The organism is Sporofaciens sp. St.21A7 (genome assembly GCF_059728535.1).
In genome coordinates this window covers 5,224,845-5,282,515 of record NZ_BAAGFN010000001.1, presented here as the reverse complement: position 1 = coordinate 5,282,515, position 57,671 = coordinate 5,224,845, and the positions used below count along the sequence as shown (strand labels likewise).

Sequence of the window (57,671 nt, the reverse complement as noted above, 5' to 3'; positions counted from 1 at the left end):
TCATACGCACATGGTCTTTGAACACCCCTTCAACGGCGCGGCCATGGTTATCATAATAGCTGTTAAACCATCCTTCTTCACCCGGACCGTCAATCCATTCCTGGGATCTCAGACGCTCCATGAGCCAGTTCGCTTTTTGAATCAGATTTACAGCAAGAGCCGAGAGTGAGATGCTGATACGTTTACCGCTGACGGTATGTCTGCAGCAACCCATGTAGTCGGCTATTATTTTGTGCTTTTTTCCGATATCGTCAAAGACATTTACATCGTTTTCCAATAAAATCTTTATTTCTTCCAACAATTCAACCGTATGTGTGGAGGAATGGCTGTCCAATAGACGGATCATTGCCGCAAGATTCAACAGGTTACCGGCATAGGCACAGGTAAAAGCAACGCTTTCGCCGTGTTCTGACGCCATATCCAGTGCATCGTTCCAATCGGCTCCGCGGAGTCTGTAGATGTTATGGTCTCCTACTTCATAAAATGCAGTCAGCTGCTGGATGAGAAGATGCTCTAAAATACTTCCGGTATAGATGTCATTTTGGGCAGTACGTTGTTTGTCTCCCTGTTCTGAATTCCACAGAACATCAACCTCAGTTCCGCGCATAGTCTGAGCGTCTTTAAAATAGGAAATAGATTTATTTAGTATTTGGGCGTCTCCTGTTTGGTCTATATAAAGTTTTGTCGTCATTAACGGCCAAAGTGCATGATCCATCCATACCCTGGAGATTCCATTTCGATCTGCAAGGAAATTACCATCTCCATTTCCGATAATTGTTGCGTTGGTTCCATCAATGCGGACGCCCCCATAATTCATGGCAATCATATGACTGACGCTTTCAGGTTCTATCAGCAGCAAAGAAAGACAATCCTGCCACAGATCTCTCCATCCACGGCCGCCTCGTCCGTAGTCATGATGCGGAAGGAAAGAACAGCCGAATAATCGGCGGAGGAACGGCTGAAAGCAGATCCATTTCATTAGATGGTCAAAATCCGCTTCCTTCGTATGGAACTTCACGTTTACTTTATTTTGCCAGTAAGATTTTGTATCCGAAAAAGCCTTTTGTACTTTGCCGTCGGTATTATATTTCTCAAACAGGTCAAGAATCTTTTTTTCATTGTCTTCCACGCCAATAAGAAGAATATAATCTGCTTTTTCCCCAGGCGCAAGAGAGACGGTTTCAAAGCGGAAGGCGCCCATTGCTTCCTTTCCGGCCGCATGCCCGGGCGCTGTAACCCCAGGGTGTTTTTCATATATGGCGCGGGGATGCGTAAAGGTTCCCCCTTCGCCGACGAAATCTTCGACAGTGGGATAGAAACTCTTCGGTGCATTTCCATTACCCATACACCCCATAACATAATAAATATGTTTATTGGGACGGTGCCCTTTTTCATCAAAGGACATGGTGGGGCAGATAAGGACTCCGTTTTTATTCGTATCAATCCTGTGCAGCATGGATGTGACATTCCTGTGGTCGCGGATGTTGTCTGCACTGCGCCCATAGATCGGAATCGCGGCATAAGGAGTTAATTCCTGCGTAACTTCCGATTGATTCTGCACGGTTACATACATGATTTCTACATTGTAATCTTTTGGAATAAAAGAGGTAATCGTAGACTTTAATTGGTGGACTTTGGACAATCTTGTCAGTGTTTGCCACATAAATCCTGCTTTCAGTTCACTTTCATCCTGCATTGCAGTAAATTTGACGCTTTCCTGCTTGGCGGACGCTCCAGCAGCTGAATATGCATCTGCGCCGTCTTTTAACAGCCAAAAGTTACGGGTGGAACGATTATTATGTAAGTTTTCAGAACTTACTGGTTCTAAAAGGAAGGTTTCCTGATCAATCTTGGCATCGCCCCCAAGATTTGGCGTTACGGCGCTCTTCAGCCCCATTTCCGATGCCAGGGGAAAGTATAAATAACTTGTATTTTCCGGTTGCCTTATTGAAAAGCTGCCATGCTCATCGATAAATTTTAAATGCTCCAATCTTTATACTCCTTTCATTTATATATTTAGATAAAGAACATCATAGAGGAAATCGCATATGAAAAAAATAAAAAACATGTGAAAAATATCAGATTCATGACCTAAAATAAGCGAGGCAGTCCCCATTGTTTCGCTGAAAATTTAAAATGTGTCATGAATCTGATATTTTGGTAAGAACTCTAATATAACTGAAAAAAATTATATATTATAATCCATCCATCAATAAACGTGAAGCTAATGCTTCACAAATATAAAAGGAGGGTTTTATCAATGAAAAAGAGAGTAGTCAGTATCATGTTAATTGCGGCGATGGCAGCAAGTCTGGCAGCAGGCTGCGGGAAGTCGTCTGGTTCTGATTCTGGAAACGGCGGTTCGTCAAGCGGCGGTTCGTCAAGCGGCGGTTCGTCAAGCGCCGGTGCGTCAAGTGGCGAGGAAGGAAAGGTTATTAATATTTATAGCTGGAATGACGAATTTCGTGAACGTGTGGAGGCAGTTTATCCGGAAGTAAAGGAAACTTCTAAGGACGGCACGGTAACTGTTTTAAACGACGGTACGGAGATTCACTGGATTATCAATCCCAATCAGGATGGCGTCTATCAGCAAAAGCTTGACGAGGCGCTGATGCAGCAGGCAGACGCCTCAGCCGATGACAAGGTCGATATCTTCTTGTCAGAGACGGATTATGTCAATAAATATACGGATGCAGATGCGGATGCGGCTATACCGCTTAAGGATCTTGGAATTGACCCTGATAGGGATCTGGCAGATCAGTATGATTTTACGAAAGTTACAGCTTCTGATGTAGATGGCGTTCAGAGGGGCTCTACATGGCAGTGCTGTCCGGGACTGTTAGTATATCGCCGTGATATCGCCAAAGAAGTATTTGGAACAGATGATCCGGAAGAAATCGGTCAGAAAGTAAAAGACTGGGATACTATAAAAGCAACGGCAGAAGAGCTAAAAGCAAAAGGATATTATACATTTGCTTCCTATGCAGATACATTCCGTCTGTATGGCAACAGCATTGAAGAATCATGGGTAAGTCCTGGTGAAACGACGATTAAAGTTGACCAGAAAATCATGGATTGGGTAAATAGTTCGAAAGAGTGGCTGGATGCAGGTTATCTGGATAAGAATGTAAAAGGCCAGTGGAACGATGACTGGAATAAAGCGATGAGTTCTGCTTCCAAAGTATTCGCATTCCTGTTCCCGGCATGGGGAATTGATTTTACTTTGAATCCAAACTGGGACGGTGAAGACGGCGTATGGGCTGTTACCAATCCTCCGCAGGAATATAACTGGGGCGGTTCTTATGTACATGCATGTACGGGTACAGATAATCCGGAGCACGTAAAAGACATTATTCTTGCGGTAACGGTAGACAAAGATAATCTGCTGAAAATTTCAAAAGACTATTCGGATTTCACGAATACAACAAGCGGTATGAAAGAAGCGGCAGAAGATGATTCTTTCGCTTCAGAATTCCTTGGAGGGCAGAATGCATTTGAATACTTTGTACCGGTTGCAGAAAATATTGAGATTGCTCCGCTTTCCGCATATGATCAGGGATGTGTGGAATTAATCCAGAATTCGTTCAGCGATTACCTGCAGGGGAAGGTTGACTATGATAAGGCGAAAAAGAATTTTGAGACGGCGATCATAGAGCGTTATCCTGATATTACCGAGATTCAATGGCCGGAATAGATAAAATGACTGCGGGGCATTGATTGCCCTGCGTCATATGGAGCAGAAAGGAATGATAGTTTATGAAATCAAAACATAAAAAAGTTGACTATTCAAAATGGGGATATATTTTTATTCTTCCATTTTTTGTAAGTTTCTTCATTTTTTCCTTTATTCCTTTGGTGGATACCATCCGGTATAGTTTTTTTGAATATTACCGTTCAGGAATTAAAGAGATCGGACCGAATTTTGTCGGAATGGAAAATTATATCAGCCTTCTGGGTTCGGATATGCTGAAATATGCAGCGAATACTCTGATTTTATGGATTATAGGATTTATTCCGCAGATTGTGATCGCGTTGGTACTTGCGGAGTGGTTCGTAGATGCAAGGTTAAAGATTCACGGGACACAGTTTTTTAAGGTTGTTATCTATCTGCCGAACCTCATCATGGCGTCTGCATTTGCGATGCTATTTTTTACGATGTTCTCTACTAACGGACCGGTTAATTCTATTCTTATGTCCATAGGGATTACCAGTCAGCCCATTGATTTCCTGGGTTCCGCGCTGGGAACAAGATCATTGGTAGGGTTTATGAATTTCCTGATGTGGTTTGGAAATTCAACGATTATGTTGATGGCTGCAATTATGGGAATCAGTCCTGACGTATTTGAGGCGTCTGAGTTGGATGGATGCAACAGTTTCCAGCGGTTCTTCTACATTACGCTGCCGCAGATACGGCCGATTCTTGCATATACGCTGATCACAGCTATCATTGGCGGCCTGCAGATGTTTGATGTTCCGCAGATTCTGACGAATGGACAGGGTACTCCGGACCGTACATCCATGACTTTGATCATGTTCCTGAACAGCCATTTGAAGAGCAGAAATTATGGTATGGCAGGTGCGTTGTCTGTCTATCTGTTTATTGTCAGTGGTATTCTGTGCTTCTTTGTATATCGGATGACGAATAATGATGACCCGGACGGTTCGAAGGCAGCGGCGAAAAAAGCGAAAAAACAGCAAAGGAGGGGATAGATTTATGAAATCAAAACAACCAAGTCATTTACGGAGTATAGTTGCGCATATTGTACTGATCATCCTGTCATTCATGTGTTTGTTTTTCTTCTATATCCTGTTCATCAACGCGACACGGTCGCATGCAGACCTGCAGAAAGGTTTTTCCGCATTGCCGGGAAACTATTTGTTAAAAAATCTATCTAATGTCGCCAATGACGGAACCTTTCCGATGTTGAGGGGGATCTTAAACAGTCTGATCGTTTCTGGCTGCTCTGCGGCAATTTGTACATATTTTTCAGCATTAACGGCGTATGGTCTGTATGCATATAACTTTAAACTAAAGAAGGTTGCATTTACATTTATTATGGCGATTCTTGTAATGCCTACACAGGTAACTGCAATGGGATTCCTGCGGTTGATCACGAATATGGGAATGTATGACTCTCTGCTCCCATTGATCCTGCCTTCGATTGCGTCTCCGGCTGTGTTCTATTTTATGTACAGTTATCTACAGTCGTCACTTCCGCTGTCACTTGTGGAAGCGTCAAGAATTGACGGCTGCGGAGAATTCAGGACTTTTAACCAGATTGTACTTCCGATTATGAAACCGGCGATTGCGGTGCAAGCGATTTTCAGTTTTGTAGGATGTTGGAATAATTACTTCGTTCCGGCTCTGGTTATTCAATCGAAAGACAAGATGACCGTTCCGATTCTGATCGCGACACTTCGGGGCGCCGATTATATGAACTTTGATATGGGTAAGATCTATACAATGATTCTGGTGGCAATTGTGCCGATTATTATCGTATACCTGTGTCTTTCCAAGTTTATCATTGCAGGTGTTACGCTTGGCGGTGTAAAGGAGTAATAAAACAGGTTTTAAAACGACTGCTATATGTAAGCCTTTTGAATTACAAAAAGCTGGCTGTGGCAGTCTTTCTTTTTATATTACTTTATTAAAAGGAGGATAAAAGTAAAAATTATGAATCATAGCGGCACACTGAAAACAAAGCTTTCCAAACGGGAGCTTGAACATGCAAGATTAGCAAGAAAAGCGTCAGCCGAAGGTATGGTTTTATTAAAAAATGATAATTTGCTTCCGCTTGAGTTCCCAATGTCCATTGCATTGTTTGGCGGAGGCGCTGTCTGTACGGTTAAGGGAGGAATCGGTTCAGGCGATGTTAATAATCGAGAGAGTATATCAATATATAGAGGTTTAAAGACGGCAGGCGCAGTGATTACAAGCGAAGACTGGATTGCAGATTATAAGAATCGTTACGAAGCGGCCAGAACTGCATGGAAGGAAAGAGTTTTAGAAGATGCCAGGCATGTAGAGAATCCATTTGACGCTTATTCAGCCAATCCATTTTCCATGCCGGACGGACGAAAAATTATGTTAAAAGATTTAGGAGACGCTTCAGCAGCAGTATATGTGATCAGCCGTATTGCGGGAGAGGGTAAAGACCGCCGGAAGATAGAGGGAGACTATTATCTAAGTATAAAAGAGCGGGAAGATATTTTATACCTGAATCAGACAGATATACCGATTATACTACTCTTAAATGTCGGATCGCCGATAGAGCTAACAGATGTTTTACAAGAAGCCGGAAATATTAAAGCGGTTTTAAATATTTCTCTTCCCGGGCAAGAGGGAGGTCATGCAGTTGCGGATGTTTTGTTTGGCCGCGCGGCGCCAGGAGGCAGATTGACTGCCACTTGGGCAAAGCATTATGAAGATTATCCTTCGGCAGACAGTTTTGGTTATTTGAATGGAAATTTAGAAACGGAGAAATACAGGGAAGGAATTTATGTTGGATATCGGTATTTTGACAGCTTCGGTATACAGCCATTGTTTCCATTTGGTTATGGCCTGTCCTATACGGATTTTTCTATAAGATATGAAGGGCTTCAGAGAACGGCTAGAGGCATGGATATCATGGTTTCTGTGACAAATACTGGAAAATCATATTCCGGACGGGAAGTCGTACAAGTATATGTGACATTACCGCAGACAATTTGTGCAAAAGAATATCAAAGGTTAGTTGGGTTTGCAAAGACAAACACTTTAAAGCCGCAGGAAAAACAAAAACTTGTGATATCTATAGACCAGTCAAATCTTGCCAGTTATTCGGAACAGCTGCATGCATGGTTCATGGAAGCCGGAACATATGGTATATGGATTGGGAATCATTCCGCATCGTTGCAGCTTGCAGAATTGTTTACTGTTCATCAGCAGACGATATTGGAACATACAAAGGGAGTCTGTTCCCCAAAAGAATCTGTTGAAGAACTTGGCATAGCTAAATTTGCCAAGAATAGAGCTGGGGAATGGATTAAGAAGACAGAGGAACAAAAGATTCCGATTTCTTCATTTATACCGCAGGAAGAAAAGAATAGTACATATCAGATAACTTTTGCAAAAGAACAGCCTGTTACAGAACTGATACCACTCTTGTATGGAAATATTACTCAGGGCGCCAGCACTCTTGGATCGGCCGGAATTCGAGTGCCTGGTTCTGCCGGAGAAACAACAGAAACACTGGAAGAAAAGTATGGCATACGTTCTTTGATTATGGCGGATGGTCCGGCAGGGCTTCGTTTAAGGCAGAGCTATGAAGTAGATTGTGATACGAATTCCGTATATGGCGTCGGCGTCTTAGGAGCTTTAGAGAATGGTTTTTTGGAAGAAACAAAACATCATGAAAATGCAGATACTTATTATCAATATTGTACTGCATTTCCGGTAGGAACAGCATTGGCGCAGTCATGGGACACAGGTTTGATGCGGGAATTTGGAGAGGCTGTTGCCGTAGAGATGGAAGAATTCCATGTTGATCTGTGGTTAGCGCCCGGTATGAACATTCACAGGAATCCATTATGCGGACGTAATTTTGAATATTATTCGGAAGATCCTTTTCTGTCAGGGATCATGGCGGCATCTGTGACGGATGGGGTACAGAGTCACAGAGGATGTGGTGTAACAATCAAACATTTTGTCTGCAATAATCAGGAGGATAATAGAATGGGGGTGGATGTTTGTGTTTCTGAGAGGGCTCTCAGAGAGATTTATCTGCGTGGATTTGAAATTGCAGTAAAGAAAAGTAAGCCGATTGCTATGATGTCTTCTTATAATTTGATCAATGGCGTTCATGCGGCTAATAGCAGAGAGCTTTGCACGATAATTGCACGTGAAGAATGGGGATTTGAAGGCGTAATCATGTCTGATTGGAATACAACAGTCCCAGAAGATGGAAGCGTGCCATGGCAATGCGTTGCTGCTGGAAATGATATCATTATGCCCGGAAATCAGAAAGATGCTGCAAATATCCGTGAGGCCTATGAACAAGGAAAATTATCGGAAGAAATGATACGGTGCAGCGCGGGGCGGATACTTAAAATGATTCAAAGATTGTCAAATTAAAAAATCAGCAGGAGGCTATTCAATAAGTGAAAGAGGTTTTCGCCTGCTTGATGATGATTTCCTTACAAAGTGTTTTGAGGGAGTTGCGGCAAGCATAGAACTGGTATTGCGAAAAGTCGGATTTAAAGGCGCTGGACGTTCGTACCCAGGTATTTGTGGAGAATCTGCTGAACCGTTCGGTGAGGCTGGATATCCTGGCTACAGACAGTACAGGGGCGAAACTGAATGTGGAAGTACGGCGCTCTGCTCCGATTTAGGAGGTCAGATGTTTATGATGATGAGAGACAGGCATTCCGCATCCATATTACTATTATAGCGAAGAAACCAAGAAAGAACGCACAATCGCCTTAAACCCACAAGCGTTTGGTGCTCTGAAGCAGTGTTACATCCACCGCCGAGGGGATTATATCCTGGCTAACAATCGCAAAGAACCAAAAGCCATCAGCCGGATACAGGCGCGGCGGATTATTCATGAGGCGGCAGGCTCATGGTTGCTTCCTTGTGTTCAAAAGGACAGGCCTCTACAATCGGGCTGCACAGTACTTCGATCAAGCCGCTTCCAACCGCGTAAATGACGACACTCACGATAATACCGACCAGAGGCTCGGACAGCAGGGCGGGTAGAAATGCAAGTCCAATCAGCCCTGCTGCCGCGCATAATTCTGAATCTTAAAAAGAGCAGCGGAGCAAAGTTGGCGGCGATCGTCTGTGTGATAAAACCGAGATAGCAGGCTGTCAGAGTTTTTAATATTTTTTGACCATTTTGAACTCTAATTTTTTTTAAAAATTTTTCTTTTCTTCTGAAAAAATATGTGATATAATATTGGTATGGGGTATTAGCGCAGTTGGGAGCGCGCAACATTCGCATTGTTGAGGCCAGGGGTTCGAATCCCCTATACTCCATTTTTTTATGCTGTCTGAGGAAGAGATTCATCAGACAGTTTTTTCGTTCTCTGTATGCCTGTCGAAGCAATAGCCGTTATATGTCGTCCGTTCGTCAGCGTGTCCAATCATTTCACAGATTGTATTAATACGATAGTATTAGACCGACTTCTGTAGCTGTTTCGGCGATTTACTATTTTCCATCCTTCTCGCTCATCTGTATACCACGTATTTCTTTGATAACCTCCCTATAAGGCTTTTTCTTACCAAAAAGCATAGTTGTCCCAAGCACAAACCCGTCCATTCCCATAGGGGCAAATTTCTGAATCTTATCAGCGCTGCAGGCGCCATCCCAATACACCTGGAAATTCATTTCATCCTTCATTTTCAGAAGCGTCGTAATCTTTTCACCCACGAAGGGGAGATACATCTGCCCTGCATTGCCAGGATTTACTGACATTACAAGCACCTTCTTTACAATCCGAAGCATTTCATAGACATTCTCAATGCTAGTTCCGGGGTTTATCGCAATGCCCGGAAACATACCTGCATTGGTAATTTTCTGGAGAGTGGTAGATGGATGATATTCCGCCTCCGGGTGAATATAGACAGTATCTTTCTTGCGCAGCTTTCTCAGGAAAATCTCAATGTTGTTATTAGGGTGTTCTATCATTAGATGGACATCCAGCGGAGTTTTAGTAGCTGATGCAATGTAAGACATATCATTTATAGACATCGCAAAATTCGGTACGTAACGTCCATCCATGATATCTATATGGAAAGAATCGATACCGCCGCTTTCCAGGTTCTTAACTTCTTTCTCCAAATTTCCATAATTGGCACACATCATAGATGCCATTAATTCAAACTGCATATATATCCATTCCTTTCCTTTCGCTTGGAGCCTAATGTTCCTTAAATAAGTTCTTTTATATCTGTCATCCGATTAAAAAAAGGGTCCTCTACAATCAATTCCTGAAAATCTTTGTCCGAAATCTTTAGATTATGAATTAATCCTAGAAACGTCTCATCTAACCGCTTACTTCGGCTTTCCATATTTGCAGGCAAAAGTTTTAGATATCTGCCAAAATAATCCAGGATTCCTGCCTGCGCCTGCATAACACATCTGATATCTTTTTCTTTCCGAGTTTCTTTCACAAACACTGGATTTCCGCTGTCATCAAATCCCCATACACATGGATGTGGGGCAGTCAAAACTGTCTCCAGAACATAATAATTATCATAAATACTGCTTCCATCCGTCTCATCTATATCATAAAAAGACTCTATATCAAGCCCCCTATCCTTCATGAAGTATGCTTCAAGCTGCAAAAAATACATACCTTTCAGACGATGCGCAGCAAATCTCTCTACATACATCTGTGTCGTCCCCTTTGCCACAAAATCAAAAAAAGCCACATCTCCGCCTTTTAGAGCCAATTTCTCTATATATTTCATATATTTTTCCCGCTCATTCACGGCTTGTCTTAAAATATCATCCTTATATCTAAGCAGGTCAGTCTCCTTCTTGTCCCACCGCTTGGCATTCCCACCCTTCTTTTCAGTCCTTCCACACTCTAATCCAAACCGCGCTTTCAGATTTTCTTCCAATGTACCGCTGAATCTCATACTATCCACGTAAACAATATCTTCCTCGTTCATCATACCTGCCCGAACTGCCGCCATCCTTGAAGTCAGAAAATACACGGTATCTGCATTTTTATCCAGCATCTGGTACATCTTCTGCAGAAGATATCCGTCCCTTGCGCTAAACCAGATATTATGCAATCCATAATGCTGCACTCTTTCCCGAAACCAGAACACAAAATCCGTGATGATTGGTGCGCAGAGTAAATAACCGATATCATAAGCATCAGATACCTCGATTTTCTTTTTGGCTGTCTCGAACTGAAAGGGATCATTAAACAGTTTTGCTGAAAACATTCCCACCTTCAATCGCTCTGCTAAACTGTCTGAATCCATTTCCAATCCCATGTTTCCAACCGCATCCAGCAAATCCTCTTTGCTAAATATACGATATGTATCCATTCCTTTTTTTAACGCCATCTCCATATCTGTGATAAGATCGTCGCCAATATGCAGATATTGTTTTTCTCCTTCAAGTTCCAATAACTTATCGAAAAGATGTTGTCTTTTCCCTGTGTTATACTCGCAGGATACCAAAAGACCCGTATATCCTGTCAACAGACATTCCCTCAATATCTGTTCTATCTGTGTCTTTGTGTAATAGGTATCAGTCACGATATAGACAGCCTTCTTTTTCTGAATACAATATTTGTACGCCTCACAAACTGCCTCTCTTCTTAAAAGCGTCCTGCAATCAATCTCCCACTCCAGTTCTGCTAATTCGCCGGCCGAAACACAAACCCCCTGTGTACATTTCAAGACCTCCTTATATAATCGCTCAAGCGTCGGATCCCCTTCATCCGACAGCCTCTTTTCTGCTTCCAGACGCTTAGAAGGAAACTGGTCAATGTAGATATCTTTCATCTTTAGCGCACTATCCATGAGTTCAATGATATCAGACGAAAATAATACTTCACGCAAAATAAGAGTATCAAAAAGATCAAAGCTGATCACTTCTGCTTTGTCTATCTTTTTATATAGCTCATCTTTCGTCTCTCCCTTCATATGCATAAAGCTATATGTAATGCTTTCTCTTTCCAGAAGATTTTTCCCCCTAATGTCCATAAGAGCAATTCCGCATTCTGAACAGATATCCCCGATTTTCCCGGCAATCGCTTTGCAGGAACCCGGACGTGCAACGACAATAATAAGCTTCACACCTGCTTCAACCACATAAGACAGAGATACAATTTTTTTGCCGTACAGTTCCCCCTCTTCACGGAAGCTGTCCAACAGACCAAGGATTTCAAATCTGTCCTCCAACGAAAGAAGTGCTCCTTTTGTCTCCGTACCAAGACCATACAGGGCAGTTTTTTCCCCGATATATTTTTGAAATGGTTCATTTATCCCAGACATTTTTGTCACTTCCTTATTGTATTTAATGATTGAATATCAAACTCATAAGTCTCTCTTCAAAAGCATCCATAGAAAAATATTTTTCATAAACTCTGCGGGCATTATTACCCATTATTTGCAAATCAAATTTCCCCACGATACAGTCCTCCAACGCTGACCTAAGCCGGTTTACATTCTCGCTTGGAAATATAATTCCATCGATTCCGTCCCTTATGTATTCTGCCGTGCCTGCAGTATCTGAAATCAGACAAGGAATGCTGTGCATCATCGCTTCTGCAGCTACGGTAGGCATCGGATCTTCTCTGGAAGGACACACTAAGATATCTGTCTGTTCCAGAATGCAGTTTATTTCGTTTCTTCCCACAGGCCCTGAAATGATAATCTCAGAAATATCTTTTGCAGACTCCATGATCTCCTTTGCCAGCAGAGATGTATTTTCGCCGACAAAGATGAACCGTGCTCTCTTTCTGATCTCTGGACTTAACCTTTGAATGGCTTTCAACAGAATGTCCTGGCCTTTTCTATATTCGATATATCCAATGACAGTAAAACACATCTTGTTATGATGTCTTCCTGACTGCACTATTTTACCTACTCTTCTAAATTGATCCGTAACACCATAAAGTAAATATTCCACATGAAAATCCGGTCTGAATATCTTCAAGGCTTTCTCCGGTATAGGTCCTACGCTCCATATCTTCATATTATGTGACACTAGCTTATCCATCGTTTCCTGACGGACTCCATCATAAAAAAAGGGGGCGTCGTGAAGCCACCATGCAACTGGTATCTCTGGTTCTCTCTCCGAAAGAAATACATGAAAATTCATCGTATTGCAGATGATAAAATTATACTCCCTGACCCAATCCGATTCTTTCATTGTCGCAATCATCAGATTTTCGTCTATGACTGCCGGTATCCCTTCCCTGGTTAAAATATCACGCAGAGGGCCATCCAGCATAGATACATATACCACATGGTATCCTTTTTTAATCAGTGCTTGTGCCGCATGATATAAGGCGATGGCAGGACCTCCCAACGTCAAATCATGGCTCAACAACAGAATCTTCTTATTAACTCTGAGATTCCCGGCGTTATCGACACACACTCTTCGACACTTTTTAGAGGGTGTACCAATCAAATCATGTAAGTCAAAAAAATGATATATCTTCTCTTCACTTACCCCCAAATCAAGCAACTGGACCCTCATCATTTTCACGTAAAAGCTCAAAATAATAATCGCATCAAACTCATATTGCAGGACATTTTCTGGTGCAATCACAAGAATATCATCTATATAATAACCCTGTTTCTCTTTTGAATTATCAATCAGAGCAACCACATCTTTTTTCTCAAACCAAATCTTATATCGATTATAATATTCGCCTGTGCCAAACAGTAAAAATCTCATCCCCACTCCTTTGCATTTTAAGGTATGGCATACAGAACCATCTCATTATCTGCATTGCTATAGCTTCGGAGGTAAAACTTGTACTCAGAAACTAAAGCTTTCATATAGAGCGGCAGCGTAACAATATCCTCCGGTTTATGGTAAATACAGATTGCAAGCTTTGGCTTATCTCTTTTTATTATCTTTTCTGCTCCCTTTAATGACTCTAGTTCTGCTCCTTCAACATCCATCTTGATAAATGTAATCTTGTCGTGTACATCCACAACATCATCAATAGCTGCTGTTTTTATCGTGCATTTTCCTTCTCCAATATGCGCACATCCATCTGCTGTTGAAGCAAAAGGCAATTTGGAACTGCAGCTCCATGTCCCATAGGGAAATAGTGATATTTCAGGAAAAGACTCCTTTTCTCTCTCAAGCCTTTTCAGACAATTTTCATAATTCTTGGGATCCGGCTCAAATGCATATACCTTCTTCAGACCGCCGCAAAGTTTTGCAAAATCATAGGTCGTACCCAAGTCATAGCATCCTGCGTCCACAAAAATCTCCTCATCCAAGTAATGTAAAAAGTCCTCATAAAAATAATCATCGCCTGTTCCGCATTTAAAAAATGACCGAATATCCATGAGTTCCCTTTCTTCAACGCCATGATTAATCAGATATTCTTTCACTTCCTTCATATATTTTGTTGTACATATGACAATCTTTTTTTGCTCTCTCCTCCCGAAGAGCTCCATTGGCGATATTACCCTGTATCCATAAAAATCCTTTTTTTGCTTCTGAATATCACTGTCACAAAACTCAATTTCCAGGTTACATTCTTTCAGATACGGTATCAGACGTTCCGAAAAACTGCCTGTCCCATAGAACGTAATCTTTATCCCCTCAGGCAGTGTCTTAATGAAATCTTTTTCATCACATCCGTTCCATACTGGAATATCCGGATGCGACTTTTTAGCCATATGCTCCACATATCCAAAGTTTCCAGTCACAAGCCAGTTTAGACGGTCAAGATATAGTTCTTTTGATAACTGATCCTCAAGCATTTCATAAACATCTTTTAACCCCTGTATGAATTCGTCAGGCTGCATACACTTTTCCTCCACATACTTACGTCTCATCCTTGCATCTTTTTCTCATATTCCATATATTTTTCATCCAGCCTTGCATAATACGTATTGTCTTTATGGATATATCTGATTATCCTGCAATCATTGATTTCCATCTGATTTAACTGTTTTTTTATTGGAATAAACCCGTTCTGGCTGCTGATGATATAAAAAGCATTCGGATATTCGTCCTCAAGCCGCGCTGCCGAAATAACCGGAATCCCCCGATATGTCATACCCTGTTTTGCCTTATCATTATCGGCAAATGCTGCAATGGATTTTACATTTGACCGAAGCAAATGGTCTGCAACTTTCTTCCCGATTTCAGAGAATCCAAATACGACAACTTGCTCTGCCTTCTCTGCCATCCCACGTATATATGACCAGTCACTTTTCCGTTCAGCTTCCAAAGCTGCTTCCCAAATATTGCGGTAAACCGACTCGTCCAACACTCTGCCTGCCTCGTTCCACCACAGTGTATTCACTTTAAGCCTTGTACAGATCCATGGTTTAAAATAACCTGTAAAATGCAGCACACAGGCTCTCTCTTCAATATGAGACAACTCTTCCTCTGAATAGCCGTCCGGTGGTTTCTCGGCTATACTTCCATAATATTCTGTAAAAAAATCATATTTTAAAGGAAGTATTTTTATTTTTCCATAACAGCATTTATTGATAATATCCTGATCCATATATTTGCAGCCTGAGCCTATGGCTTCGATCATTCTATGCTCCACATAGTCTTCCCTGATTTTGTTAAGATTAAGAAGCATAAAGCCAACATTCACATAATCGTCCATGGATGGAATATGCAAGATGTCGGCATATTCCTTATACTCTGACATATGGCTCTGAACCCCCAAATCCTTCACCGCAGCCACATAATCATTCTCCATATCAGTGTTATAAACTTCCGATAAGTCATCCCTGATTATCATATCCCCGTCAATAAACAGGCATCGTTCTTCCTCTATCATCTGGCTAATATATAGCCTGTAATAGGACGCAACCGAAATATGGGCTGTTGCGACTGCCTTATCTAGCCTTGAATCATGAATCTCCTTAAAGGTAAACTCAATCCTGCCGTCCTTTTTTTCCAGTTTCTTCAGCATATCCCGGCAAGCATAATTAAAATTCCGGTCACATAGAATATATACATGAAAGCATGTACCTTTCTTTGAAGATGTTAAAATAGAAGATAACGTCACAAGTGTCGGTATGACGTAATTTTCATCGGTTGACATTACAATATTTATTTTCTCCACAGTACACTCCCTATCCATTTTCATGCATACCTCTTATCAATTCTCCTATGGTCCATATTTTTGCATTTAGCTTTTGACTTAATATTTTCCTAACATCCTCTTCATGTTCCACTAGAGATATAATTACCAAATCCACACCAGGCAATGTTTCTTTTGGTGTGTATATTGGTATGGTTGGTTTTAAATACGGTATGCTTCTGTCTATAAAGTAACAGACCGATATACCCGCCTCTTTTAATGAATTCTCAATCTGTTTTCCAATAGTTCCGTTTCCATATATTGCTACCTTGTGAAAACCTCTTTTTTTTATGATATCCCAAATCCTTATCCCTCTGTTTTCCTGCTTCAGCCAGTCATCATACAAAGTTACCATGTTCCTGAACTTATCGAGAAGCTGTATTTTCCCGAATACTTCTTTCCAAAAAGCCTGCTGCAAATCAGACATTTCCGCATCAGAAAGCAGTTTAATTTTTCTCACAATCTCTACAACTTCCTGTTCAGACTGAATCATCTTTACCGTTTGAAGAGATGCATTATTTCCATCCATAACATGTTCAAATAAAATGTCATCATTTAATACAAACTGTTTTCCTTCGCTCAACATACAGAGCCATAGCAGCCAGTCGTCTGCCCCATTATGATGCAGAATATTTTTCTTCCAGATATCTGAAATTGAATTCTTCCTGATAAGTACCTGTCCTGGAGACACAATTGTATTCCCGTTTCTAATGACATAATTTCTGTCAACCGCATTCTGAAAGAATCTCTGCTCATCATAGTAAATTTTGCCTCCGTCTACTAATCGACAAACCACTGCATCCCCATCTTTGATTCGGTCCAACTGACTTTTAAGATATAAAGGGAAAATCCGATCATCCTGATCCAGAAATAATACATATTCCCCCTTCGCCTCATTTAATCCATGAACTCTTGCTCCATGGATACCTCGGTTAAACTCTGTGTTCAAAATCCTGATATCAACCGTATACGAATATATATCTATTTTGATAGGCGTCAGAGGGTCATCATTGACAAACAATAATTCTGTCTTTGCGCCTGTAACTTCTGCACAGGCTTCGATTTGATGAATCATCCTCTCTATGTACGGTATTCCTTGATAAACCGGAACAACTACGCTTACTGATACCAACGCTTTTTCACCTCTGATAAATCACTTATACAATCGGGATTTCCTGTGGACGAACCCAGAGCATTCGTTCTCTATGAATCCCTAATGAAGTTAACTCGTCCATAATCTCATCTGCCATCTCTCTGTTCTTGACTGCGATGAGTATTTTTATATAATCTAAACTCACAATCCGGGCAGGATGTATAATTTTTCTGCCGTCACAGGTATTTTTATCAACCCATGCGGCTATATTACAATAATGATTATCCACAATCTGATGATAATAAGACTGCCCTACCTCTCCAGCGCCATACAGGATAATATCGCTGCCTTTTTCTATTATTGTATAGGGAAATAGAAATGTCCTCTTAAACCGAATATGAAATATCTGCTGTAACCCTTGTTCCAGAAGAAGCCAGACATAGTTTTTTAATTGTTTCTGTAAATGGTACTGGCTTTGGTATTTAAAAAAGCGCTTCTGCATATATTGATAAAAAGACTGGATTTCACAAATCGTATTGATATTCATATTCCGGCACATAGACTCTTCATGAATTCTATAAAAATATTGATATTTCTTTATAATATAAATGCGATTTATATCCAGGCAACAGGGATAGAAAATAGCAGCATCTTCTCCCATTGTAATCTTTCTGTCCGCTCTTTCAAATGCTCCCAGTAAGAGCTTTCGTTTCATGATTTTTGTACACAAAGACGGCTGTGCTCCTCTTTGCCCTTTCGCTGCGTCATGCATCATATTAGATAAAAAGATATCTAAGTTTACTCCTCTCTCATAAGAGCCATACAATGTGTTATCATCAATCTCTGTTTTTGTCTGTCCAAATACAGCCGTATACCCCATTGAAACAATGTCGCACTTCTTATCTTCTGCTACAGACATCAGATCCTGATACATATCATGAGCAATCCAGTCGTCGCTATCCACAAAACCGATATACTCCCCTTTACTGCTTTTAAGACCATGCCATCTGGCTTCCATACAGCCCATATTGTTTTGGTGTATCACACGTATCCGGCTGTCTGCTTTTTCATATTCATCACATATTTCACCGGAACCATCCGTAGAACCATCATCTACGAGAATTATTTCCATATCTTTGTACACCTGGTTACTTATACTCTGAATACATTGCTTTAGATATTTTCTGTTGTTATATACTGGCACAATTACCGTCAATTTCATTACAATATCTCCATCCGTTCTTATTACCAAAGCGCAGGAATGATATCTTTACAGAGAATTACATCTGTTTCTTGCATCTTATTTTTTACGGTTTCCGCTACTTCTTCTGCTCCCATATTTAATGCAATAAAAATGAGGTCCGTTCCAGGCAGATCCATCTCAATCGAGTATGAGGTAACGTCAACGATTTCTTTATATTTTTGATCAATCACATACTTTATGGCGATTTTTAAATCATCCAGATACTTCTTTATTCTTCCTCCCCATTGACCATAACCATAAATACAAACGTCCTTACCATCACAAATGCTGGCTAATTTTTGCTTAAAACGGTGGTATTGATTTGTAACCGCTTCAAAATCGGCGCTATTCAAATTCAATAACTTCTGTATCTCATCATTTGTAAACATTGTACATTCACACTCATAATAGTAATAGCATTTCTTTAATTGAATACCTTTCTCTAACGGTCTATACAGTGACTCAGTTCGTATATAATGTGCCCATCCTTTGGGGTTGTCCATAAATATCCGATCTCCCATAGCCGTTAATCCATCTTCGAGATAATCACATATCTTAAAGCTTTTGTTAATCCATCTAATCTTATATCCTTCATATGCAATCCTGTCCCATACGACAGCTTCCGTAATAAATGTTTCACCTGTATACTCTGGAAACGGAAATCTGCGTAAAATCTCTGTTTTCAAAACCTCAGCCTTATCACCTTCTAAACCGAATTTTTCCCGTTCCAGATTCGTGGCGTCGATATACTCCCGAAAGCAAGGCGTGCCTCCAATCATTTTTCCATGCTTATTCCTTATAAGCCCTGATATACCCGCAAACTGACAGTCAGAATGAATCCCTGACCAATATTCTAAGACGGTTTCTACCGCATCGTCCTCCAAATAATCATCGCTGTCTACGATAAAAAAAGCCTCATACTCTGCCAGTTTCACTCCATAATTAATTGCACTGTGTTTTCCTCTGTTTTCCTGCCGATAAATCCTTATCTGAAATTCCTGTGTATTCTTCCTCCAACGCTCCACGAGTGAAATCACATCATCTGTTGAGCCATCATCAACAATCAGCCATTCAAACGCATAACAGGTCTGGCGCAATAAGGAAACGTATAGATTTTCTATGATATAAGCACGATTATAAACTGGGGTAAATATAGTTATCATTTCTGCTCCATTTCTTCATAGCTGAAATTAACATATTTTTTTCACGTTTATCTTCCATCCATGAGCCTGAAAAATGGTGGATTGCATAAGTATGTATTGGACTTCGCTCCACCCGAAAACTATACGGGCTCATTCCGCATAAAACACGTGACGGGTATACCGCCATACCATTTATAATTTGAAATTTTCCATTACATTCCAATCCATGTCTTTTCATAATCTTTGTCTGTATTACGGGACAGCTTGTGCGATTCCATGTTCCATCATCCTGCACGAAATCCAGATTATCGTAATACTCCCGGATTTCATGCAAAATCGGATTATGTTTTTGGGAGCCGAATCCCAGTCCATAATTTACATATTCGCTGCTTTCAAAACCGCAAAACGCTTGATTCATCAACAATTCATCGATATTTTTTGTTAATTCAACATCAATATCCAAATATATTCCGCCATGTTCATTTATAATGTCTATCCTGGCATAATCGGATACAAAAGCCCATTGCTCCATTTCGTATGCCTGGCTGATATATGGAGTCTTATATACGTCATAATTCTTTTCATTCCATTCAATAATTTCATAATCTGGACAATACTCTTTCCAGCTTTTCATCCATCTCTTATAGTGAACCGGCATCTCTTTCTTTCCAAACCAACAATAGTGAATTGTTTTGGGAATCTGGATACTGTCGCAGGCTGATAATTGGGATGGCATTTTAATGTGTAATCGGTCATAATCGTATTGTTCAATTCTTAAAACGGGATAAATATAATAATTGATATCACCTGACACATTTGATTTTTCTATCTGCTGTATGATTTCTTCAAACGATTCCGTTGTTATTAAAATCTTGTCACTGCTTTCTATGCTTTCCACCATTTCTCTGAATGATATAAGAGCAATAGAAACGCCATTTACTACTTTTACCGAAGTTTTGACGACATCTGGATTGTTATCAACAACTGCTTTGATACTCTCTTCAAGATTATAGCCTTCAAATTCCTTCAAAAAAGCTTCAAATACCCTTCCTGCCCCAAAACAGTATATATTTTTCTCTTTTTTGCTTAATATATTAGATAATAGACCTGTAGCATATATCATTATTTTCTCCCACCCACATCATACTTCTGACTCTCTGATTCGCTTCCATGCCTCATATCTCTTTGTATCAACAAAATCCTTCACAAATACTGTCTTAGGATTTCGGCAGATATCTTCTGGAATTCCAATCTGCTCTATGCTCCCATCATTGGTTATGATGATCGTATCTGCGACCTCCATAGCCTCCTCTTGGTCATGAGTTACAAAGATGCTGGTAATCCCTACCTGCCTGATCATCTTACGAAGCCAGCTTCGCAGCTCCCGACGCACCTTTGCGTCAATTGCCGCGAAGGGTTCATCTAACAGAAGAAGCTGTGGATTGGGAGCAAGAGCCCTGGCAAATGCCACTCTCTGCCGCTGTCCACCGGACAGCTGGTGGGGATAACGATTCCCCAATTCCGACATGGAGATCAGTTCCAAAAGCTGCTCTACCCTGTCTTTAATCTCTGTCCTGCTTTTTTTCTGTACCTTCAGGCCAAAAGCAATATTTTCTGCCACCGTCATATAACGGAACAGAGCGTAATTCTGGAACACAAATCCAATCCCCCGTTTACTCCCCGGAAGGTCATTCACTCTCTTGCCATTAATCAGTATATCTCCCGAATCTGGTCGGTCTAATCCTGCAATCATCCTCAAGATTGTGGTCTTTCCGCTTCCGCTTGGTCCAAGAAGGGCAGCCAGATGGCCCTTTTCTACCCCGAAGCTCACGTCCTTGGATGCAAGAAACCCGTCAAAAGTTTTATGGATGTGCTTCATTTCCACATACATAGCCGCTTTCCCCCTCTATTTTTGTTTCCATTCTACGAGATTTCTCGCGATCAGTATCAGCACTGCCATTATCACCAAAACCGACGAAACCGCAAATGCCGCAGTGGTGTTAAATTCATTGTAAAGAATCTCAACATGGAGCGGCAGCGTGTTGGTTTTTCCCCTTAAATGGCCCGAAATGACTGAGACGGCTCCAAACTCTCCCATGGAGCGCGCGGCACATAATATGATGCCGTAAATGAGCGCCCACTTTATATGAGGAAAGGTGATTCTCCAGAAAATTGTAAACCCCTTAGCTCCCATCAAACCGGCTGCTTCCTCTTCATCCTTGCCCTGTGCGTTCATCACTGGAAACAGCTCACGGAATACAAAGGAAAATGTGACAAATATCGTGGCTAGGATGACTCCCGGCGTTGCGAATACAATTTTAATCCCATGTGCTTTCAGGAAATCCCCCATCCAGCCCATGTTTCCAAAGGTCAGGATGAAAATCAGCCCCGCTATCACAGGAGAGATTGAAAACGGAATATCAATCAGCGTAGCCAATACCTGCCGCCCCCTGAAATAAAATTTGGAAAGCAGATAAGACGCAAACAGCCCGAACACAGTATTCACAGCTACGGCGGATACCGTTGCCAGCAGTGTAAGCCGGAATGCTTTTATCGTATATTCATCCAGCACATTCTCCCGGTACACCTTCCAACCATCTCTAAAAGCGTTTGCGATGACTACAGTAAGTGGCAGAACCAACATCACAAACAAGAATACTGCACATATGGCAATCAACAGATATTTTACAAAACGGCTTCCCTCATCTCTGTGGGGCTCTGTTACTTTTCGTAAGGAATGAATCCCACCCTGACTAAATTTCTGCATATGGAGCTGGATAGAATTGATCAGAAGCATCAACAGGAAGGACAGCGCAAGCAGCACAAGGGCAATAGCGATAGCGTCGGCATATTTATACTGTTCCAGCTTCGTCATAATCAAAAGAGGGGCAATCTGGGTCTTATAAGGAATATTTCCTGCAATAAATACCACGCTTCCATACTCCCCAATCCCCCTGGCAAAAGCCAGTCCGAAGCCCGCAAGCAGCGCGGGAAATAATTCGGGAAGGATTACGTGGAAAAAAGTATAAATCTGTCCAGCTCCAAGCATCGCCGCCGCTTCTTCATATTGTCTGTCCAACTTCTCCAACACTGGCTGCACCGACCTCACCACAAAAGGGATTCCTACGAATATCATGGCTATCGTAATGCCGGTGCGTGTATAGGCGATCTTCACCCCCGCTTCAGCAAATAATCTTCCAATCCAACCCTGGTCTGAATATAGATGCGTCAAGGATATGCCTGCCACTGCGGTAGGGAGTGCAAACGGTAGTTCAATCAATCCGTCCATCAGCCGTTTCCCCTGAAAATCATATCGCACTAGAACCCATGCAAGAGCAAGCCCCAACACCCCGTTGACCAGCGCCGCGAAAAAAGCACAGGAAAGGCTCACTCCATAACCGGATACAACCTGACGCGAGGTAACGATTTCTATAAATTCCCGAAAATCCAGTTCTCCTGCGCTGAAAAAGATGGATGCCAGGGGAAGCAGCACCAGGCATCCTAGCATAGAGAGTGTCACGCCCATAGATATCCCAAAGCCTGGTATCACCTTGACTCCCTTTTTATTCTTCACCTTTATGATCTGCTCCATAACTTAAATTTACTCCGTATAAATCTGGTCAAAAACCTCGCCGTCATCAAAATAATCCTTATGAGCCTGATTCCAGCCACCAAAATCATCGATTGTAACAAGATTCATATCCAAGTCGAACTGTCCAGAAAATTCCTGCAGGATCGCTTCCTTTGACGGACGGTAATAATTCTCTCCGGCAAGTCTCTGCGCCTCATCACTGTACAGATATTCCAGATATGCCTCTGCCAGACTGGTCGTCCCATGTTCTTTTGCGTTCTGATCCACCACTGCCACGGAAGGCTGCGCAAGGATGCTGATGCTTGGAGTTACGATCTCATACTGATTTGGATATTCCTCCATGGACAGAAATGCTTCATTCTCCCAGGCGACCAACACATCCCCTTGCCCATTTTCTACAAAGGTATTTGTCGCCCCTCTTGCACCGGAATCCAGCACCAGTACATTTTCATAGAGCTTTTTCATATATTTCATGGTCTCTTCTTTATTATTTCCGTCCTGCTCCTGCCAGTAAGCCCATGCGGCAAGGAAATTCCAACAGGCGCCGCCGGAAGTCTTGGGATTCGGGGTGATCACTTCCACGCCATCCCTGACCAGATCGTCCCAATCCCTGATATTTTTTTCATTTCCCTTCCGTACCAGAAATACGACCGTTGAGGTATATGGAGAACTGTTCTTGTCAAATTCCTCCATCCATCCGCTGTCGATCAGCCCCGCTTCCTCAATCGCCGTGATATCGTAGGCAAGGGCAAGAGTCACCACGTCAGCTTCATTTCCCTCGATCACCGAACGGGCCTGGGAACCAGAGCCGCCATGGGACTGAGTGACCGTAATATCCTGTCCGATTTCCTCTTTCCAGTACTTACGGAAAAGTTCATTATATTTCGCATAGAACTCCCTCGTTGGATCATAGGATACATTCAAAAGTTCTATCCCTTTGCTGCTGTCTGCTGAAGATTCAGGGTTTCCTGTACAGCCTGCACATAAAATACACGCCAGTATTCCCGTCGCAGCCATTATAAAAGTTCGCTTATTTTTTTCAAATCCCATTTTCAGAACCTCTCCACTCCTATCCGGCCGATATATTTACAAATATCTTTTTATCTGGCCTAACACATGCTCCACGGCTTCTTCCAGCGTGTATTTACTGGTATCGACTTCTGCCTCAGGATAATCCGGCGCTTCATAGGGGCTTGAAATCCCTGTAAAATTAGGAATTTGCCCATCCATTGCTTTCTTGTACAATCCTTTTACATCTCTCTTCTTGCATTCCTCCAACGGAGTGCTTACATAGATTTCAATAAAATTCTCTTCCCCAATGATTCTCCTGGCGTTCTGCCGGTCGGCTCTGAACGGCGAGATAAATGCCGTGAGTACAATCAAACCTGCGTCATTCATCAGCTTTGCAACCTCTGCGGTTCTTCTGATATTTTCTATTCGGTCCTCTGGCTCAAAACCAAGGTTCTTATTCAGCCCTATCCTGATGTTGTCACCGTCAAGGAGCATAGTATATTTTCCGCTGAGATTCAGACGTTTCTCGATTTCGTTTGCCAACGCGGATTTTCCTGATCCCGAAAGTCCGGTAAACCACAATGTTATCGGTTTCTGCCCCATCCTTTTTGCCCGGAATCTTCGTGTGATATCAAGCTTCTGCCACGTAATGTTGTCCGATCTCCTCAAAGGATGCCTTATTACGCCACAGGCAGAAGTCATATTCGTGACGCGGTCAATCAGGACAAAGCATCCCATATCCTTATGTTTTGCAAACACGCTATAAACTGTCTTCTCTGACAGACAGATATCACAGACAGCGATTTCATTCTTATGTAATTTTGAAGCAGCGATTTCTTCACCTGAATGAATATCCACCTTGTATTTTATAGACATCACCACCGCGGGCAGTATTCTGGTTCCAAGCTTGATCAAATAATTCTTTCCCTGGACCAGTTTCGTATCATCCATCCAGAGAATCGAAGCAGTAAACATACTGCTGACCTTCAAGTCTGCATCCCTTGCCAGCACGCAGCCTCTGGATACATCAATCTCGCGGTTAAGCCGGATTGATACGGGTTGTCCTTTTTCTGCCCTTTCCACCGGACAGTCTAAATATAATATAGATTGTACATTTGCTTTTTCCCCTCCTGGCAATACTGCAATTTCATCTCCGACCGCGATACTGCCTGATGCAATCTGTCCCTGAAATCCTCTGTATGCTGCGTTCGGCCTGCATACCTTTTGGACTGGCATAACAAATCCTTTTTCTTCTATTCCTTCTTTTATATCCACTGTTTCCAGGTACTTCAATAAAGTCTTTTTCTGATACCATGGCATATTTGCTGATTTTTTCGTAATATTATCACCTTCTGTTGCCGATACCGGAATTACTTCTACATGTTCAAGTTCCAGGTCTGCCGCCAGCTTCTTGATATCCTTTTCTATCTTCTGGTACTTCTGCTGGCTATACTCTGCCAGATCCATCTTATTTACTGCAAACAGAAAATATTTTATCCCCATCATCGAACAGATCCTTGCATGCCGGCGAGTCTGTATCTGCAGTCCCTGCGTCGCGTCTGCAAGGATAACCGCCAGAGCTGCGAAAGAAGCCCCGACCGCCATATTCCTGGTATATTCTTCATGTCCCGGAGTATCTGCTACGATAAAGCTTCTGCAGTCTGTGGTAAAGTAACGGTAAGCAACGTCAATGGTAATTCCCTGCTCCCGTTCTGCCAGCAAACCGTCCAGCAACAGAGAATAGTCCAGTTTTCCGTCCCTGTTTCCAACTCTGCTGTCTAACTCCAATGCTTTTTCCTGATCCGTAAACAAAAGCTTCGCATCATATAACATATGTCCAATCAGGGTTGACTTCCCATCATCCACACTGCCGCAGGTAATGAATTTTAACAATCCGTCCATTTTAAAAATATCCCTCCCGTTTCCGCCGTTCCATACTTCCTGCCGCCTCGTGGTCGATAACACGGCTCGTCCGTTCCGAAGAAACCGCACCCTGAGTTTCTCTCACAATCGCTTCTAACGTATCGGCAGAAGACTCCACTCCGCCAGTTAATGGATAACATCCCAGTGTTCGGAAACGTATGCTTTTATATTCTACCCTTTCTCCCGGAAACAGACGCATACGCTCGTCGTCCTTCATAATGATATTACCGTTCCGATACACGACGGGGCGTTCCTTCGCAAAATACAACGGCACGATTTCTATCTTTTCTCTTTTAATATATTGCCAGATATCTTTTTCAGTCCAATTAGAAAGAGGGAATACTCTTATGCTTTCGCCCTTATGTATCTGTGTGTTATATAATTTCCACATTTCCGGCCGCTGGTTCTTTGGATCCCATGCCTGTTCCTTATTTCTAAAAGAAAAAATACGTTCTTTTGCCCTGGACTTTTCTTCGTCGCGGCGTCCGCCTCCAAATGCAGCTGTAAAACCATAGCTTGATAATGCCTGCTTCAAAGCCTGTGTCTTCATGATATCTGTATAAGCTGAACCATGGTCAAATGGATTAATCCCTTTTTTTACTCCTTCCTCATTGGTATAAACCAACATTTCAATCTTTTTTTCTTTTGCGATACGATCGCGGAATTCTATCATTTCTTTGAATTTCCATGTAGTATCAATATGTAAAAAAGGGAATGGCGGCTTTTCAGGATAGAATGCTTTCATTGCAAGATGCAGCATAACGGAACTGTCTTTCCCAATAGAATATAGCATAACCGGATTATCACATTCCGCCGCTACCTCACGGATAATATAGACCGCTTCTGCTTCAAGAGTATCCAGATGATCACCCATATTATTTATCTCCATTCTCTATGTTATTCTTCCATTCTTTCAGAAAACTACTTTTTTCTTCTCCGGTATAGAAATAATCCATTTTAGAGTTTTCTTCATAATAATGTTTTACATATCTCTCTGGCAGCAGTACTTCTTTTCGGAACTGCGCATATGCCAGGCCGTACCATTTTTGCTTCGCTACATTTGCATTCACAGCCGGAAGGTTTGGGACTCCTGCAAACTCACTGATCTTGTCCATGATTTCTTCCATTTTTTCTACTTTATACAGAAATAATTCCACATTTTCCTTTTTTATGATTGTATATCCTTTCTCCCTGTCAAAAGGATATTGATATACATCAATTCCCAAATGTTTTTTTATCTGTTCGTCAAACCACTCAAATTCGTCATTCCATGTATAGGGCATTGAATCACCAAGAATTTTCTTTGTATATGTACTTCCCTTTAGTATGAAGTCAATGAATTTTTCATACATCATTTGAAAATCATTCCCTAATATCGGCATCCACATAATATGGCGTACATCTTCAGTAAAAGCTTGCCAAAATGCAGAATAATCTCTATTCAATGGTTCCCGTACCATTGTTATTATTTTTGCAGATGATTTTTTCTGAATTATTTTCTCCCAAACCTCTCTATATTGTTCTCCGATAATATGATCAGGATATTCCAAATAATGCATACTGATAATTGGAATGTCTTTTCTTTTTAATCTGGCTGCCAGAGAAGTCGAGGCTGTTTTACCGGGCTGTATAAGCCATATCGCACTATCAGGAGTTGTTATTAAATTACGTGCTATATCAAGTCCAAGATTAATATATTGATTTTTTCTTAATCTGTTCTCTATTTGCATATGAGAATAATATTTTGAATCAATTCCATAAATAATTTCAGCATTGATTTGCAAAGCTGTTTTTATCCCCCAGTAAGTAATTATTCTCATAGTATTCAATTCCATATATTCCAATAAATCACATAATTCCTGAGGATTTAAGATACATGCAATTATATATGTTGTATTATTGGTTTTATTGATATTATTTTTTAGGTCAAACGGTGAAATGATTTTTATATTATCTATAGTTTCTCCCCACTTTTTCATATCCATATCACAGAAAGCTTCTACTTTTATTTTTGCATCTTGCAGACTTTTTACAATTTCTTTTCCCTTCTCCGCCGCTCCATATAATATAATTCCTGACGCTTCTTTCAGCAGGAAAATATTCTTACAAATTTCTAAATCCCATACCTTATTAGACGAAGTCCACCCGCCCGAAGGGCATGCATTACGGTGTGCCCTTGGGTATACTTTCCTATCACTCTGTTCCATATTAATTCCTCACTTTTTTGTAATTGTCCTATTTTAAACTATTAGATATTGTATTAAAAATCAATTGTCCGATCTCCGTATTCTTTTTTTCATTAAGCAATGAAATTTTTGAGATTTCAGAAAATGCTTTTATAAACAAAGATTTGGGAATATATAATTGTTTTATGCTTTTTTTTGATAAATCAGCAATTTTAATTGTTTTATTATCATCTGTAAAGATAACTGCACAGTCTTGGATAAAATATAAAAATATGTTCTTTTGCTCTTTTGTGTGATGTGAATCAGGTTCTAATATTATCATTTTTCCATCTTTAAAGGTTATACACCAAGAACCCAAGATGTCTTTAAAATATTCCATTCTCTCTTTAATATCAGGAAATAGCCCTGTCCGTCCCTCTATCTCTTTTTTTCTTGGATTCCAACAAATTAATTCGCTTCCTGCATCTTTCCTATTATGAATCCAAATAGAATTTCCTTCCTTTTTCATTCCAAAAAGCTCCCCTGCATCATCTAGCTGGTACACATTTTGTAATTTCATATCAGAGAGATTAATAGAAAAAATGATATCCTGCACATCACATTTTACTAAGCAATATAAGGTATGATTTATAATACAGGCGCTGTCTCGTCTTATAAAAGAAAACTTTAAATTTAACGCCTGGAGATTTTCCTGCAAATCCTTTCCCCATTGATCATAATATACGGTTCTTTTTGTCAATTTGTCGAATACCAACAAACTTTCTTCTAAATCTATCGGTACAAAAATAAAGTTATTCACATCATTAAGTACAGATGCGGTTCTATAATGATTCTGTTTCATTTTTTGCTCAGGAAAATCCACTTCTTCATACGTATTAGAGATGAAATGATAAATTAATAGTTTTAATTTTTCCGGCACAACTAAATATAACGTTTGTTTCTTCTCTTCCAGAGAAAAAAATAACTGCTTAGAGGCCCGACAGTATTCGGGCAAAACACATTCTATATTCCATTCTTCCTTTTTCAAATCATATGCTGCCAAAATACCGTATTCTTTTGGTATTATAAAGACTTTACTTTCTCTTTTGATAGCGAGTAAGAGTTTTTTTTCACTTGCTAAATTAATCTCCATAAAATTTCACCTCAAAAGCCCAATCAATAGATTAAAAAACATATTTTTCCCAATATCTGTAATTACTTGTTATTTCATTTTCAGAATAAAAATGTTCATACTTGGAATTATGATTATAATAATAATCAAAATAATCCCGTGGGAGTCTTACATTTTTTTTGAATTTTTCGTATGTATAAGCATACATTTTTTCGGATGCTTTATTTCTATTTATAAGATTATATTTTTCATCAGATATAAAATCAGAAATTACTTCTTCCAAAGATGATAAACATTCCATTTTTACGATTAATATTTGCACATTTTTCTCTTCTATTATCACGTATCCTTTCTGTTTATCAAAAGCGTAGTTATATATATCAATTCCAAAAACTTCCTTTATTTCATAGTCAAACCATGAAAAAACATCTAATTTACAGTCAGTAATTAAATTTGCTAAATTTCTAAAAGAATGATTCAGCGTTTTTTTCCATGGAGAACATCTTTTTTTCAATTCTTGCGTCCCTAAGCTCACGTTTGAATCTCCATATAACCAAAAAATATTGTTATTAAAATCATGAAAAGGCCAAAAATGAAGGTCGCTATTCTGAAAAAAAGCTGCTATATCATGAGAAATCGGTTCTCTGACCGCAGAAATAATTTTTATTTTTTTCTTTCTGATATTTTGTAAATAAAATTCCAAACTATTTCTATCAGTATCTGAAAGTTTATGTGCAGTTGTCAAAGAATGAAATTGAATACTTTTATTCTGGATGGAATTACATATACTTTGTGAGCCTACTTTTCCCGGCTGATAAATCCAGATATAGTCCTCAGGTGTCAAAGCAGCATTAACAAGTTGATCTACAGCATATATTTTTAATTCCTGAAAAAAAATATATTGTCCTGCATCCATTCCTGCTTTAAGCTTTATTTTAAATTTTTCTGGCAAACCAGATTCATTCATATGTAGTTTAATGGATGTATAAAACCCATAAATTGTACAAACTTTTGTTGCCTCAAATTTCTTACACATATGCAGCATTTCTTTATAATAAATATCACTTGCAATAATTAGCAAATAACATTTATTATCAAACTTATCTAAAATATTTGATATAGATTGCACTTCCATATTGTGAAATCTTTTGTTTGTAATTTCCGTTTGGCATATGATTGCCGGGGCGATTCCAATTTCTTCCAAACAGTTAAAGACTTCTTCTGCCCAATGACCGGCTCCATAAATAATTATTTTTGATTTAAAAAGAATCGTTAAATCGTCAATCAATTCATAATCTATTATCGTCATATTTAACACCCATTCCATTTTCATTTTAAATAAGGCACATTGGTCATCGAAACTATACATTTTAATTACTCGATGATGCAGATTATTCCGCTTCGCTCCCTGCTACGTCATGTCTTGTCACCAACCGCAGGTTGATGACCTGCGTGCGCATCAGCGCACTTCCTTATGTCTTGTCACCAACCGTAGGTTGATGACCTGCGATATGTTCACAGGGTCTTGGCATACCCAATACACAGACATTTGAAATCTCTCAAATTCTGCCTTCTAATGCCGTAAATAATATTTTTATATCATGAACCGCACCTTCTAGTCCTCTCGGTTAAACCCAGGCTCATCACCAGAATTTATCTAAATGGCAGTTCTTATGATCCATACAATACTCCTTCACCCTGCCCCCTCTTTTTTACATTGCGGGCGGTGTTGGTCTTTTCTTCTTCGCAGTATCCACATATGGAACAGTAAAACTTTCCCTCTAACTTGGTCCCCATACTTCCACAATTACTGCATTCGTTACTGATATCTTTTCCTAGTACCTCTATAATCTCAACAGAAAGCTCCCTGCACTTTTGTGTAAGCCTTTTCCGGATATAACCTCTTTGCCATAAGGTCATGGAATTGTTGATCTTCTTATTTCTTCCTCCACCCTGTGGTTTTGGAAGCTTCACAAGATAGAGCGTTTCCGGCTTTTCTGTGCGCAAGAATCGGTTTAGTTCCTGATTGATATAGCTGTGCATTTGTTCCTGGAGCCTTCCTTTTTTGGCATTGTATTTTTTTCGTCCGGGATTGTTTGATTTATTCTGGTTGTATTTTCCTGTCTGGGCGCGCACCCATTCTGCATATTCTGTCTGGTATTTCCCAAGTTCTTTTCCATAATGGTGTCCTTGGTCTGTTGTAAGCATCGTATAGATTCCAAACGCCACCCCAACCTGTTCCGAGTACTCTGCAAATTTATGTACTGCAACTTTTACAGGAACTTTAATTTCCAGTCTGCTCTCCTCAGGATATAATTTGACATATAACTGGGACTGGTACTGATTGCGATCAGTCAAAGGAACAAAAATCCGCTTTCTCTTCTCTTTTGTGGAAATATAAATCCCGGAATCTGCATAGCGGTATGCACGCTCTGCAACAGAAAATCCTGTTGTTTTTTCTGTGTGTTCCTTCACATGGTATTTTCGGACTTGCCTGCGCAGATAACGATATATTTTCTCCGCATCTATTCCAATTAAAAGTTCATCTGACTTCGCCTGGATTTTCTCCGGTAACTTCATGGGCTTTCTATTTAATGCCGCATCAAAGGCGTTATTGACTTTTAGCAGAAAGCGAAGATAATGTTTTTCTTCTTCTGTCAGCTTCTGGTTTACAGCGATCAGTTTCAGAAGCTTGGATTTTGTTCTGGTCCACTGGCTCTTGATATCTCCCAGTGCGTCAAAGACTGCCAGATAAAAATATACTGACGGCATTGCCAGCTCTGCCCGAAGCCCGCTTCTGGTCATCTCATTTTGTACCGTATATCCCGGATAAATCTTGGATAAACTGGCGATGCCCCCATAACGGCTATATACATAATTCTTCACCTTTTTATAATCCTCTGCAATCTCCATTAATTTCTGCATATCAGTCTCTGGGATTGGCTCTTTGCTATACTGGTGAACAGTCTTGCATATCTTCTCAGGCAATCTGTATCCCCCCCCTTCCTTATAGAAGAATCTGTCCCTGACTTTTTTCATTCATAAAAATCCATACGCCTGACAGATTCTCAAAATCCAGGTCGCACTTTCGGTAAATGAACATCCTCTATCAGATTTTCGTAGAATATCAAATTCTACGAAAAGTGATTTTTCCCCCTGTCTTTTTGCGCCCTGTAGCTCATCTGACCATTTATTTGACGGTAAATAACTTGGAAAGCCGATTCATATTTTCGGTTTTCAATGCCATTGTCGGATGTACATAACGGTTCATCGTAATAGATACACTTGCGTGCCCAAGGATCTCGCTCAGGCTTTTCACATCGAACCCCAACTCAATACATCTTGTGGCGAACGTGTGACGGATTGCATGAAAATTTGCGTCAGAGATATTGCAGGATGAAAGAATCCCTTTGAAATGGTTTTGCATTGTTCTAGGTTCCACAAAGCGTTCCTGTTCACACGTGAGAAGAAATGTCTCTGGCGTATGGTATTTTTTGAGCAGCCCTATCATTGCCTCCGGCAGCGGAATGGTACGAATAGAGCATACACTTTTCGGCGTGAATATCCGAACTTCTGTTTTGTATTTCGCTGATCCGTCTATCCGAATCCTCTGCATTGTTTTCCGCACATGCATTTTTCCCTCTTCAAGACTAAAATCATCCCAGGTCAGCGCACATAATTCTCCGATTCGGACACCCGTAAAAAAACAGAGCAAAATCCCTAGCGCAATCGGATTCATATTTTCGTACAGATATGCAAGAAGACTGTCCTGCTCTTTTGCGCTGAATACACGGATTTCTTTTTGCTCCCGCCTGATATTGATACATTCTGGAGAGAATGATACGGTGAAGTTCCGTTTCAGAGCGTAAATCCGAATGCTGTTCATAGTAGACAGAACCTCCGCGACCGTAGACGGCGAAAGGCCCTGCTGTTTTGCCCCTCCGTTTGACAGTAAAGCATTTATAAAGTCAATAATATTCTGATTAGTAATTTCAGAAAATTCTCTTTCGCCAAATTCGGGAAGGATATAGCAACGGAGTAAATCGCCATATTTGTTTATCGAAGAAGCTTTAAGCGTTCCCGACATTGATGCAAGCCAGTGATTTCCAATTTCCTCCATGCTCCCAGCGGATACAATATGTGGTTTTTGGTTTAAATTCTTTTTCACATTGTCAAGCTTCTTTTTTACTTCCCTGTAGTTTCTGGCGTAAACTGAACCATAGTGGACTTTTCCACCCTCCCGTTTCTTGATATAGCGGCCTTCCCAGCGCCCATCTTTTCTCTTATAAATATTTTCACCTTTTCGCGGCATACACACTTCCTCCTTTTTGACCATAATTTTGACAGCAAATAGATTCATTTTCACTAAAAAAATCATTTAATCACTAAAGGAATCTGTGGAAAAAGCCGATATGATATCATAGGGAATGGTATTTCAGGGGAAAAATGTAAAATAAGTAAAACGTATTGACAGATTTTATACCGTTCTTTATAATAAATAGAGTATTTTCACTAAAACTAGCTTTCGTAGAATTTGATATTCCAAGAAAATCCATTGTTAAAAAGTTCATTTTGAGGTACTATTGTTATCTCGAATTCTTTAATAATTCATTGATAAATCACAATGTCATTAACATAATAAAAAGAACAATACCGGATAGCCTTACACCCTCCCATGGGATAAGGCATCCGATATTGTTCTGGGAACCAATCCTGATATTCGGCATAATTTGATAACTTGACGAAAAGACTTATTGAAGTACAATTATAATAATGTGGCAAATGTACTCAGAACGTAGTAAAATGTCAGTATAGTAAGCGCTTGAACGCAGTTTCTGGATGCATAAGAGTAGTTGTGAAGCCAAAAGTAAGGAGAAAAAAGATGCTGAAAAAAAGAGAGTTAGGATTACTGACGATGGAACTGGAAACAGAGTCCCTGGATCCAGAGATTTACCGGTATCAGACGAAATATGGGATATCAGTCGTATATTTTATGTTTGACCCAGAGCTAATAAGAAAGTTTATATTCGAGCCAGTCTATCTCAGCCCGGAAGATGTAAAATGTGAAGGAATGTCGGAAGAAGAGATATTCCAGGCTATTTTGGAAAGTACAGTTACCATTATGCATACAGAAATTATTCCATTTTCAGAGTATTTCAGAGAATTTGAACAATTCTGTGAGGATAAGAAAAAGATTCCGATTATTAGAGGAATTGCGAGGGCAATGGAGTCGGTAGAGGATGAGAAGAAGGTGTGGTGTGTGACGGGAGCGCCCAGAGAGCGTTGTGCGTCCGGGGCATTATACCATCCGCTGCTTAGAGCGTTTTGTGAAACCCACGGATGTGCAGGGCTGTTAATCGGGTTCAGTGACAATGATTTTGCATATTTAGGAGAGGACAATCCGCAGATTGCTTCGATTATGCCGTCGCTGGTACATGAGCTTAGTCATGTGGTGGAAGGCGCGAAGGAACTTTTGGATCTCAAGATTCTTAAATATGATTATAAAACGGACACGATGAGTGAATTTAAGGATAGTGAAAACTATCTTTAAGTAAAAGTAATGTTTTGGGCAACACGGAATAATGATTAGGTTTGGAGGGATATTCATGGCGTACGGAAGTAACGTAAAAGAAATTCTATATGGAGGAGATTACAATCCAGAACAATGGACCGAAGAGGTCTGGCAGGAGGATATGCGCATGATGAAGAAGGCGCATATTAACATAGTCACGCTCAATGTGTTCAGTTGGGCGTCCTTACAGCCGAATGAAGACACTTATTGTTTCCAGCGATTGGATAGGATAATGGAATTGGTGCGGGAAAATGGCCTTAAAGTCTGCATGGCAACGGCAACTGGCGCACATCCGGCGTGGATGGCGAGACGGCATCCGGATATTCTCAGAACTGGGGCGGACGGGTTAAAAAGGACGTTCGGCGGGCGGCATAATTCCTGCCCCAACAGTCCGACGTACCGTATGTACGCGCCCAGGCTTGCAAGTGAGCTGGCGAAGCGGTATAAGGATTATGATAATATTGTTGCATGGCATGTATCCAATGAGTTTGGAGGGGAATGCCACTGTGAGAATTGTGAAAAGGCGTTCCGGGAGTGGCTCAAGGAGAAGTATGGTACGATTGAAGAATTGAACCGTTGTTTTTATACGGAATTCTGGGGGCATACGTTCTATGACTGGGAGGAGATTGTACTTCCGAATTTGAAGAGTGAGCATTTTATCCATGGGGATGCGGGAGAGCGGACGATGTTCCAGGGGATTTCTTTGGATTACCGGAGATTTATGTCGGATAGTATCCTGGATTGTTTCCGGCTGGAATATGATGCGATTAAGAAGGAGATGCCGGACATCCCGATTACGACGAACCTGATGGGATTCTTTAAAGACTTGGATTACCAGAAATGGGCACGGGAGATGGATTTTGTGTCTTGGGACAGTTATCCGGAACCGCAGGACAGCCCGGCGGCGGTTGCAATGCGGCATGACTTGATGCGGGGAATTAAGGGGCAGCAGTCATTTGTCCTGATGGAGCAGACGCCGAGCGTGACGAACTGGCACCATTATAATAAGCTGAAAAGACCGGGGGATATGCGGCTCTTGAGTCTTCAGGCGGCGGCCCATGGGGCGGATGCGATTCAGTTTTTCCAAATCCGCAGGGGGCGCGGGGCATGTGAGAAGTATCACGGCGCTGTGATTGACCATGCGGGCAGGGATGATACCCGGGTGTTTCTGGAGGTGGAGGCTCTCGGAAAGGAACTTATGGATTTGAAGGACGCATTTTTAGAAGGAAGGACGCCTTCTGAGACTGCGATCGTGTTTGACTGGGATAACTGGTGGGCAGTGGAGTATTCGGCTGGGCCGAGTGTCCTTATGAAATATCTGGATGCGGTTCAGGATTATTATACGGCTGCTTTTGAGCAGAATGTGCCGGTGGATATTATCAGTGTGGAAGATGATCTGTCTCCGTATAAGGTGGTGATTGCGCCGCTGCTCTATATGACGAAGGCTGGATACGCAAATAAGGTAAATCAGTATGTAGACGGGGGAGGAACATTTATCACGACGTATTTTTCCGGGATTGTGGACGAGCATGACCTTGTGTTTGAGGGAGGATATCCGGGTGAGCTTAGGGATGTGCTTGGAATATGGGTAGAGGAAAATGATGCGCTGCCCCAAGGGGAAAGTAACTCGTTTACCTATGACGGTGTGAAGTATCCGGCTACGATGCTGTGCGATTTGATGCATTTGGAAGATGCGCAGGAGGTTAGCGAGTATGAAAAGGATTTCTATCGAGGCACGCCTGTTTTGACCAGGAACCATTATGGAAACGGAACTGCTTATTATGTGGGAACGCGGTCAGACGCGGAATTTTATCGGCATTTTTTAAGAAATGTGTTTCAGGAGGCTGGCGTTATGCCGGTTATGGATACCCTGGATGATGTAGAGGCAGCGGTACGTGTCAATGAGAAGGGGAGTACACTGTTCTTGCTTAACCATGGGAAGGAGAGCAAGACGGTTGTTCTGGACAGAGATTGCCGGAGTCTTTGCGATGGGAAGGAGTATAAGAGGGGAGATCGTTTGGAATTAGAGGGGAAGGAAGTTGTGATCCTGAGAAATTGACCGGATTTGTTACGAGAGTATTATCGTTTCAGGCGAAGCGATATAATGGTGCGGCAAAACTTTACACATTTGGCATATTTTAGTATAATAGGGGTGACAGGAAGGAATTGGTATGATTAAGGTTTCTTTTTGTGTCTACTCGCCCTTCGGGTATGTGATACAGGATATCCGGAGGAGATAAATTTATGGAATGAGGAAGTACTATGGCAAAGAAATCAAGAAAAGACCGCAAGCAGGCTGCGGCAAAGCAAAACACGGGAAAACAGAATAAGACAGGACAGAATGTTGTGGTGCAGGCGGCAGAGGTCAAAGAAAAGATGGAGAGTGAGAAGATGGAAACTGTTAAGGTGGAAACTCAGGAGAAAGAAGCTGTAAAAGCGGCAGAAGAGGTTTCTGGGAGTGCCGTAGAAGAAGTGAAGGTATGTGAAGAGGCGGGCAAGAATTGCGAAGCTGAGGCTGTGTGCGAAGCGAAAGAGGCTGAGTGTGAAGTGAAAGAGGCGATGCGCGAAGCTGAGGCTGAGTGTGAAGCGAAAGAGGCTGTGGAAACATCCGATGAAGCAAAGAAAACAGAGATGTCTTGTGAAGCTGAGACTAATAAGGAAGAAGAAGAGGAAGCAGAAGCGGCGTTTAGGAACGCCGAGCGCCGGGCCGTTTATGAGAAACGGTTCGCCAGACATATTGACGAGCTGAAGTGGCTTTACATGGAATTATACGGCAACAGCTCCATGTTTGCAGAGTTGTGCGACAATCTTTACCGTTTCTATGAGGAGCGTAACGATGATTTGAAGAAAATCGACCAGAACCGGGAGGCACGTCCGGACTGGTATAAGCAGAATGATATGCTGGGCATGATGTTCTACATCGATAATTTTGCCGGGAATATGAAGGGCGTGGAATCGAAGCTTGAGTATCTCGAAAAGAGTAATGTAAATTACATCCATCTGATGCCGTTCCTTGATACGGTGGAAGGGCGTTCGGACGGCGGCTACGCCGTGGCGGATTTCCGCAAAGTGCAGGAAAAGCTTGGAACCATGGAGGACTTGGAGAGCCTGACGGCGGCTTGCCATAAGAAGGATATCAATGTGTGTATGGATTTTGTTATGAACCATACTTCGGAAGACCATGAGTGGGCAAAGAAGGCAAGACAGGGAATCGGAGAGTATATGAGCAGATATTTCTTCTTCGATAACTATTCGATTCCGGCTCAGTATGAGAAGACCGTGCCGCAGGTATTCCCGACAACGGCGCCGGGGAACTTCACATGGCTTCCGGAAGTGGAACATTTTGTCATGACGTCATTCTATCCGTACCAGTGGGATTTGAATTACAAGAATCCAAGGGTATTTAATGAGATGATGTATAATTTCCTGTTCCTGGCGAATAAGGGAATCGATATCATCCGGATTGACGCCGTCCCATATATATGGAAGGAACTGAATACGCAGTGCAGGAATCTTCCCCAGGTACATACGATTGTACGTATGATGCGTATGATTGGTGAGATTGTCTGTCCGAGCGTCCTGCTTCTCGGTGAAGTAGTGATGGAGCCAGAAAAGGTGGTTCCGTATTTTGGGACTGTGGAGAAGCCGGAGTGCCATATGCTTTATAATGTTACGACGATGGCGACGACATGGCATACGGTAGCTACCAGAGATGTCGGCCTTCTGCGGCAGCAGCTTGATATTGTGAATGGACTTCCTAAGGATTATGTGTTCCTGAATTACCTGCGCTGCCATGACGATATCGGATGGGGATTGGATTATAGTTCTCTTGCAAGGGAAGGTATCCGGGAGCGTTCCCATAAACAGTATTTGAATGATTATTTCCAGGGATACGTGGGCGACAGTACGAGCCGCGGGGAGCTTTATAATGCAGATCCGGTTACGGGCGACGCAAGGTTCTGTGGGACGACGGCTTCTATGTGCGGTATTGAGAAGGCCGGCTTTGAGCAGGATGCAGAGGCAATGAAGAGGGCGATTCAAAAGGATGTTATGCTTCATGCATATATGTTCATGCAGTCGGGTATTCCGGTGCTTTACAGCGGGGATGAGATTGGCCAGGTAAATGACTATACTTATAAGGAAGACCCGAACAAGGCGGCGGATTCCCGTTATATCCACCGCGGGGCAATGAACTGGGATTTGGCGCGGAACATTTCTGATCCGGATACGGTGGAAGGACAGGTGTTCACAAAGCTGGGACAGTTGGAGAAGATCCGTAAGTCTGAGAAGGTATTTGTATCAAACGCGGATACTTGGACGATTGAAACATGGGAAGCCGGAGTGCTTTGTATTGGCAGGTATTTTGAGGGTGAGAAGCTGATTGGCCTGTTTAATTTCAGCGAGTATGATAAGACGGCATGGATAAACGAAGAAGACGGTATGTATGTTGATTTGATTTCCGGCGAAAGAATGGAGGCAAGGGGAGTCAATATTCCTGCCTTTGGATTCTTCTATCTGAAGAAAGAGGATAATGTCGAATAGAGATGAGGCGAAGAAAATGGATTTGGATTGCCGTTTTGGCGGCAATCCTGTGGATATGCCCGGGAACGGCTGCATTTGCCGCTGAGGCGGGGGAAGGTGAGCAGCCGGCGGCGGAGCTTACAGAGGAAGAGCGGCTTCAACAGGAATTGGACGCTGTCTATGCCATGCCTGTCCAGTCGAATGAATGGGAAGGGTGGCCGCAGGCGCCGGGGACTTACGGTGAGGCTGCGATTGTCATGGAAGTGGAGTCGGGAGCTATCCTGTATGCGAAGAATATTGACGACCATCACTTTCCGGCCAGTATTACGAAGCTCTTGACGGCTTTGGTGGCGTTTGAGAACGGTAAGTTTGAAGATCCTGTGGTGTTCTCCCATGACAGCCTTGCGTTTCTCGAACCTGGGGATGCTTACATCGGCATGAAGGAAGGAAACCAGATTACGCTGGAACAGGCGTTGTATGCAACGCTCCTTGCTTCGGCAAATGAGGGCGCTTATGGGGTTGCCGAGAGTGTAGGCAAGAACGCAGGACATGATTATGCCTGGTTTTTAGAGCAGATGAATCAGAGGTGTAAGGAGCTTGGCGGGGAGAATTCTAATTTTATGAATCCCCACGGGCTGCATGACGAGAACCATTATACCTGTGCAAGGGATATGGCGCTGATTGGAAGGGAGCTTTTCAAGCACCCGGAATTTTTTCAGATTGTACAGACCTTGCAATATACGATTCCTGCATCAGAGACGACGGAGGAGCACATTTTCCAGCAGAAGCATAAGATGCTGAAAGAAGGAAATGCGAATTATTATGAGTTTGCAATCGGCGGGAAGACCGGATACACGTCGGAGGCCATGTCTACGCTGGTAACAATGGCGGACAATGGAAATATGCAGCTTGTATGCGTGGTGTTGAAGACTCATGGGGTGAATGTTTACCCGGATACCCGGAACCTGCTGGAGTATGGGTTTGCGAATTTCAGTAAGGTATTGCCTGCGGCGTATGAGGAATCGGAGGATGTGGCAAAGATTCCGGATGAGCAGAATATTGTTGTGCCAAATGGCGTTGAATTTCAGGATTTGGAGATGGAGATTGTACCGGATGAGGAGTCGGAAGAGGAAGGGACTCTGGCGTACAGCTATAAGGGCAGCCCTGTAGGTTCTGTCCGGGCAGTCTTGAGTCAGGCTTATTTTGACAAGGCCAAGGCAAAAGAGGAGGATGCCAAGAAGTCGCAGGAGAAGCAGAAGGGCGGTTCGAGAGAGGCGAAAAGCGGCAAGGATAAGAAGGCTGGGATTCTTGAAAATAAGACGATTTTGAAGAAATGTGTCCTTGGCGCGGCGGGAGTCATTTTCGTCGTGCTGGTGTCAATTCTGGTGAAGCTGCTTCTTGATGGAAAAAGAAAGAAGAAGAGGAAAAGATAAAAAACTCTTGACGATGCCGGGGGTTTTGTCTATAATATAGCCACACGAAAAAGTGTTGACGAAGACAGTAAGCCATACCAGAACGGTACAGCGAGCCGGGGACGGTGCAAGCCCGGTGCTAGTAGGGTATGCCTGAATATCACTTCCGAGCTGCGGCTGTCGAAAGGGCGTGCGTCTGGGGATGCATGGGAACTTAGTAGGGGCTGACGGAGTTCCTCCGTTACAGGGATGGCATATGTTGGTATGTTTAGGTGGTTTATAAGCGTGAGCGTTTTGCTCCCGTCCTATTCTGGGCGGGAGCTTTTTTTCGCCTTAGTATGTCTTTGGTGGAGCCATCGGCTTCATAATTATTTGGGCGGAAGGTTTACGGTCAATGAGGTATTTATAAGGGATAAAGCCGGTATTTAACGGCGTCCCCGAAGGAGGATTCTATGTATAAGAAGGTTTCAACGGATTTGAATTTTGTTGACCGGGAAAAAGCGGTCGAGAAGTTCTGGGAAGAGAACCATATCTTTGAGAAGAGTATGGAGAAACGGGAAGGCAATGAGATTTATATGTTTTACGACGGGCCGCCGACTGCAAATGGCAAGCCGCACATCGGACATGTGCTGACCCGTGTAATCAAGGACATGATTCCCAGATATCGGACGATGAAGGGATACGAAGTGCCGAGAAAAGCAGGATGGGACACCCATGGGCTTCCGGTAGAGCTTGAGGTGGAGAAGGCGTTAGGGCTTGACGGCAAGGAACAGATTGAGGAGTATGGCCTTGAGCCGTTCATTGACAAGTGTAAGGAAAGTGTCTGGAAGTATAAGGGGATGTGGGAGGATTTCTCTGGTACGGTCGGATTTTGGGCGGATATGGAGAATCCCTATGTCACATACCATAATGAATTTATCGAGTCTGAGTGGTGGGCGCTGAAACAGATTTGGGACAAGGGATTGCTTTATAAGGGATTCAAGATTGTTCCTTACTGCCCGCGCTGCGGTACGCCCCTTTCTGCCCAGGAGGTGGCGCAAGGGTATAAGGATGTGAAGGAGCGTTCTGCTATCGTACGGTTTAAGGCGAAGGGAGAGGATGCGTATATCTTAGCCTGGACAACGACGCCGTGGACTTTGCCGTCGAACTTAGGACTCTGTGTGAACCCGACGGAGACCTATGCCAAGGTGAAGTGTATCGACGGATATACGTATTATATGGCGGAAGCTCTTCTGGATACGGTGCTTGGTTCTCTGGCGAAAGAGGGCGAGACGGCATATGAAGTGCTTGAGACGTATCAGGGCAAGGATTTGGAGTACAAGGAGTATGAGCCGTTGTACCAGTGTGCCGCAGATGGGATTGCGAAGCAGAACAAGAAGGCGTTTTATGTCATTTGTGATAACTATGTAACCCTGACGGATGGTACGGGAGTGGTGCATACTGCGCCTGCCTTCGGTGAAGACGATGCAAGGGTCTGCCGTAAATATGATATGCCGTTCGTACAGTTGGTGGATGAGAAGGGAAATATGGCGGAATCGACTCCATTTGCCGGGTTATTCGTGAAGAAGGCAGACCCGGAGGTGTTGAAGGATTTGGAGAAGCGAAATCTGTTGTTTGAGGCTCCGAATTTTGAGCATAGTTATCCCCATTGCTGGAGATGCGACACGCCATTGATTTATTATGCCCGTGAGTCTTGGTTCATCAAGATGACGGATGTAAAAGAGGATTTGATTGCCAATAACAATACGATTAACTGGATCCCGGAGAGTATCGGGAAGGGACGTTTCGGCGACTGGCTGGAGAATGTCCAGGACTGGGGAATCAGCCGTAACCGTTACTGGGGGACGCCCTTAAATATCTGGGAGTGCGAGTGCGGGCATCAGCATTCGGTCGGCAGTATTGAGGAGCTTAAAGAGATGTCGGATAACTGTCCGGAGGATATCGAGCTGCACCGTCCGTATATCGACGAGGTGACGATAAAGTGTCCGGTCTGTGGCAAGGAAATGCACCGGGTTCCGGAAGTGATTGACTGTTGGTTTGATTCCGGGGCGATGCCTTTTGCTCAGCTTCACTATCCATTTGAGAATCAGGAGTTGTTCGAGAAACAGTTCCCGGCGGATTTTATTTCTGAGGCTGTGGATCAGACCCGTGGATGGTTCTATTCGCTGCTTGCGATTTCGACGCTGATTTTTAACAAAGCTCCGTATAAGAATGTGATTGTCCTTGGGCATGTGCAGGATGAGAAGGGGCAGAAGATGAGCAAGTCCAAGGGGAATGCCGTGGATCCTTTTGATGCTCTTGAGAAGTATGGCGCTGACGCCATTCGCTGGTATTTCTATGTGAACAGCGCGCCGTGGCTGCCGAACCGTTTCCATGGGAAAGCCGTGGTCGAGGGACAGCGGAAGTTTATGGGAACCCTGTGGAATACGTATGCGTTTTTCGTATTGTATGCAAATATTGACGGCTTTGACGCTACTAAGTATACGTTGGAATATGAAAAATTATCGGTTATGGATAAATGGCTGCTGTCTAAGCTCAATACGTTGATTCAGGATGTGGACAGTAATCTTGAAAATTACCGGATTCCTGAGACGGCGAGGGCGCTGCAGGAGTTCGTAGATGACATGAGCAACTGGTATGTGAGAAGGAGCCGGGAGCGCTTCTGGGCAAAGGGCATGGAGCAGGATAAGATTAACGCATATATGACTCTTTATACGGCTTTGGTCGGCGTCAGCAAGGCTGCGGCTCCGATGATTCCGTTCATGACGGAGGATATTTACCAGAATTTGGTGCGCAGCGTGGATGAGAGCGCGCCGGAGAGTATCCATCTGTGTGATTTTCCGGCTGTAGATGAGGCGTGTATCGACAAGAAGCTGGAGTCGAACATGGAGCAGGTGTTAAAGCTTGTAGTCATGGGGCGTGCATGCCGGAACACGGCGAATATTAAGAACCGCCAGCCAATCGGGCAGATGTATGTGAAGGCGGATTTTGAGCTGCCCACGTTCTATCAGAAGATTGTTGAGGAGGAATTGAATGTAAAATCTATGACATTTACACAAGAAGTCAGGGATTTTACCACATATTCTTTTAAGCCTCAACTAAAGACAGTGGGGCCGAAATATGGTAAAATGTTGAATGGAATCAGGGCGAGGCTTAGTGAGATTGACGGTAATGCTGCCATGGATGCCTTAAATGAGACGGGCGTTTTGAAACTGGATATCGACGGCAATGAAGTTTTGCTGTCTCAGGATGATTTGCTGATTGAGAGTGCGCAGATGGAGGGATATGTTTCTGAGAATGACAATGGTATAACGGTCGTTCTGGATACGAACCTGTCAGAGGAGCTTCTTGAGGAAGGGTTTGTGCGGGAGATTATCAGTAAGGTTCAGACGATGCGTAAGGAAGCCGGGTTCGAGGTGATGGATCAGATTGAAATCACTTATGACGGAACTGGAAAGGCAGAGGCGGTCTTTGCGGCAAATACGGATACCATTTGTGATGAGACTCTTGCCCTGAAGGTTACGAAGGCTGCACCGGCGGGATATGTGAAGGAATGGAAGATAAACGGCGAGCTTGTAACTCTTGGTGTAGAGAGGAAGTAACGATGCTTTTGGGGGCGGATTTTCGCCCCCGGGGAAAGGAAGAGGTTGAAAGTATGTATAATCCAAGATTTGAGAAAGAGGCATTTAAGAAGGAAGTTAAGCAGAATGTGAAACATCTGTTCCGTAAGGAGATTGAGGAAGTTTCACAGCAGGAGCTTTATCAGGCGGTTTCTTATGCTGTGAAGGAGGCGATTATTGATAATTGGATCGCGACGCAGAAGCAGTATGAGAAGGACGACCCGAAAATTGTCTATTATATGTCTATGGAGTTTTTGATGGGCCGGGCTTTGGGAAATAACCTGATCAATATGACGGCGTATACGGAAGTGAAGGAAGCGTTGGAGGAGATGGGCGTGAACTTGAACCTGCTTGAGGATGAAGAGCCTGATCCGGCGCTTGGAAACGGAGGTCTTGGCCGTCTGGCGGCATGTTTCCTGGATTCTCTGACATCACTGGGATATGCGGCTTATGGCTGCGGTATCCGTTACCGTTATGGGATGTTCAAGCAGAAGATTGAGAACGGATATCAGGTTGAGACGCCGGATAACTGGCTTGTGAACGGGAATCCTTTTGAGCTGAGAAGGCCGGAGTATGCGAAGGAAGTCCGCTTCGGCGGGAATATCCGGGTGGAGTATGACGAAGCGGGCAAGATTCATTTTGTGCAGGAGAATTATGAGTCTGTCAAGGCTGTACCTTATGACTATCCGATTGTGGGTTATAATAATAATGTTGTCAATACTCTGCGTATCTGGGATGCGGAGCCGATTGTTGACTTCCAGTTAGAGTCTTTTGACCGGGGGGATTACCATAAGGCGGTGGAGCAGCAGAACCTTGCAAAGAATATTGTGGAAGTTCTGTACCCCAACGATAATCATTATGCGGGAAAGGAACTGCGTCTGAAACAGCAGTATTTCTTCGTATCTGCCAGCCTTCAGGCGGCTGTTGCGAAGTATAAGAAGCATCATGACGATATTAAGAAGCTGTATGAGAAGATGACGATCCAGATGAATGATACGCACCCGACGGTTGCGGTCGCGGAGCTGATGCGTATCCTTCTGGATGTGGAAGGCCTTGGATGGGACGAAGCATGGGAGGTCACAAAGAAGACTTGTGCTTACACGAACCATACGATTATGGCAGAAGCGTTGGAGAAATGGCCGATTGATCTGTTTTCACGGCTTTTGCCACGTGTTTACCAGATCATTCAGGAGATTGACCGGAGATTCGTGGAGCAGATCCGCAAGACCTATCCCGGGGATGAGAATAAGGTCAAGAAGATGGCGATCCTGCGGGACGGTCAGGTGAAGATGGCGCATCTTGCGATTGTGGCGGGATATTCGGTCAATGGTGTGGCAAGGCTGCATACGGAGATTTTGAAGAATCAGGAGCTGAAAGATTTCTATCAGTTGATGCCGGAGAAGTTCAATAATAAGACCAATGGAATTACCCAGAGACGTTTCCTGATGCATGGCAATCCGAGGCTGGCGGACTGGGTTACGCAGAAGCTTGGCACGAAGGACTGGATCACGGATTTGTCGCTGATGTCGGGGCTTAAAAAGTATGCGGACGATCCGGATGCCTGGAAAGAATTTATGGAGATTAAATATAAGAATAAGGAATTCCTGGCTGCTTACATTTTGAAGCACAATGGAATCGAAGTAGATCCAAGGTCGATTTTCGATGTGCAGGTAAAGCGTCTCCATGAGTATAAGCGGCAGTTGATGAACGTTCTGCATGTGATGTATCTGTATAATCAGATCAAAGTGCATCCGGAGAAGAATTTCTTCCCGAGGACATTTATTTTCGGTGCCAAGGCTTCGGCAGGATATATCCGGGCGAAGGAGATTATTAAGCTGATTAATTCGGTTGCAGATGTGGTGAATAATGACCAGAGCATTAACGGTAAGATCAAGGTGGTATTTATTGAGGATTACCGTGTGTCCAATGCGGAGTGGATTTTTGCGGCTGCGGATGTGAGCGAGCAGATTTCTACGGCTTCTAAGGAGGCGTCTGGCACCGGTAACATGAAGTTCATGCTGAACGGTGCGCCGACTCTTGGGACGATGGACGGGGCAAATGTGGAGATTGTTGAGGAAGTCGGCATTGAGAATGCGTTTATCTTCGGTCTGAGTTCGGATGAGGTCATCAATTATGAGCAGAACGGCGGGTATAATCCTTGGGATATCTATAACAGTGACGAGGATGTACGCAAGGTTGTGAACCAGTTGGTTGACGGGACTTATGCGAATGGCAATACGGAGATGTACCGTGACCTTTATGATTCTCTGTTGACGACAAAGGGCGGAAACCGGGCAGATATGTATTTTATCCTGAAGGATTTCCGGGCGTATGCCGAGGCACAGGTAAAGGTGGAAGAAGCATACCGTGACAAGGAGAGATGGGCGAAGATGGCTCTTTTGAATACGGCTTGCTGCGGAAAGTTCTCTTCTGACCGTACTATCCGGGAGTATGTAGAGGATATCTGGAAACTGGACCCTGTGAAGATTGACGTGAAGGTCGAGGAGTAAAAAATATTCAACCTATGCGGTTGGAAATCCATTTCCAGCGCACAGGTGGAAAATAGTTGGTATAATTTTGTTTGCCCTCCCATACAGTGTATGGGAGGGTATTTTTATGCGGCTGAAACTGAAAAGACTGGGATGCTATTTGATTATCATTATTCTGCTGCCGTATGTGATTACGGTATTTTTAAATGGGTCAAGCATTACATCTTATTCCCACGTTGACAGTGTGAGGGTGAAGGTGAAGAGTGGGGAGCAGGAGACGGAAATGCCCATTGAGGAATATTGTATCGGGGTGCTTGCCAAGGTGATTCCGGCATCCTATGAGAAGGAGGCGCTCAAGGCGCAGGCGGTTCTGGTCCGGACGGAGGTGTACCGGAAAATCAGGGAGTCGGGGAAGGAGACGGTTCTTGAGGAGGAGTTCTGGACACAGAAGCAGATGGAGGATGCGTGGGGGAATAAGTATCCTAAGTATTACCGGAAGCTTGAGGAGGCATGGGAAGAGACGGAAGGGATGGCGCTGCATTTTGGGGAATCGCTGGCGCTGACGCCGTTTTTCCGCCTGAGCAATGGCTGTACCCGTGACGGGAAGGAGGTTCTTGGAAGTGAGGATTATCCGTATTTGAAGATTGTGGACTGTCCTTATGATATTGAGGATGAGAAACAGATTCGCACTGTGATGGCGGAGGATATGGACGCGGAGGTCACGGCGACGGATACAGCAGGGTATGTGCTGAGTGTGCGGGTAGGACAGGAGAATATCAGCGGAGAGGAATTCCGTAATAATTATGGGCTTGCTTCCGGGTGTTTCACGCTGCAGCGTTATAATGGGCAGACGCGGATTACGACCAGGGGCGAGGGGCATGGCCTGGGGATGAGCCAGTATTCGGCAGACCGGATGGCAAAAGAAGGAAGTACATATGATTCAATTTTACAATATTTTTTTGAAGGGACGGAGATAAAAGAAGTCGCAGAAATATTAATGGACGTGGAATAAGTCTTTCACTATCTGGCAAAAATATAGTCAGAGGTGGTGATAAGATGAACAAGAAGCAAAGGCCTTCACAAAAAAAGAGAGCCGCTTCTGTTGCTGCCGTACTGTGTTTTGTAGCGGCTATTGCGTTAGTGGGAACATATACATTTAATGACTACAAACGGACGCAGCAGAAGGAAGAGCTGGAACTGGCGAAAAAAGAGGATGACACAAATGAGGAGAAGGAGAAAGAACCGGCGGAGGAAGCCAATAATCTTGTGATTAATAACAAGGAGGAGGCGAAGCCGGAGGAAGAACCAGAAGAGCCGGAAACTCCGGAGGCAGAGGATACGGCAGAACAGACCAACAATGCGGATGTACAGCAGACGGAAGGAAGAGGCAGGGCGATTACGTTTAATGAGAGCAGTCGGCTTCTGTGGCCTGTGAACGGGACGATTATTATGAGTTACAGTATGGACAAGACCGTGTATTTCCAGACATTGGATCAGTATAAGTATAATCCGGCGGTGGTTATTTCCGGTGCGGAGGGCGACCAGGTACTCTGTGGTACGACGGGAGTCATTAAGTCGATTGATGTGACGGCGGAGACTGGCACGACGGTCAATGTGGATATCGGGAATGGATATGAGCTGTTCTATGGGCAGCTGAAAGAGGTTCCTGTGAAAGTCGGGGATTATGTCGAGGCGAAGAGTGTGCTTGGATATGTGAGCCAGCCGACGAAATATTACAGCGTGGAAGGAAGTAATGTGTACTTCGAGATGCGTAAGGATGGGCAGCCGATTAATCCGGTGGAGTTTTTGGAGGAATAAAGGTTGTATCCTGTACAGACATGTTGGAAATGTTACTGAGAGCAGCAAAGATGTGAACAGTAATTCTTGTCTGTGCAGGATTTTTTTGTGTGAATGGGAATTGATTTTTGGGAGATATAGGATATAATCTTAGTATGCGAAAGAAGCGGGAGAGATGTTATGAATTATACTTATATATTGCTGTGTAAGGATGGAACCTTATATACGGGGTGGACCAATGATCTGAAAAAGCGGATAAAGGCGCATAATATGGGGAAGGGAGCGAAGTATACAAAGGCCAGGCGTCCTGTGAAACTGGTTTATTATGAGGAATATCAGACAAAGGAGGAGGCGATGAAGCGGGAGTGTGCGATTAAGAGGATGGGGAGAAAGGATAAGGAGAGGATGATAGTATGTCAGACAGATAAAAAACAGGAACAAACGTTCTGAAAAGTGTTGCAAAAGACAGAAAAGTTTAGTATAATAACAAAAGATAGAACAAATATATAAGTATAGCATTTTGAGAAAATAACATATAATAAAGGAAGGAGGTATCCGGATGGCATTGAGCTATGAGATGAAAAAACTTATTGAGGCGATGGCACAAGAAGTTATAAAGGTTTATGACGTACAAATTCCCATTACTGATATAGATGAAGTGGTACGTTCAATGGGAGGATTTGTGGAAGAAGACTCTGCTATAGATGGTTTTTCTGATGGCAAGATAAGAAGATCAGGGTTAGATTCATTTATAATTGAAGTGTCTCCATATCAGACGGAAGAAAGAAGGAATTTTACGATAGCGCATGAATTAGGGCATCTCTTTCTTCATATGGGATTTCAGACCAATGAACAACGTTGGAAAAAACAAACGGAAGTTTCCTATTATAGAAACGGTAATTCTGAATTGGAATATCAGTCAAATGAATTTGCAGCAGCATTTTTAATGCCTCGGAACGAATATAAAAAAGTGATGGACGAACACACAGACGGAAGTTTAGTTAATACTGCCGAAATTGCCAGACATTTTCATGTTTCTGTGAGTGCAGCGGCGAATAGGGGGAAGTGGTTGGGGTATTTAAAATGGTAGAAGGAAAGAGAGAAGCATTACAGTCGATACAAAGCAAGATTGATTCATTACCAGAAGAGAAGGGGAGAACAGAAGAATGTCCGATTAGCAGAATACCGGATGTAGTTCTGTTCTTTTCTTTTGATATTGTAAATTCCACGGCTTATAAGACTATTAATTATTATGGATGGGCGCAGGTTCTCAATTTGCTTTTTAAGGAGCTGCGTGAGGAAGTCGGAAATAAGATTAAAAGCTCTGAGATGTGGAGAGTTCTGGGAGACGAGGCAATTTTTATAATTAAAATACGAGATGAAGATGAGTTATGTGAATATGTCAGCCAAATATTTCAAATTATGGTTTCCACAATTCATCGCCTTAAAAAAGGAGAGTTTTTTAATTTCAGCAATAATTTTAATAAGATGAAACTGCAGAATATCTTGTCTTTAAAGACGGCTGCATGGCTGGCTGCCGTGACAGATGTAGGGGATATTGAAAGTGAAGATATTCTTTTGGAGAATGCAGACAATATTTTTGAAAGATATCAGTCTCCGGAAGGACATGATATATTTGAATTTTTAGGTAACGATATTGACACAGGATTTCGTATTGCCAGATATACAGAAGAGGGACGTATGGTTTTGAGCTATGAATTAGCTTATTTGATTGCACAAAAGACGGGAAGCCTTTCTTGCTTACACATTATAACGTACCGCAGGCTTAAAGGAATATGGAATGATAAGCTATATCCTATTATCTGGTATCATGCCCCAAATGCATATTGTGATGTTTATGAGAAAGAGATTGAACTTCAGAATAGTTTTACATTTGATGCATGCGATGAGAGCGAGTTGATAAAAGAATACTATGATAACCGGCAGCCAAATAAGGAAGAAAAGATTATACGGGATATGGAGATGTACTCGAATCCCCTCTATGCATTGAACAAGATATTGCGGGATAGAGAATTGACAGAGAAGATAGAGAGGCTTCAGAAGTTGATTAGAGAGGCTACTTATGATCAGACTCGGTTTATTAATACAGAATTAATGCAGGTTCATTGCGTGGCAGTATGCTTTAAAACCATAGGAGAAGAAATAAAAATTCTCGTTGCAAAGAGAACAGATAGAAGAGAGAAGCATAAAGGAGCATGGGAATTTGGCTGTGCAAAAGCTGTGATTGATAAGAGCATAGCCCAGAAAATCAAAGAAGAATATAAGCAGGATTTTAATATTGAAATAGAGCCTGTTCTTGATAATACAAGGGAGATAAAAGAGCCTGTGCCTATTGCTTTGTATCAGATTGCGCACGGTTTTCAATTAATTGATGCAGAAAAGAAGGATAAAGGGATTATTACTTTGGCAAGAATAATAGGAGAATATGACCCAAAGGATTTTAAACCCAATGATAAGCATGAGAAAGTCAAATGGATTACGGAAGCAGAGTTGGAGGATATCGATAAAAATTATTTAAATAAAGTACCAGATTTTGAACAGACGCTAAGACAAGCTTTTGATAAGATTAAAACATTATCTGATAATTAGGGGAGATGTATGGAACGGCAAAGTAATGATAAGAGAGAGCTGCTGCAATGGATTTTTAATAATACCAATAATTGGCTGCATTTTGCGGAAGCCAAGAATGCAGCTATGATTGCTTTTAATGTTGCAATGGCTGCGTTTCTGGCAGAAATGGATATGCCCCGTGTCGTTTTTGCGGGATTGGTAGTTTCAATGGCTGTGTCCGTGTGGGCGTTTTATCCGGTCAACGATAAGCTTCCAAGGATTTCAGGTAGAATCGTAACGGCTAATTTGCTGCATTATGCTTATATTGCATCTTTAGAGCGTGACCAGTACCTTCAAAAATTGTATGGGAGGTATTGGGGAGAAACTCAGGTGAATTCTGGTAGTTTCCCCCAAATAGAAAAAGATTACTGTGAAGAAATTGTGTCAAATGCAAGGATTACATTGAGAAAGCAGAATTGTTTTAATATCAGCTTTTTCATTGATATCATTACGATGTTGCTGTTGGTTATATTATTTATCTTTACATAAGGCTACAGTTCTTTAGAGTACAAATGCATACATTACGATAAAGTGGCATGCGCTTCCGCCCATTACGAACAGGTGGAAGATCTCATGGCTTCCGAAGTATCTGTGCTTGCTGTTGAACAATGGCAATTTTAGTGCATAGATGACTCCTCCTACCGTGTAGATGATACCTCCAGCCAGCAGCCATCCGAATGCGGCGGCAGACATGGAGTTTAATATCTGGGTAAAGGCTAGTACGCAAGTCCATCCCATCCCGATATAGAGGACGGAGGATACCCATCTTGGGCAGTATACCCAGAATGCTTTTATCAGGATGCCGATGAGGGCGATTCCCCATACGATACTTAGGAGGATAATCCCGGTCTTGCCGCCGAGTACCAGCAGGCAGATGGGGGTGTAGCTTCCTGCAATCAGGACGCTGATCATCATGTGGTCTACCTTCTTCAAGATTGTATTTATCTTTTCCGAGCGGTTGAAGGTATGGTATGAGGTACTTGCCGCATAGAGCAGGATTAAGCTTGCGGCGTAGACCGCGATGGAGATTACGTAAATCCTGCCGGGTTCATGGGCTGCTTTTATCAGCAGCGGTACGGCTGCAAATATTGCCATTAACATTCCGATAAAATGTGTGATTGCACTTCCTGGGTCTTTGATATGTTCTTCGAGTGTATGTGACATATTATCACCTCCTGGTTTAATAAAACATGACACGTAGTTTTGAAAACTACATTGTGATATGTTTATATTATACCCAGTGAGGATAAATTGCAAGCATAATAATGAAATTTTTAATATTGTATGCAAGTATTACTGTGTGATTACAGGTACACGTACTTTCTCGGCTTCCATGCCGATTTCGTTCTCCACATAAAATATTAGTTCTTTTACGTTCTCATATTCAATGAATTGGGAGAAGGTTCCGGTCGCCTGATACTGTGTAAAATCATCATTTGTGTAATGTCCGTTACTCCAGTTGGTTATGTGCTCCAGTACCGTTCCGTCTTCAAGGACTACCCCCATAAGTTCAGGCGGGTCTATAGCATGTTCAAATGTTTCCGTCTCGCCGTTTAAACCGATAGCGGTTTCTGTTCTCATCTGGCGTTTCCAGCCGTAATCAATGGTGAAGGAGACGGGAGACATTCGGATTTTGTTTACTTTTGCTTCTGTTCCGGTAATCTGCTGGCTTATCGTATACTCTGCTCCATTATCCTCATTATCGAGTACGATATTAAGCTCCCATGTGGACGCCAAAAGAGGAGGTAATTCAGTGAGCGTTCGTTTTTCTTCGTAGGAGTCAATAATATCGGTGAATGTTAATTTTATTTCTTTGCCAAGCAGACTTCCCTCTTCCGTCTCTACCAATACAAGTTCATATGTCATGCCGTCATTCCAGATATCGTCCGGCTGCGTATCCGGGAAATCGGACTCAAGAAAGCCCGCATTCATGGAAAGTGTGTCCATACCATCCATTTTCACATCGACATTGCGGAAATTCATGCGTTGCCGTAATGGAAATTGTTCGCTGCCATAGATTTTTATGACGACGATTGCGGCAGTGTTGTCGGCAACGGATTGGACAGCCTCAAACCGTACGCCGTCGTGTTCTGTAAACTGATTCATTTCTTTTGCAGTGTTGGATTCATTCAATTTCTTCTCCATCTCGGGTGTTACTTGATACTCTTCCTTAAATTTGTCGTTCCAGTGAAAATAAGTTGCGGCGCTTACCGACAGAGTGCCAATCATAAGGACTGCTGCAAGTATGAAGGCGGCGTATTTTTTCCGGTTGGGGCTTGTTTTCCGTCGTGTCCGTTTTTTGGCAGGTGGGTCTGCTTCTGCATGGATTCGGTTAAATGCCTGTTCTGCTTTCTGATATACAATTTCCGGTATTTCTGCATCTTCCCGCAGCTTTTTGAGCAATACTTCTTTTTGTTCCATTACGTTTTTCCCTCCTTTTTTCATTCAGATAAATGTTCTGTAGTTCTTCCCGCCCCCGTTTCAGGCGAGTGCGTACTGTGTTTTCGTTCATATCGAGAATCTGGGCAATCTCTCCGGTACGGAATCCTTCCACATAATAGAGAATCATGACGAGACGGTATTTTTCGTCTAAGAGGCGGATAACTTCTTTCCACTCCAGTTCATCGTACCGTTTGTCTGTGACTGGCTGTTCCGCTGTTTCTTCGGAGAAATCTAATATTTTTTTGTTTCTTAGGATATTACAGCATTTACTCATCAATATTTTTATCATCCATGTTTTGAAATAAGCGTTATTTTTTAGAAATGAGATTTTCTCGTAACATGTCATGATAGTGTCTTGTATCGCATCTGCCGCATCTTCGTCGGATGCGAGATATGATTTGGCAATTTTATACATGGTCTGCATGTGCAGGCGGATTAATTTTTCAAATGCATCCGCATCATTTTCTTTTGCTCTTTGTACCAATTCATCCATGCGTTATGTCCCTCCTTTTTATCCTTCTATCTATTAGACGTGTGGCAGGGTGTTTCTGTTTCAAATTTTTATGCCCTTTGCAAAAGTAAAATTATGGCAGAAAATAAGTTACTAAGGCAGACGATGTGTGCTATATATAGATAATACAAATAAATAGATGTATATATTGATTATATCAATTTGATGGCTGCAATGTATACTGCTATAATGATTGGAGAAACTTAGTTATATGTTTTTATTTGTTATTGCGAAGGAGGAAATTTATGAAAAAGAGATTTGTCAGTATGTTCCTTGTTGTATCTATGGCTGCGTCTATGGCAGCCGGATGCGGCGGGAAAGAGGAGTCCGGCAGTACGCCGTCTGATACGGGCGGTACGGAGAGTACGGACGAGGAAGACAAGGGAGGAAACGGCGGGGGCAGTATTACCTTCATGGCTCCGGACTGGGCGATTCCTGCAGATGAGCAGCTGAAAGAGTTCACCGACGAGACGGGGATCGAAGTCGTTGTGAATGAGGTTGGATGGGATGATATCCGTGACAAGCTGGTTACTGCGGCAGCAGGCGGACAGGCTGTGGCGGACGTTGTGGAAGTGGATTGGTCATGGGTCGGTGAATTTTACGCGGCTGACTGGTTAGAGCCCCTTGACGTGGCGGATGATGTGAAGGACGATATGCCGACATTGGAGACATTTACCAAGGATGGAAAGGTGCTTGCGGTGCCTTATGCCAATGATTACCGGCTGTCTTACTATAATACAAAGCAGTATGAGGATGCGGGCATCAGCGGGGAACCTCAGACGTGGGACGAGGTGTATCAGAACTGTAAGACTCTGAAAGAGAAGGGTGTCTGCGACTATCCCTTTGCACTGCCTCTGAACGCTGAGGAGAAGACGTCTACGTATCTGATGTGGCTTGCTTACACGATGAATGGCGTTGTATTTAATGATGACGGGACTTTGAATAAGGCTTCGGTACTTGCGGCTTTGAAATATGAAGAGAATCTGATTAAGGATGAGCTGGTTGACCCTGCGGATAAGACTTCTTCCGGTATGGATGCCTATAAGAGGATTTTGTCCGGGTCTGCAAATTTCCTGACCGGGCCGACTTCTTTCGTATCGAAGAGCACCAATGAAGAGGATTGCAGTGTGATTGGCCAGATTACGCCGATTCTGGTTCCCGGCAAGGATGCAAAGGCGACTGTCACCATGGCGCTTCCTGAGGCTCTGGGCGTTACGAAGTTCTCTGAGAATAAAGAGGATGCGAAGAAATTCATTGAGTGGTATACTTCTGCCGAGATGCAAGAGAAGCTGAATGAGACGAATACGGCGATTCCGACTCGGAATTCTGTGTTGAAGAAGCTGATTGACGACGGTAAGATCCAGAATGCCGGCGCGATGATGGAAGAGGCAGAGCTGATTGCATCTCCATTCCCGGATGGAATCCCGGCTTACTATGCTGAGATGAGCAATGCCATGTACAATGCAATCAATAAGATGGCGTTGGGAGAGATGTCCGCAGATGAGGCTTACGCAGAGATGGAGGCGAAGGTTGCCGAGCTTGCGGCAGAATAATATGAAAAAGAAGATATTACCTTATCTTTTGTTGTCACCCATGATTTTTATCATGGGTGTATTAGTATTTTATCCGGTGATTGCCACATTTTCCTATAGTTTAAAGAAATGGAAACTGACGGCGCCAAATGATATCCGTATGGTGGGGCTGCGTAACTATGTGTCGATTCTGAAATCGGATTCTTTCTGGTATAGTTTCCGAAATACGCTGTTTATTCTTGCCGTCGTGGTTGTTTTGACGGCTGTGCTGGGATTTCTTGTGGCAGTGTTTCTGAATATTGATGTGAAATGGTCAGGGGTTCTGCTGGCGGCCGCCATACTGCCATGGGCGCTTCCGCCTTATGTGAATGGAGTTTTGTGGAAGTTCGTGTTTTCTTCCGGATATGGATTTATGAATAAAGTCTGCATTGGTCTGGGGCTCGTGAGTGAACCGATTGAGTGGCTGAGTTCCAGATGGTCGCTTCTTCTGGTCGTTTCTTTGGTCGTAGCCTGGCGGAGTATTCCGTTTATGGCGTTGGTGTGCCTGGCGGGAAGGCAGTCCATTCCGGATGGCATCTATGAGGCGGCGCGGATTGACGGAGGAAACAGGACCAGTATTTTCCGGAGGATTACGCTGCCGCTGATGCTGCCGTTTCTGGGAATTGGGATTACTTCTACTTCCGTTACCGCGATTAATGTGTTTGATGAGATTATTGCGTTGTCGGGGTACAGTGATTTGGGGAAGAATCTGTTGGTGGAAAGTTATCTGACTACATTTTCTTTCCTGGATTTTGGAAAGGGAAGTGCGATTACTTATCTCGTGATGTTTTTCGCGGGAATTTTAGGGGTATTCTACCTTAGGAACCTGAACAGGGAGGTGGAATACTGATGAAGGGTTGGAAGAGAGGCGGTTATCTATTGGCGTTGGCTGTGTTTCTGGTTCTGACGCTGGGACCGTTTTTGTGGACTTTTGTGCTGTCTGTCACGCCGGAATATGCGATGATGGAGAAGAGTACAAGCCTGCTGCCGGATGTGGTGACATTTGATAATTACCAGGAGCTTTTGACGCAAGGGACCAGAAAAGGTTCTGTCCTGATTATGGGGATTAAGAATGCGCTGAAGGCTGTGGGGGTGACGCTTGCGCTTGGGATTCCAATTGCAATGATGAGCGCTTATGCGCTGAGCCGTATGGAGTTTCGGGGAAGGCGTTTGATTAAGAATCTGCTGCTGATTACGATGGTGATTCCTGTGATGGCGACGATTATTCCATTGTTCCGGTTATTCGTGGCAAGGCAGTGGCTGGATGATGTGTTCTGGCTTTCTATGGTGTATGTCAGTTCTTATCTGCCCATGATAACGTGGCTGATGTCCAATTATTTTGCGACCATACCTAAGGAGCTGGAGGAAGCGGCGATGATTGACGGATGTGGGAGATTGGCTTCTTTTTTGCGGATTATCGTACCTGCTTCTTATCCGATTATCCTGTCGGCGGCGTTGATTATGTTTTTGAATACGTGGAGTCAGTTCCAGATTCCGTTGATTCTGGCTTCTTCACTGGAAACGAAACCAGTTGCGATTGTGGTGTCAGAATTTATGACGAAGGATTCCGTGCAGTATGGGCTTACTGCGGCGGCGGGGATGATTGCGGTCGTGCCGCCGGCGGCTGCGGCGTTGGTGTTTCGGAGGTTTTTGATTTCCGGGATGATGGGAGGGGCGGTGAAAGGGTAGGTTTGATTTAGACAAAAAAGTGCTGTAGTCCAAAGGTACAAAATAATTGATTTCAAAAGGGTTTTCTGTATGGTGTCTGTTTACAGGCGCTTTAGTCAGAAAACTCTTTTATTTAGGACAATAAAAAGTTTTCGGAGCATGTTTTCTATTGTTTTTTCCATTTTAAATAATCATAAATCCTTTTTCCAGAATATTCCCATTCATTCGAAGTTTCTCTGGATGCAACATATGTTTTATTGTAATTTCCCAAATAGAAGCCGTACTGTAAAATATTTTATTTTGTTTTCAGAGGGTTTCATAAAACGCTCTATCAT

The 57,671-nt window shown here is 42.7% G+C and carries 41 protein-coding genes, 1 tRNA gene and 3 pseudogenes (1 of these 45 only partly in view); 21 read left to right on the top strand and 24 right to left on the bottom strand.

What is annotated here, in order from left to right:
• Positions 1–1,990, bottom strand: partial view of a GH36-type glycosyl hydrolase domain-containing protein gene (locus tag AC6I3O_RS26150; RefSeq protein WP_497853346.1) — the 5' portion only. The gene continues 710 nt to the left of window position 1, outside the view; only the first 1,990 of its 2,700 coding nucleotides appear in the window; the start codon lies at positions 1,988–1,990; the stop codon falls past the left edge of the window.
• Positions 1,991–2,260: 270 nt separating this feature from the next.
• Between AC6I3O_RS26150 and AC6I3O_RS26145 the strand changes: the two genes are divergently transcribed.
• The 5 genes and pseudogenes from AC6I3O_RS26145 to AC6I3O_RS26125 form a co-directional block, all read left to right on the top strand.
• On the top strand, positions 2,261–3,694 hold the full coding sequence (locus AC6I3O_RS26145) for a carbohydrate ABC transporter substrate-binding protein (RefSeq protein ID WP_497853345.1): 1,434 nt from the start codon (positions 2,261–2,263) through the stop codon (positions 3,692–3,694).
• A 62-nt stretch (positions 3,695–3,756) separates the two neighbouring features.
• A complete protein-coding gene (locus AC6I3O_RS26140) occupies positions 3,757–4,710 on the top strand; it encodes a carbohydrate ABC transporter permease (protein ID WP_497853344.1) in 954 nt (317 codons plus the stop codon).
• Positions 4,711–4,714: 4 nt separating this feature from the next.
• A complete protein-coding gene (locus AC6I3O_RS26135; RefSeq protein WP_497853343.1) occupies positions 4,715–5,560 on the top strand; it encodes a carbohydrate ABC transporter permease in 846 nt (281 codons plus the stop codon).
• A gap of 114 nt (positions 5,561–5,674) precedes the next feature.
• The gene (locus AC6I3O_RS26130; RefSeq protein WP_497853342.1) at positions 5,675–8,113 is read left to right on the top strand and encodes a glycoside hydrolase family 3 protein; all 2,439 of its coding nucleotides are present in this window, start codon (positions 5,675–5,677) and stop codon (positions 8,111–8,113) included.
• A pseudogene (locus AC6I3O_RS26125) lies at positions 8,109–8,358 on the top strand (hypothetical protein); the annotation flags it as partial. The gene AC6I3O_RS26130 and the pseudogene AC6I3O_RS26125, both read left to right, overlap by 5 nt.
• Positions 8,359–8,593: 235 nt before the next feature.
• Here AC6I3O_RS26125 and AC6I3O_RS26120 read toward each other — a convergent pair.
• A pseudogene (locus tag AC6I3O_RS26120) lies at positions 8,594–8,864 on the bottom strand (MFS transporter); the annotation flags it as partial.
• Positions 8,865–8,943: 79 nt separating this feature from the next.
• Between AC6I3O_RS26120 and AC6I3O_RS26115 the strand changes: the two are divergent.
• Positions 8,944–9,016 (top strand) — tRNA-Ala (locus AC6I3O_RS26115).
• Positions 9,017–9,188: 172 nt separating this feature from the next.
• On the opposite strand, the gene AC6I3O_RS26110 is transcribed toward AC6I3O_RS26115, so the two are convergent.
• The 19 genes and pseudogenes from AC6I3O_RS26110 to AC6I3O_RS26020 all read right to left on the bottom strand — a co-directional run bounded on the left by AC6I3O_RS26110 (position 9,189) and on the right by AC6I3O_RS26020 (position 33,414).
• The gene (locus AC6I3O_RS26110; protein WP_497853341.1) at positions 9,189–9,869 is read right to left on the bottom strand and encodes a ribulose-phosphate 3-epimerase; all 681 of its coding nucleotides are present in this window, start codon (positions 9,867–9,869) and stop codon (positions 9,189–9,191) included.
• A 41-nt stretch (positions 9,870–9,910) separates the two neighbouring features.
• Positions 9,911–11,998, bottom strand: a complete 2,088-nt coding sequence (locus AC6I3O_RS26105) for a hypothetical protein (protein ID WP_497853340.1) — start codon at positions 11,996–11,998, stop codon at positions 9,911–9,913.
• A gap of 22 nt (positions 11,999–12,020) precedes the next feature.
• Entirely contained in the window at positions 12,021–13,409 is a 1,389-nt protein-coding gene (locus tag AC6I3O_RS26100; RefSeq protein WP_497853339.1) for a glycosyltransferase family 4 protein, read from the bottom strand.
• A 17-nt stretch (positions 13,410–13,426) separates the two neighbouring features.
• On the bottom strand, positions 13,427–14,500 hold the full coding sequence (locus AC6I3O_RS26095) for an FkbM family methyltransferase (protein WP_497853338.1): 1,074 nt from the start codon (positions 14,498–14,500) through the stop codon (positions 13,427–13,429).
• A 26-nt stretch (positions 14,501–14,526) separates the two neighbouring features.
• A complete protein-coding gene (locus AC6I3O_RS26090) occupies positions 14,527–15,807 on the bottom strand; it encodes a glycosyltransferase (RefSeq protein WP_497853337.1) in 1,281 nt (426 codons plus the stop codon).
• Positions 15,794–16,933, bottom strand: coding sequence for a glycosyltransferase (locus AC6I3O_RS26085; protein WP_497853336.1), 1,140 nt, complete (start codon positions 16,931–16,933; stop codon positions 15,794–15,796). Before AC6I3O_RS26085 ends, AC6I3O_RS26090 begins: the two co-directional genes overlap by 14 nt.
• Before the next feature lie 25 nt (positions 16,934–16,958).
• Entirely contained in the window at positions 16,959–18,116 is a 1,158-nt protein-coding gene (locus AC6I3O_RS26080) for a glycosyltransferase family 2 protein (protein WP_497853335.1), read from the bottom strand.
• A 23-nt stretch (positions 18,117–18,139) separates the two neighbouring features.
• On the bottom strand, positions 18,140–19,300 hold the full coding sequence (locus tag AC6I3O_RS26075) for a glycosyltransferase family 2 protein (protein WP_497853334.1): 1,161 nt from the start codon (positions 19,298–19,300) through the stop codon (positions 18,140–18,142).
• Positions 19,272–20,402 carry a glycosyltransferase family 32 protein gene (locus tag AC6I3O_RS26070; RefSeq protein WP_497853333.1) on the bottom strand — a complete coding sequence of 377 codons (1,131 nt, stop codon included), beginning with the start codon at positions 20,400–20,402 and terminating at the stop codon, positions 19,272–19,274. The genes AC6I3O_RS26075 and AC6I3O_RS26070 overlap by 29 nt, the downstream gene beginning before the upstream one ends.
• Positions 20,403–20,471: 69 nt before the next feature.
• Positions 20,472–21,170 (bottom strand): annotated as a pseudogene (locus AC6I3O_RS26065) (sulfate/molybdate ABC transporter ATP-binding protein); the annotation flags it as partial.
• A gap of 15 nt (positions 21,171–21,185) precedes the next feature.
• On the bottom strand, positions 21,186–22,871 hold the full coding sequence (gene cysT / locus AC6I3O_RS26060; RefSeq protein ID WP_497853332.1) for a sulfate ABC transporter permease subunit CysT: 1,686 nt from the start codon (positions 22,869–22,871) through the stop codon (positions 21,186–21,188).
• Between the two features lie 9 nt (positions 22,872–22,880).
• Positions 22,881–23,921 (bottom strand): sulfate ABC transporter substrate-binding protein, encoded by a 1,041-nt coding sequence (locus tag AC6I3O_RS26055; protein ID WP_497853331.1) that lies wholly within the window; start codon positions 23,919–23,921, stop codon positions 22,881–22,883.
• A gap of 36 nt (positions 23,922–23,957) precedes the next feature.
• Complete coding sequence (cysC, locus tag AC6I3O_RS26050; protein ID WP_302168399.1) at positions 23,958–25,784, bottom strand: adenylyl-sulfate kinase; 1,827 nt, start codon at positions 25,782–25,784, stop codon at positions 23,958–23,960.
• 1 nt (position 25,785) lies between these two features.
• Positions 25,786–26,679 (bottom strand): sulfate adenylyltransferase subunit CysD, encoded by an 894-nt coding sequence (gene cysD, locus AC6I3O_RS26045; RefSeq protein WP_302168397.1) that lies wholly within the window; start codon positions 26,677–26,679, stop codon positions 25,786–25,788.
• 1 nt (position 26,680) lies between these two features.
• On the bottom strand, positions 26,681–28,012 hold the full coding sequence (locus tag AC6I3O_RS26040) for a putative capsular polysaccharide synthesis family protein (RefSeq protein ID WP_497853330.1): 1,332 nt from the start codon (positions 28,010–28,012) through the stop codon (positions 26,681–26,683).
• Positions 28,013–28,040: 28 nt separating this feature from the next.
• Positions 28,041–29,123 (bottom strand): hypothetical protein, encoded by a 1,083-nt coding sequence (locus AC6I3O_RS26035; protein ID WP_302168394.1) that lies wholly within the window; start codon positions 29,121–29,123, stop codon positions 28,041–28,043.
• A 31-nt stretch (positions 29,124–29,154) separates the two neighbouring features.
• Positions 29,155–30,411, bottom strand: a complete 1,257-nt coding sequence (locus tag AC6I3O_RS26030) for a putative capsular polysaccharide synthesis family protein (protein WP_302168393.1) — start codon at positions 30,409–30,411, stop codon at positions 29,155–29,157.
• Between the two features lie 362 nt (positions 30,412–30,773).
• Positions 30,774–32,090 (bottom strand): nuclease/transposase family protein, encoded by a 1,317-nt coding sequence (locus AC6I3O_RS26025; RefSeq protein ID WP_497853329.1) that lies wholly within the window; start codon positions 32,088–32,090, stop codon positions 30,774–30,776.
• Between the two features lie 202 nt (positions 32,091–32,292).
• Complete coding sequence (locus AC6I3O_RS26020) at positions 32,293–33,414, bottom strand: tyrosine-type recombinase/integrase (protein ID WP_497853328.1); 1,122 nt, start codon at positions 33,412–33,414, stop codon at positions 32,293–32,295.
• 570 nt (positions 33,415–33,984) lie between these two features.
• Here AC6I3O_RS26020 and AC6I3O_RS26015 point away from each other — a divergent pair.
• The 12 genes from AC6I3O_RS26015 to AC6I3O_RS25960 all read left to right on the top strand — a co-directional run bounded on the left by AC6I3O_RS26015 (position 33,985) and on the right by AC6I3O_RS25960 (position 51,633).
• Complete coding sequence (locus AC6I3O_RS26015; RefSeq protein ID WP_497853327.1) at positions 33,985–34,653, top strand: hypothetical protein; 669 nt, start codon at positions 33,985–33,987, stop codon at positions 34,651–34,653.
• Positions 34,654–34,708: 55 nt separating this feature from the next.
• A complete protein-coding gene (locus AC6I3O_RS26010) occupies positions 34,709–36,733 on the top strand; it encodes a beta-galactosidase (RefSeq protein WP_497853326.1) in 2,025 nt (674 codons plus the stop codon).
• Between the two features lie 203 nt (positions 36,734–36,936).
• Positions 36,937–39,216, top strand: coding sequence for an alpha-amylase family glycosyl hydrolase (locus AC6I3O_RS26005; RefSeq protein WP_497853325.1), 2,280 nt, complete (start codon positions 36,937–36,939; stop codon positions 39,214–39,216).
• A 2-nt stretch (positions 39,217–39,218) separates the two neighbouring features.
• The gene (locus AC6I3O_RS26000; protein WP_497853324.1) at positions 39,219–40,628 is read left to right on the top strand and encodes a D-alanyl-D-alanine carboxypeptidase family protein; all 1,410 of its coding nucleotides are present in this window, start codon (positions 39,219–39,221) and stop codon (positions 40,626–40,628) included.
• Between the two features lie 431 nt (positions 40,629–41,059).
• Positions 41,060–44,209, top strand: a complete 3,150-nt coding sequence (gene ileS / locus AC6I3O_RS25995) for an isoleucine--tRNA ligase (protein ID WP_497853323.1) — start codon at positions 41,060–41,062, stop codon at positions 44,207–44,209.
• Positions 44,210–44,262: 53 nt separating this feature from the next.
• A complete protein-coding gene (locus tag AC6I3O_RS25990) occupies positions 44,263–46,737 on the top strand; it encodes a glycogen/starch/alpha-glucan phosphorylase (RefSeq protein ID WP_497853609.1) in 2,475 nt (824 codons plus the stop codon).
• A 106-nt stretch (positions 46,738–46,843) separates the two neighbouring features.
• A complete protein-coding gene (locus AC6I3O_RS25985) occupies positions 46,844–47,728 on the top strand; it encodes a SpoIID/LytB domain-containing protein (protein ID WP_497853322.1) in 885 nt (294 codons plus the stop codon).
• A 44-nt stretch (positions 47,729–47,772) separates the two neighbouring features.
• Positions 47,773–48,534 (top strand): peptidoglycan DD-metalloendopeptidase family protein, encoded by a 762-nt coding sequence (locus AC6I3O_RS25980; protein WP_497853321.1) that lies wholly within the window; start codon positions 47,773–47,775, stop codon positions 48,532–48,534.
• A 159-nt stretch (positions 48,535–48,693) separates the two neighbouring features.
• Positions 48,694–48,963: a GIY-YIG nuclease family protein gene (locus tag AC6I3O_RS25975; RefSeq protein ID WP_497853320.1), complete on the top strand. Its 270-nt coding sequence runs from the start codon at positions 48,694–48,696 to the stop codon at positions 48,961–48,963.
• Positions 48,964–49,072: 109 nt separating this feature from the next.
• Positions 49,073–49,603, top strand: coding sequence for an ImmA/IrrE family metallo-endopeptidase (locus tag AC6I3O_RS25970; protein ID WP_497853319.1), 531 nt, complete (start codon positions 49,073–49,075; stop codon positions 49,601–49,603).
• Positions 49,597–51,123, top strand: coding sequence for a hypothetical protein (locus AC6I3O_RS25965; protein WP_497853318.1), 1,527 nt, complete (start codon positions 49,597–49,599; stop codon positions 51,121–51,123). Before AC6I3O_RS25970 ends, AC6I3O_RS25965 begins: the two co-directional genes overlap by 7 nt.
• A 9-nt stretch (positions 51,124–51,132) precedes the next feature.
• Positions 51,133–51,633, top strand: coding sequence for a Pycsar system effector family protein (locus tag AC6I3O_RS25960; RefSeq protein WP_497853317.1), 501 nt, complete (start codon positions 51,133–51,135; stop codon positions 51,631–51,633).
• Positions 51,634–51,645: 12 nt separating this feature from the next.
• Here the strand turns inward: AC6I3O_RS25960 and trhA are convergent, their stop codons facing one another.
• The 3 genes from trhA to AC6I3O_RS25945 form a co-directional block, all read right to left on the bottom strand.
• A complete protein-coding gene (gene trhA / locus AC6I3O_RS25955) occupies positions 51,646–52,308 on the bottom strand; it encodes a PAQR family membrane homeostasis protein TrhA (RefSeq protein ID WP_497853316.1) in 663 nt (220 codons plus the stop codon).
• 129 nt (positions 52,309–52,437) lie between these two features.
• Complete coding sequence (locus AC6I3O_RS25950) at positions 52,438–53,565, bottom strand: hypothetical protein (RefSeq protein ID WP_497853315.1); 1,128 nt, start codon at positions 53,563–53,565, stop codon at positions 52,438–52,440.
• A complete protein-coding gene (locus AC6I3O_RS25945) occupies positions 53,477–54,079 on the bottom strand; it encodes an RNA polymerase sigma factor (protein ID WP_497853314.1) in 603 nt (200 codons plus the stop codon). Before AC6I3O_RS25945 ends, AC6I3O_RS25950 begins: the two co-directional genes overlap by 89 nt.
• Positions 54,080–54,342: 263 nt before the next feature.
• Here AC6I3O_RS25945 and AC6I3O_RS25940 point away from each other — a divergent pair, with 263 nt between their 5' ends.
• The 3 genes from AC6I3O_RS25940 to AC6I3O_RS25930 are packed head-to-tail and all read left to right on the top strand — an operon-like array spanning position 54,343 to position 57,357.
• Positions 54,343–55,650, top strand: coding sequence for a sugar ABC transporter substrate-binding protein (locus tag AC6I3O_RS25940; protein WP_497853313.1), 1,308 nt, complete (start codon positions 54,343–54,345; stop codon positions 55,648–55,650).
• 1 nt (position 55,651) lies between these two features.
• The gene (locus tag AC6I3O_RS25935) at positions 55,652–56,518 is read left to right on the top strand and encodes a carbohydrate ABC transporter permease (RefSeq protein WP_497853312.1); all 867 of its coding nucleotides are present in this window, start codon (positions 55,652–55,654) and stop codon (positions 56,516–56,518) included.
• Entirely contained in the window at positions 56,518–57,357 is an 840-nt protein-coding gene (locus AC6I3O_RS25930) for a carbohydrate ABC transporter permease (protein WP_497853311.1), read from the top strand. Before AC6I3O_RS25935 ends, AC6I3O_RS25930 begins: the two co-directional genes overlap by 1 nt.
• The last annotated feature ends 314 nt before the right edge of the window (positions 57,358–57,671 follow it).

Bases quoted from the DNA above. Each gene is read 5' to 3' on its own strand.
- AC6I3O_RS26145 (WP_497853345.1), top strand. From the start codon at position 2,261: ATGAAAAAGAGAGTAGTCAGTATCATGTTAATTGCGGCGATGGCAGCA.
- AC6I3O_RS26140 (WP_497853344.1), top strand. From the start codon at position 3,757: ATGAAATCAAAACATAAAAAAGTTGACTATTCAAAATGGGGATATATT.
- AC6I3O_RS26135 (WP_497853343.1), top strand. From the start codon at position 4,715: ATGAAATCAAAACAACCAAGTCATTTACGGAGTATAGTTGCGCATATT.
- AC6I3O_RS26130 (WP_497853342.1), top strand. From the start codon at position 5,675: ATGAATCATAGCGGCACACTGAAAACAAAGCTTTCCAAACGGGAGCTT.
- AC6I3O_RS26110 (WP_497853341.1), bottom strand. From the start codon at position 9,869: ATGCAGTTTGAATTAATGGCATCTATGATGTGTGCCAATTATGGAAAT.
- AC6I3O_RS26105 (WP_497853340.1), bottom strand. From the start codon at position 11,998: ATGTCTGGGATAAATGAACCATTTCAAAAATATATCGGGGAAAAAACT.
- AC6I3O_RS26100 (WP_497853339.1), bottom strand. From the start codon at position 13,409: ATGAGATTTTTACTGTTTGGCACAGGCGAATATTATAATCGATATAAG.
- AC6I3O_RS26095 (WP_497853338.1), bottom strand. From the start codon at position 14,500: ATGCAGCCTGACGAATTCATACAGGGGTTAAAAGATGTTTATGAAATG.
- AC6I3O_RS26090 (WP_497853337.1), bottom strand. From the start codon at position 15,807: ATGAAAATGGATAGGGAGTGTACTGTGGAGAAAATAAATATTGTAATG.
- AC6I3O_RS26080 (WP_497853335.1), bottom strand. From the start codon at position 18,116: ATGAAATTGACGGTAATTGTGCCAGTATATAACAACAGAAAATATCTA.
- AC6I3O_RS26075 (WP_497853334.1), bottom strand. From the start codon at position 19,300: ATGATAACTATATTTACCCCAGTTTATAATCGTGCTTATATCATAGAA.
- AC6I3O_RS26070 (WP_497853333.1), bottom strand. From the start codon at position 20,402: ATGATATATGCTACAGGTCTATTATCTAATATATTAAGCAAAAAAGAG.
- cysT (WP_497853332.1), bottom strand. From the start codon at position 22,871: ATGGAGCAGATCATAAAGGTGAAGAATAAAAAGGGAGTCAAGGTGATA.
- AC6I3O_RS26055 (WP_497853331.1), bottom strand. From the start codon at position 23,921: ATGGGATTTGAAAAAAATAAGCGAACTTTTATAATGGCTGCGACGGGA.
- cysC (WP_302168399.1), bottom strand. From the start codon at position 25,784: ATGGACGGATTGTTAAAATTCATTACCTGCGGCAGTGTGGATGATGGG.
- cysD (WP_302168397.1), bottom strand. From the start codon at position 26,679: ATGGGTGATCATCTGGATACTCTTGAAGCAGAAGCGGTCTATATTATC.
- AC6I3O_RS26040 (WP_497853330.1), bottom strand. From the start codon at position 28,012: ATGGAACAGAGTGATAGGAAAGTATACCCAAGGGCACACCGTAATGCA.
- AC6I3O_RS26035 (WP_302168394.1), bottom strand. From the start codon at position 29,123: ATGGAGATTAATTTAGCAAGTGAAAAAAAACTCTTACTCGCTATCAAA.
- AC6I3O_RS26030 (WP_302168393.1), bottom strand. From the start codon at position 30,411: ATGACGATAATAGATTATGAATTGATTGACGATTTAACGATTCTTTTT.
- AC6I3O_RS26020 (WP_497853328.1), bottom strand. From the start codon at position 33,414: ATGCCGCGAAAAGGTGAAAATATTTATAAGAGAAAAGATGGGCGCTGG.
- AC6I3O_RS26015 (WP_497853327.1), top strand. From the start codon at position 33,985: ATGCTGAAAAAAAGAGAGTTAGGATTACTGACGATGGAACTGGAAACA.
- AC6I3O_RS26010 (WP_497853326.1), top strand. From the start codon at position 34,709: ATGGCGTACGGAAGTAACGTAAAAGAAATTCTATATGGAGGAGATTAC.
- AC6I3O_RS26005 (WP_497853325.1), top strand. From the start codon at position 36,937: ATGGCAAAGAAATCAAGAAAAGACCGCAAGCAGGCTGCGGCAAAGCAA.
- AC6I3O_RS26000 (WP_497853324.1), top strand. From the start codon at position 39,219: ATGAGGCGAAGAAAATGGATTTGGATTGCCGTTTTGGCGGCAATCCTG.
- ileS (WP_497853323.1), top strand. From the start codon at position 41,060: ATGTATAAGAAGGTTTCAACGGATTTGAATTTTGTTGACCGGGAAAAA.
- AC6I3O_RS25990 (WP_497853609.1), top strand. From the start codon at position 44,263: ATGTATAATCCAAGATTTGAGAAAGAGGCATTTAAGAAGGAAGTTAAG.
- AC6I3O_RS25985 (WP_497853322.1), top strand. From the start codon at position 46,844: ATGCGGCTGAAACTGAAAAGACTGGGATGCTATTTGATTATCATTATT.
- AC6I3O_RS25980 (WP_497853321.1), top strand. From the start codon at position 47,773: ATGAACAAGAAGCAAAGGCCTTCACAAAAAAAGAGAGCCGCTTCTGTT.
- AC6I3O_RS25975 (WP_497853320.1), top strand. From the start codon at position 48,694: ATGAATTATACTTATATATTGCTGTGTAAGGATGGAACCTTATATACG.
- AC6I3O_RS25970 (WP_497853319.1), top strand. From the start codon at position 49,073: ATGGCATTGAGCTATGAGATGAAAAAACTTATTGAGGCGATGGCACAA.
- AC6I3O_RS25965 (WP_497853318.1), top strand. From the start codon at position 49,597: ATGGTAGAAGGAAAGAGAGAAGCATTACAGTCGATACAAAGCAAGATT.
- AC6I3O_RS25960 (WP_497853317.1), top strand. From the start codon at position 51,133: ATGGAACGGCAAAGTAATGATAAGAGAGAGCTGCTGCAATGGATTTTT.
- trhA (WP_497853316.1), bottom strand. From the start codon at position 52,308: ATGTCACATACACTCGAAGAACATATCAAAGACCCAGGAAGTGCAATC.
- AC6I3O_RS25950 (WP_497853315.1), bottom strand. From the start codon at position 53,565: ATGGAACAAAAAGAAGTATTGCTCAAAAAGCTGCGGGAAGATGCAGAA.
- AC6I3O_RS25945 (WP_497853314.1), bottom strand. From the start codon at position 54,079: ATGGATGAATTGGTACAAAGAGCAAAAGAAAATGATGCGGATGCATTT.
- AC6I3O_RS25940 (WP_497853313.1), top strand. From the start codon at position 54,343: ATGAAAAAGAGATTTGTCAGTATGTTCCTTGTTGTATCTATGGCTGCG.
- AC6I3O_RS25935 (WP_497853312.1), top strand. From the start codon at position 55,652: ATGAAAAAGAAGATATTACCTTATCTTTTGTTGTCACCCATGATTTTT.
- AC6I3O_RS25930 (WP_497853311.1), top strand. From the start codon at position 56,518: ATGAAGGGTTGGAAGAGAGGCGGTTATCTATTGGCGTTGGCTGTGTTT.